Source organism: Haloarcula onubensis (assembly GCF_031624605.1).
Classification (GTDB): Archaea; Halobacteriota; Halobacteria; order Halobacteriales; family Haloarculaceae; genus Haloarcula; species Haloarcula onubensis.
This window is the reverse complement of record NZ_JAMQOS010000001.1, coordinates 1,149,986-1,205,557: the sequence shown is the minus strand read 5'-3', so window position 1 is coordinate 1,205,557 and position 55,572 is coordinate 1,149,986. Positions and strand designations below refer to the sequence as shown.

The following is a 55,572-nucleotide window of genomic DNA, read 5'->3' as shown; positions in this document are numbered from 1 at the left end:
CATCGGCGGTATCGACGGCGTGACGCGGCTGCTCTGGGCCGGTATCGAACAGGGGACTCAGATTATCGTCGGGGCAGTCTGATGAACCTCCAGTTCAGCCAGCGCGAACTGCGTGACCTCGCCGTCGCGTGGCTCGCACTCGGCGTCGCCTTCACCCTCCTGCTGGAGCGCCAGCTCGTCGCCGCGCTCGACCTCGGCGGGAATCTGGGGGCCCTGAGTCCCGCCGCCGTCGCCGAGACGCTGACGGTCAGCCTGCTGACCGTCGGCGTCGGTTTCCTGCTCCACGAACTCGCACACAAGGTGGTCGCCGTCCGCTTCGGACAGGTCGCGGCCTTCCGGGCCGACTACCGGATGCTGGGCTTTGCCGTCGTCGGCGCGCTGGCCGGCTTCCTCTTTGCCGCCCCCGGCGCCGTCGTCCACCGCGGCCGCATCACCGCGAAAGAGAACGGGCTCATCGCGCTCGCCGGGCCGATGACGAACCTCCTGCTCGCCGTCGTCTTCCTGGTGCCGTATCTGGCCGTCGAAGCCGCCGGGACGAGTGGCTTCCTCGCCGAAGTCGCCAGCCGCGGCCTCCAGATTAACCTCCTGCTGGCGGGGTTCAACATGCTCCCCTTCGGCCCGCTGGACGGGCGCAAGATTCGCGCCTGGAGCACGCTCGTCTGGGCCATCGTGGCGATTCCGTCGCTCGTGCTCGCGGTGGGTGCGCTGTTCGTGCTCTAGCGGAACGATGCTCTTTTGCCCGCCCCACGCACCGGTTTCGGTATGACCGAGGACGGCGCGACTCAGGACGACGCGGACGAGGAGGAGGGGCTGACCTACGCCGAGACGGGCGTCGACATCGACGCGAGCGAGGCCGCGACGAAGGCGCTCATCGGCGCCGCCGGCGATTTCGAGGGCGACTACGCCGGCCTCGTGGACATCGGCGACCAGTACCTGGCGCTGGCGACAGACGGCGTGGGGACGAAACTGCTGGTGGCGGAGGCCATCGACGACTACTCGACCATCGGCATCGACTGCATGGCGATGAACGCCAACGACCTGCTGGCGGCGGGGGTCGAACCGGTCGCGTTCGTCGATTACCTCGCCGTCGAGGCCCCCGACGAGGCGACCAGCGAGGACATCGGCGCGGGTCTTCGCGAGGGCGCAAAGCGGGCCGGCGTCGCACTCGTCGGCGGCGAGACGGCGGTGATGCCCGACGTCATCAAGGGCCTGGACATCGCCGGGACCTGTGCCGGACTCGCGCCGAAAGACGCCGTCTTCCCGGGCGAGGCCGAGGCCGGCGACGCAATCGTCGGCTGGCCCTCGTCGGGCATCCACTCGAACGGGCTGACGCTGGCCCGCGAGGCGGCGACCAGGGACCACGAGTACACCGACCCGTTCCCGCCGAACCCGGACCGGTCCATCGCCGAGGAGCTACTGGAGCCGACGCGCATCTACAGCGAGGTACTGGCGCCGCTGCGGGAGGCCGAGACCCACGCGGCCGCCCACGTCACCGGCGGCGGCTGGACCAATCTCACGCGGATGGGTGCGTTCCGCTACGAGATTACGGACCCGTTCGACCCCCAGCCCGTCTTCGAGTTCGTCCAGTCGGAGGGGAACGTCGACGACGAGGAGATGCACCGGACGTTCAACATGGGCACCGGCTTCGTCGCGGCGCTGCCCGAGGCCGACGCCGAGGCGGTCGTGGCGGCCAGTGAAGACGCACGGATTATCGGCCGCGTCGAGGACGGCGAGGAAGCGGTGGCGATTCGTGGGCTGGAGTTGCGGGAGTGACACCGGACGACCCCGAGGGCGAACGGCGAAGCCGTGAGTGCCGAGGGGTCGCTTTTTCGCCCACGTTTTTCGACGAGTGGTACCCGAGGCCGCGGTTGGCCGAGGGCACCCGAGGAAGAAAAAGGTGGATGCGGGACCGCCTTCGTCGCGGCGCTGCCCGAGGCCGACGCCGAGGCGGTCGTGGCGGCCAGTGAAGACGCACGGATTATCGGCCGCGTCGAGGACGGCGAGGAAGCGGTGGCGATACGCGGTCTAGAGTTGCAGGACTGACCACTGCCCGGGGTTCGGCGTCCCGACCCGCTCTATCAGGCCGAAGAGGCTTCGCCGGGTCCCTCTTCGCCGCCGAAGCCGCCGTCCCGCCCGTGCTCGCGGAGCGAGCGTTCCGCGATACGGAGCTGAAGAGCCTCTCTGAGGTGGTAGCGAGCCGTGTCGGTCTCGGCCGCGTCGAGGGCGGCGCGTAACTGCTCGTCGAGTGGTCGGTCAGTGGTTGCCATGTCCTCACTCGGAACGACCCGGATATATAACGCAGAGACCGTTTTCGGGCGGTAGAAACTCCATACTCTCTTTATACGGTTGATAAGACCGGAGTTAGCTGACGGTCCGAGCGATGTCGGCCTCGGTGATGACGCCGACGGTCCGGCCGTCCTCGACGACCATGACCGCCGCGTTGTGGTTGAGATACGCGTCCACCTCGTCGATGGTGGCGTCGGGTTCGACGGTAGCGATGGACTCGTGCATCACCTCGGCGACGGGCAGTTCGCCGACGTTCTCCTCCGGGCGCTGGCGGATGTCGGAGTTCCCGATGAGTCCCTGCGGTGAGCCGTCGCGGATGACGGGCACCTGGGAGTAGCCTTTCTCGTCCATGAGCTCCTTGCTCTGGTGGACGGAGTCGTCGGGTTCGACGCTCACGACCGGCGAGTTCATCACGTCGCGGGCCCGGATGATGCCGCCCTCGGCCTCGTCGAGGGCGTTGACGATGCGCCGCAGCGTCGAGAGCCGCGGGTCCACGTCACCGCCCTCGATGCGCGCGATGAGCGGCTGGGAGACGTCGGCGTGTTCGGCCAGTTCGCTCTGGGTGAGCTCCAGTTCGTTTCGGCGTTCCCGCAGGTCCTCGGGCGTCGGCAATTCCATAGTACGTCATAACTCGGGGTAATTAAAAAACCCACGGGTCGATTCGAGCCACCGAAGCGCCAGGAGCGGGGATTTCGACCGGGCGTCGAGTTGTCGCGTCGGCTCAGGCCTCGGCTTCCGCGTCGTCGTCTTCCTCCGTCTCGAACACTTCGATGACCTTCAGCGGAACGTCACGCAGCGCGCCGCCGATTTCGCTCTTCGCGATGCGCTGGGCGTGTTCGACGGACTCGGCGTTGAACACGTCCATCTCCAGGACCAGTCCCACCAGTGCGGTGTCGGCGGCGATAAAGGCCGAGTCGAAGGGCTCGCCACAGGCCGGACAGCCCGTCGCGCCGACCTCCACCTCGACGTAGTCCATGTCGGCCTCGTTGAGGCGCTTGCCGGCCTCGCTGACCGCGACGCCGATTGCGTCGTCGATGTCTTCCACGTCACGGACCAACCAGGCGGCTTCCATCGCCACGAGATAGTTCATACTCGCTCTCTTGGGGGCCCGCTACTCCAGAGTTGCGGTTCGCGGACGCCGCGCACGTCACGGTTACTATCGCCATAAGTTACGAGAATCAGGGGCTAACCTGACCGCCCAGTTACGGTTCCGCCGGCCGAAAGACCACGTTCAGTTGTTCTAGCGACAAGTGAAACTGAATCGCCACACGGCGGCGCCGTAAACCCTCACGAACTATCGGACACACGCGGGGACAGGCCCGAACGTTTATATACTGGTTTCGCCCACGACTCGACTGAAGCCCCAATGGCTGCCCGACTGTACACCGCAACGATATTCGCACTGTACCAACTCACCCTGCTCGCCGGCATCGTCCTGTTGCCGGTGGCGATGGTCACCGAACGGTTCGGCGTCCGACTGCCCGTCGACCGCGCCGTCGAAGGGCTCAACGAGGCCTACGAGCAGTCCCGGGAGTAGACAGCCAGGTCCACAGTTTTATCAGCGCCCGCCTGCTATCGGGCGATAATGAACGACCCGAACACGCCGTTCTCCCAGCCCCCGACCGCCGAGGAGTTCCAGACCGACCCCTACGAACCCGAGGTCGGGTCGCTCCCCCACCGCTCCGAGCAGGACGCCGAGAAGGTCAACAAGACCGGGACGACCACCATCGGTATCACCACGAGCGAGGGCGTCGTCATCGCCACCGACATGCGGGCGTCGCTGGGCGGCCGGTTCGTCTCGAACAAGAACGTCCAGAAGGTCGAGCAGATTCACCCGACCGCGGCGCTCACGCTCGTGGGTAGCGTCGGCGGCGCACAGTCGTTTATCCGCTCGCTGCGCGCCGAGGTCAACCTCTACGAGGCCCGCCGTAGCGAGGACATGAGCATGCAGGCGCTCTCGACGCTCGCGGGGAACTTCGCCCGCGGTGGCCCCTTCTTCGCTATCAACCCCATCCTCGGCGGCGTCGACGAGGACGGCCACCACGTCTACTCCATCGACCCCGCCGGCGGCGTCATGCAGGACGACTACACGGTGACCGGGTCCGGTCTCACCGTCGCCTACGGGACCCTAGAGGACCGCTACGAGGACGACATGAGCAACGAGGAGGCCAGAGAGGTCGCCGCGGCCGCCATCAACGCCGCCGCGGAGCGTGACACCGGGTCGGGCAACGGTATCTACCTGGCCGAAGTGACCAGCGAGGGCGTGGAGATAGACGGCTACGACTTCGACGAGTTACTGTAGGTCGGCGGCGCACACCGACCGGGTCTCTCCGGTCTGAAAACAGAGCCGCCGTCGAACTGCGATAGTCCTTTTTACGTCACCGGGTGTCATCGGGCCGCTTCGCCGCCGGGGTCGCGAAGGTGCGCGCCCGATTACCGGGGCCGGGGGAACTAAACAGCGAGGTGCCGGAATACCGGTATGGAACTGTTCGGGACAGCCGGAATCCGCGGAGCGGTAGACGAACGCGTCACGCCCGAGTTAGCCCTGTCGGTCGGACGGGCGGCGGGGCAGGACGGCGGCGAGTTCGTCGTGGGCCACGACGGGCGGGTCACGTCGCCGGCGCTCGCCGACGCCGTCGTTTCCGGGCTGGAGAGCGTCGGCGCCCAGGTGGTGTGGGTAGGACAGGTTCCGACGCCCGCGCTCGCGTACGCCACCAGCGGCCGTCGGGGCGTGATGGTGACCGCGAGCCACAATCCGCCGGCGGACAACGGACTGAAGCTGTTCGTCGACGGGCAGGAGTACGGCGACGAGGCCGAGACGGCGGTCGAGGACCGGGTCCAGGCGGGTGTCGAGCCCGCCCCGTGGGACGCCTGGAGCGACACGATAACCGAGGACGTGCTGGCGACCTATCGGTCCGCAGTGGTCGATTACGCCCGCGGGTTCGGGGCCGACCCCGAGCGCCTGACCGTCGCGGTGGACTGTGGCAACGGGATGGGCGGCGTGGCGACGCCGCAGGTCCTGCGTGGCATCGGCGCGGACGTGGTCTCGACAGAGGCCAACGTCGACGGCCACTTCCCCGCCCGCGAGAGCAAACCCACGCCCGAGACGCTCGGGGCGTTCAGCCGGTTCGTGGCCGCGACCGGCGCCGACCTGGGCGTTGCTCACGACGGCGACGCGGACCGCATCGTCGTCGTCGACGGCGACGGCGAGGTCGTCCACGAGGACACCGTGGTGGCGATGCTGGCCGAGCAGTACACCGCCGCGGCAGCCGTCGACGACCCGGTCGTCGTGACGACGCCCAACGCCTCCGGGCGCATCGACGAGCGAGTCGAGGCCGCGGGCGGACGCGTCGAGCGGGTCCGCCTGGGTGCGCTCCACGAGGGTATCGCCCGCGAGCGCCGCGGAGCGATGAGCGACACCGAGGTCGTCTTCGCCGCCGAGCCCTGGAAGCACATCCATCCGGCCTTCGGCGGGTGGATAGACGGCGTCGTCAGCGCGGCCGTCCTCACGCGACTGGTCGCGGCCGACGGCCTCGCGAAGCGTCGGGCCGCCATCACGGAGCGGCCCTATCGGAAGGTGGCCGTCGACTGTCCCGACAGCCACAAGCCGGCGGCGATGGCGACAGTTGAGAGCGAACTCCCCGACGCCTTCCCCGAGAGCGAGGTCGCCACCGACCACGGCGTCCGCCTGACCTTCCCCGACGACTCGTGGGCGCTCGTCCGGCCGAGCGGGACCGAGCCCTACGTCCGCATCTACGCCGAGAGCGACGAGGTCGACGCGCTGGTCGAGGACGTGCGGGCGGTCGTCGAATCGGCGGTCGAGACGGTCGAGGACTGACGCGGGCGGCCGGCGGGCGGAGGCGGCGGTGGGTTATTTCTCCCCGCCGCGCGACGCCGGGGTATGGACGACCTGCTGGACGCGGCCCGGTCGGCGCTGGAGTCGGCCTACACGCCGTACTCGGAGTACCGCGTGGGCGCCGCCATCGAGACCACGGACGGGACCGTCTACACGGGCTGTAACGTCGAGAACGCGAACTACTCCAACAGCTTACACGCCGAGGAGGTGGCCATCGGGACCGCGGTGAGTGACGGCCATCAGTCGTTCGCTCGGCTTGCGGTGACCTCGGCGAAGCGGGACGGCGTGACGCCCTGCGGGATGTGTCGCCAGACGCTCGCGGAGTTTTGCGACGACGACTTCCGCATCTACACCGAGGGCAGCGACGGGCCGGTCGAGTACACGCTGGGCGAACTCCTCCCGACGACCATCACCCCGGAGCATTTAGAATGACCGGCGACAGCGAGGACCCGAACGACGGGGTCCAGTACCACCTCGAAGTCGGTCCCGGCGACGTGGCCTCGAGCGTCCTCCTCCCCGGGGACCCCGAGCGCGTCGAGACCATCGTCGACGACTGGGGCGACCACGACGTTCGGGCCAGCCACCGGGAGTACCGCACCGCGACCGGGAGCCACGAGGGGACGCCCATCTCGGTCACGTCGACGGGTATCGGCTCGCCCTCGGCGGCCATCGCCGTCGAGGAACTGGCCCGCGTCGGCGCCGACACGCTCCTCCGGGTGGGCTCCTGTGGCAGCATCGTACCCGAGGCGAGCGTCGGCGACCTCGTCATCACCACGGGCGCGGTCCGCCAGGAGGGTACCAGCAAGGAGTACGTCCGCGAGGACTACCCCGCGAGCGCCGACCCGCTGGTCGTCTCGGCGCTCGTCGCCGCCGCAGAGGAACTCGACTACGACTACCACCTCGGCATCACCTGTTCGACGGACAGCTTCTACGCCGGGCAGTCCCGCCCCGGCTTCGACGGCTTCGAGGCCCGCGACAGCGAGGCAAACATCGACGAACTCCGAGACGCCGGCGTCGTCAACTTCGAGATGGAGGCCGCCAGCATCCTCACCCTCGCCTCCATCTACGGCCTGCGAGCGGGCGCGGTCTGTACCGTCTACGCCAACCGCGAGACCGGCGAGTTCCGGACCGAAGGCGAAGCGAAGGCCGCGAAGTGCGCCAGCCTCGCGGTCACCTACTTAGAGCGGATGGACGAAGCCGTCGAAGAAGCCGACGCGGACCACTGGCACGCCGGCCTCTCTATCGAGCGGTAGCGAGGGTGCGGGCCGGGAGTGCGCTCCGTCGCACGACCCGGGGAAGGGCAGGCTCACCGGAGATAGCATACCGCGCCGAGTACCGCGAGGCGCGGTTTCACTCCGAGCGCGCTCGTAGAGCGCGACTCGGAGGTGGTTTTTAGCGTAGATTTTTGCGAACCCACTCGCCGCAGCGAGCGAAGCGAGCGAGGAGATGGGGTGAAGTAAAAAGGTACTGCTACATGTCCGGCCACGCCTTCGCGGCGCGACCGAGTCCGGTGACGTCGTTTATCCAGCGTGTGGCGATACCCTTCTTCAGCACCTTCGCCGGAAGGCCGCCGAACGTATCGATGGGCATCCCCATCACGTCGTGGGCGACGGCCTTCTCGCCCACGGAGATGACGGTCCCCTTGTCCTTGTGCGTCCAGGTCTTCAGCGGCTGGTTCCGCACGGCGCGGGCGAGGTTCTCGCCGGCGACCTCGGCGGCCTGCCAGGCGGCCTGGGCGGTCGGCGGCGCGGGGTTGTCGCCGGGCTGGTCGATGAGCGCGCAGTCGCCGATGGCGAAGACGCGCTCGTTCGTGGTCTGGAAGTCACCCTCGGAGTGGATGCGGTGGTTGCGCTCGTCTTTCTCGAGGTCGACGTCGCGGACGCAGTCGCGGCCGGTGATGCCGCCGGTCCAGATGAGCACGTCGTAGTCGAGTTCGTCCTCGTCGCCGATGTAGACGGTCTCCTCGTCGACCTCGCCGATGAACTCGCCGGTCTCGATGTTGACGTCCCGTTCCTCCAGGCGCTTGCGCAGCGCACCCTGGAGTTCGGGGTCGTTGCCGGGGAAAATCTCGTCGAGCCCTTCGACGAGGTGGATGTCGATGGGGGCGCGGTGGTCGTCGCGGAACTCGGCTATCTCGCCGCAGGTCTGGATGCCCGAGAGGCCGGCGCCGCCGACGACCACCTGCGCGGGGTCGCTCTGGGAGGCCTCGCGAGCGGCCTCCTGGACGGCGTCGTGGATGCCCAGGGCGTCGTCTAGGCTCTTGAGCGTGTGGGCGTGCTCTTTCAGGCCTTCGATGCCGAAGAAGGCGGTCTGGGAGCCCAGGCCCACGAGGAGGTAGTCGTACTCCACGCCGTCACGGTCGGCGAGTTCGACGACGCGGTCGTCGGTGTCGATGCCGGTGACGGTGTCCTGGATGAACTCCGTCGTCGGCTGCTTTATCTCGTGGACGGGAATCGCGACCTTGTCCTGGATGGATGGGTCGCGGATGCAGCGGTGGGACTCGTGGAGCACCAGATGGTAGTCCACGTCGGCAATCCACGTGACATCGGCGTCACCGTTCAGTTCGTCTTCGAGGCTCTTGATGGCGCCTGCACCGGCATACCCAGCGCCGAGTACGACGACCTTGTCGGTCATACGTTCGACTCCGGACTGGGGTGATACAAAGGCTACGGAATCGCCGCTGTGGAGGTGATAATTCGTGGGAGATAGGTGGCGACGGGGCGTCAGAGAGAGACTAGTGTTCGGGCTCCCCGGCCGGCGCTCGCATATCGTCTATCTTGAGAATGAGCTTGTTGCTCGTGTCGTCTTTCCCCTGCAGGGTACCGATTATCTGGAGCTTCGAGAGCGGTGTGGGACCGACGGTGACGTCGTCGCCCTCGTGGAAGCCGGTGATAGAGCCCTGCAGTTGAATCTCGGCCCGACACTGCTCGGGATGGTGAACGCTCGTGAGGTCAATCTCCTCTACGTTGGCGTGTTCGACCAGTTCGCCGTTGTGGCGCAGCGGGACCTCCGCGGCCTGGTCCATCTCCTGAATCTGGAGCGTGTCGTAGGCCGTCGCCGTGGGTTTGTAGCCGCCCTTCGGTCCGGGGACGCCCTCGACCAGCTGCAGTGCTTTCAGGCTCTGCATCTGGTTCCGGATAGTGCCGGGGTTGCGGTCGACCTTCTCGGCGATATCCTCACCTTTGACGGCGCTCTCGCTCTCGCGGTACAGGTTTACCAACTCCTGTAGTATGTTTTTTTGGCTGGGTGTCAGCTCGATTGAAGACATAATATTTCGTTCGTCACAACCGCCCTTAAAAGCGACGGTGGTCCTGACTGCCAAACGCTGTCCGCGGAAGCCGGCTAGAAATAGCGACATAACTTTCACCACCCTCCCAGGATATCACCAGTATGAACGGACAGCGTGTGCTGGTGACCGGTGGCGGCGGGTTCATCGGGTCCAACCTGGTGAACCATCTCGCCGACGAGAACGACGTGGTGGCGCTCGACGACGGCTACCTCGGCACGGTGGAGAACGTGAACCCGGACGTCGAGTACGTCGAGCGAAGCGTGCTGGAAGACGACCTGCCGACAGACGTAGACGTCGTCTTCCACCTGGCCGCCCTGTCCTCTTACGCGATGCACGAGGAGAACCCGACGAAGGGCGCCCGCGTCAACGTCGAGGGCTTCGTCAACGTGGTCGAACAGGCCCGCGACGACGGCTGTGACACCGTCGTCTACGCCTCCACCTCCTCCATCTATGGCGACCGGACCGAACCGTCGCCCGAGGACATGCCGGTGACGGTAAACACTGGCTACGAGGCCTCCAAACTCGCCCGCGAGCGATACGCGGAGTACTTCCACAACCACTACGGCCTCTCGATGGCGGGGATGCGATTCTTCTCCGTCTATCAGGGGATGGAGGAGGGCGCCGAATCACACAAAGGCGACTACGCCAACCTCATCGCGCAGTTCACCGACGACGTCGCCAACGGCCGGCGACCGGAGATATGGGGCGACGGCACCCAGACGCGCGATTTTACCCACGTCTCCGACATCGTCCGCGGCCTCGAACTGGCCGCCGACCACGAGTTGACCGGTATCTACAACCTGGGCACCGGCGAGCAGTACAGCTTCAACACGCTCGTAGAGCGCATCAACGAGGCCCTGGGAACGGACGTAGCCCCCGTCTACGAGGACAACCCCATCCCCGAAGACGTCTACGTCCACGACACGATGGCCGACGCCTCGAAGATGCGCGAGGCGACCGGCTGGGAGCCCGAAATCTCCTTCGACGAGGGCGTCAGGCTGGTCTGCTCGCAGTACGAGTAGGACGGCGACGGCCGGCGGACTTTATTCTCCGGGCGCGCTAGCGTCCGTATGGACATCCGGATTCTCGGCGTGCCGATGGACCTCGGGGCGGACCGACGGGGCGTCGACATGGGCCCGTCGGCCATCAGATACGCCGGCCTCGCGGACCAGTTGGAGCGACTCGGCACCGGCTGTACCGACGGCGGCGACCTCGCGGTGCCCCGACCGGAAGAGCGCGACCCCGACGGGACCGGGTTCGACGGCGGGCGGGTGAAGTTCCACCGGGAGACCAGGGAGGTGTGCGAGGACGTCACGACGGCTGTCAGGGCGACGGTCGGCGGCGGTGAGACGCCGCTGGTCCTGGGCGGCGACCACTCCATCGCTATCGGCACGGCCGCCGGGGTAGCGGCCCCCGACGAGTCGCTGGGCGTCGTCTGGTTCGACGCCCACGGCGACTTCAACACGCCGGCGACGACGCCCAGCGGCAACATCCACGGGATGGCGCTCGCCGCCATCCTCGGCCACGCCACGTTCGGCGGCGAGGCCTGGGGCCACGCACCCGCCGTCGCCGAGGAGAACGTCGCGCTCGTGGGCGTTCGTGAACTCGACAGCGGGGAGCGAGAGCCGCTCCGCGACAGCGACGTCAGCGTCTACACGATGTCGGATATCGACGCCAGAGGCGCACCGGCCGTCGTCGAGGAGGCCCTCGGCGTCGCCACGGACGGCACCGACGGAATACACGTCTCGCTGGACATGGACTGGCTCGACCCCACGGAGGCGCCCGGCGTCGGCACGCCGGTCCGGGGCGGGGTCTCATACCGCGAGGCCCACAGCGCGATGGAGTCCGTCGCCGACTTCCGCGACCGGCTCCGGTCGTTCGAACTCGTCGAGGTGAACCCCATCCTCGACGACCACAACCGGACCGCCGAACTGGCCTGCGAACTGGTCGCCAGCGCGTTCGGGAAGCGGGTCCTCTAGCGGTATCACACCGAGCCCGGGTAATCGGGATTCGGTGTCAGCGCCGTTGTGGGCTTACTGCTCGTCGACGGCGGTATCGGCCGCCTCGGCACTGCTCTCCGCCGGTACCACCGTCACGCTCGCCACCGCGTCCCCGTCGTCCAGTTCCATGATGGTGACGCCCCACATTTTTCCGCGTCGGGTCGCCTTGCTCACTACGCTCGCTACGGCGACCGCTCCTCGAAAAACGTGGGCGAAAAATGCCGCTCGCGCCCTGTGGGCGCTCGCGGTACTATTCAGTCACCCCCTCCGGCACCACCGTCACGCTCGCCACCGCGTCCCCGTCGTCCAGTTCCATGATGGTGACGCCCATCGTGTTCCGGCCGACCTGCGAGATGTCGCTCGACCGGATGCGCATAATCTGGCCCCGCTCGGACATGATGACGAGGTCGTCGTCCTCCGTGACGGCCTTGGCGGTGGCGACGCGGCCGTTGCGCGCCTCGGTCTTGATGTCGATGAGCCCCTGGCCGTAGCGGGACTGCGGGCGGTACTCCGAGAGGCGGGTGCGCTTGCCGTAGCCGTTCCGCGTGACCGTCAGCAGCGACCGGGGGTCCTCGTCCGTGGTCGCGACCATCGCGGCGACGCGGTCCTCGTCCTGCAGTTTGATGCCGTGGACGCCCCGCGCGGAGCGACCCATCTCGCTGACCTCGCTCTCGTCGAACCGGATGGTCATCCCCTGTTCCGTCGCGATGACGAGGTCACCGGTGCCGTCCGTGACATCCACGTCGACGAGTTCGTCGCCGTCCTCCAGTTTGGCGGCGCGGATGCCCGTCGAGAGGATGTTCTCGAACTGGTCACAGCAGGTCCGCTTGACGTAGCCCTGTCGCGTGACCATCGTGATACACTCGTCGTCGTCGAAGTCGTCCGTCGAGACGACCGCCGTGAGTTCCTCCCCGTCGTCCAGGTCGAGCAGGTTGATGGCGGACTTCCCGCGGGCGGTGCGGGACATCTCGGGCACCTCGTAGGTCTTCAGCCGGTAGACCTGCCCCTGGTTGGTGAAACAGAGCAGGTAGTCGTGGCTGTTCGCCCGGAAGACCTTCGATACCTTGTCGCCCTCCTTGGGGTCGGCGCCGATGATGCCCTTCCCGCCGCGGTTCTGCGGGTCGAAGTTCGTCACGGGCATGCGCTTGATGTAGTCGTCCTCGGTGATGACGACGACACAGTCCTCCTCGGGGATGAGGTCCTCGTGGGTGACCTGGCCCTCGTCCTCGATGATGGCGGTCCGGCGGTCGTCGTCGTACTCGGACTTCATCGCCTGCAGTTCGTCGACGATGACCGAGTCGAGTTTCGCTGCGCTGTCCAACACGGATTCGAGGTACTCGATGGTCTCCTGGACGTCCTCGTACTCCTCTTCGATTTCGGCCGCCTCCATCGAGGTGAGCGAGCCCAGTTGCATCCGGACGATGTGGGCCGCCTGTGCCTCGGAGAAGTCGAACTGTTCGTGGAGACCGGCCTTCGCGGCGTCGCGGTCCTCGCTGTTGCGGATGAGTTCGACCACGTCCTCGACGTTCTCTAAGGCCTTCAGCCGGCCTTCGAGGATGTGTGCCCGGTCCTCGGCCTCTTCGAGGTCGTGCTCGGAGCGCCGGCGGACGACCTCGCGGCGGTGGTCGACGTAGTGTTGCAGGGTCTCTTTCAGCGAGAGCACTCGCGGCTGGCCGTCGACCAGCGAGAGGTTGATGACGCCGAAGGTAGATTCGAGGTGGTGGTCGAGTAGCTGGTTCTCGACCACGTCGACGTTCGCGCCGCGTTTGAGTTCGACGACGACGCGGACGCCGTTGCGGTCGGACTCGTCGCGCAGGTCCGAGATGCCCTCAATCTTGCCCTCGTTGACGTCCTCGGCGATGCGCTCGACGACGCGGGCCTTGTTCTCCTGGTAGGGCAGTTCGCTGATGACTATCGTTCCGGTCTCGCGGTCGACCTCGTACTCGGCGCGGACTCTGAGCCGCCCCCGTCCCGTGGCGTAGGCCGAGTAGATGGCGTCGCGACCCACAATCGTCCCACCGGTCGGGAAGTCCGGCCCCTTGACGTGGTCCATCAGGTCCTCGACGGTGGCGTCGGGGTGCTGGATGAGATGCGTCGTCGCGTCGACCAGTTCCCCGAGGTTGTGGGGCGGGATGTTCGTCGACATCCCGACGGCGATGCCCGAGGAGCCGTTCAGCAGCAGGCTCGGCACCTTCGCGGGGAGGACGTCCGGTTCCTGCAGGCGGTCGTCGTAGTTACTGGAGAAGTCGACGGTGTCTTTCTCGATGTCCGCGAGCAGTTCCTCGGCGATGGGGGCCATCCGGGCCTCCGTGTACCGCATCGCCGCGGCCGGGTCGCCGTCCATCGAGCCGAAGTTCCCCTGGCCGTCCACCAGCGGATAGCGCATCGAGAAGTCCTGGGCCATCCGGACGAGCGTGTCGTAGATGGCGCTGTCCCCGTGGGGATGGTAGTCACCCATCGTCTCGCCGACGATGGAGGAGGACTTCCGGTGGGCGGTGTTCGAGGAGACGCCCATCTCGTGCATCGCATACAGGATGCGCCGGTGGACGGGTTTCAACCCGTCCCGTACGTCCGGAAGGGCCCGACCCGCGATGACCGACATCGCGTAGTCGATGTAGGACTGCTCCATCTCGTCCTCGATGCGGACGTGTTTGACTCTGTCGGCGGGCGCAGCGGGGTCGTCCGGTACGTCCGAACTCATATGTCCACCCACTCCGCTTCCGGCGAGTGCTCCTTGATGAACTCCTTGCGTGGTTCGACCGCGTCACCCATCAGGACGTTGAACATCTTGTCGGCGGCGGCGGCGTCCTCGATGGTTATCTGCTTGAGAATCCGGTTGTCGGGGTCCATCGTCGTCTCCCAGAGCTGTTCGGGGTTCATCTCGCCCAGCCCCTTGAACCGCTGGACCTGGGTCGGGTTGCCGTCGCACTTCTCTGCGACGATGCGGTCCCGTTCCTCCTCGGTCATCGCGTCGTAGGTGTTGCCCCGGTAGCGCACCCGATAGAGGGGCGGCTGAGAGGCGTAGACACAGCCCGCCTCGATGAGCGGTTTCATGTGGCGGTAGAGCAGGGTGAGCAGCAGGGTCCGGATGTGGGCGCCGTCGACGTCGGCGTCCGTCATCATGATTATCTTCCGGTAGCGCAGGTCCTCGATGTCGAACTCGTCGCCGATACCGGTTCCGAGTGCGGTGATGAGGTTCCGAATCTCGTTGTTCTCCAGGATTCTATCGAGGCGGTGTTTCTCGACGTTCAGAATCTTCCCCTTGATGGGGAGGATAGCCTGGAACTCGGGGTTGCGCCCCTGTTTGGCGCTGCCGCCAGCGGAGTCGCCCTCGACGACGAACAGTTCGGCCTCCTCGGGGTCGCGGGTCTGACAGTCGGCCAGTTTGCCGGGCAGGGCCGTCGAGTCGAGCGCGGACTTCCGGCGGGTGAGCTCCTCGGCCTTCTTGGCTGCTTTGCGGGCTTTGGCGGCCTCGACGGCCTTGCCGACGATGGCTTCGGCGGTGTCAGGGTGCTCCTCGAAGTACGTCGAGAGCCCGTCGTGCATCGCGGACTCGACGATACCCCGGACCTCGCTGTTGCCCAGTTTGGTCTTCGTCTGGCCCTCGAACTGCGGGTCGGGGTGTTTCACGGAGATGACGGCTGTCAGTCCCTCGCGGATGTCGTCGCCCTTGAGGGTGTCGTCTAAGTCTTTCAGCAGGCCGTTGTCGGTCGCGTAGTCGTTGACCACCCGCGTCAGCGACGTCTTGAAGCCGGTGAGGTGGTCGCCGCCCTCGCGCGTGTTGATGTTGTTCGCGAAGGCGTGAATCGAGCCCTGGAGGTCGTCGGTCCCCTGCAGAGCGATTTCGACCTGGACGACGCCCTCGGGAATCTCTTCCTCGTCCTCGAAGTAGATGACGTCGCGGTGGAGCGGCTCTTTCGTCTCGTTTAAGTACTCGACGAACTCCCTGATGCCGCCCTCGTACGCGAAGTTCTCGGTCGCCCCGTCGCGCTCGTCCTCGATGCCGATGGCGACCCCGGAGTTGAGGAAGGCGAGTTCGCGCAGCCGCGAGGCGAGCGTCGAGAAGGTGAACTCGTCGGTCTCGAAGATGTCGTCGTCGGGCCAGAACCGTACCGTGGTGCCCGTCTCCTCGTCCGGTTCGAGGTCGCGAATCTTCTTCAGGTCGTACTCGGGTTCGCCGTGGTCGAAGCGCTGGCGCCACAGGGCGCCGTCGCGTTTGATGTCGACCTCCAGCCACTTCGAGAGGGCGTTGACGACGCTGACCCCGACGCCGTGGAGCCCGCCCGAGACCTGGTAGGACTTGTTGTCGAACTTCCCCCCGGCGTGGAGGATGGTCATCACGACCTCGACGGCCGGGCGGCCGTGCTCTTCGTGTTCGTCCACGGGGATGCCACGGCCGTCGTCGCTGACCGAGACGCTCCCGTCGTCGTGGATGGTCACGTCGATGGTGTCACAGTATCCGGCGAGGGCCTCGTCGATAGCGTTGTCGACGACTTCGTAGACGAGATGGTGGAGACCCCTGGCATCCGTCGACCCGATGTACATCGCAGGCCGTTTGCGAACGGCCTCCAGCCCTTCGAGGGTCTGGATCGACTTTGCGCCGTACTCTTCAGACTCTCCTGACATAGGAACTGATTTCTCATAGTAGATGCGGGTTGATAAAGCTCCCGCACGCGCGTGCGCAGGGCAAAAATAAGCCATCGATATAGAGCCCGACGGCAGCGAGATTGGGCCGTTTGGGACGGTCCGACACCATCATTTTTCCGCTGTGTGGCCGGAAGGAACGAATAGCGACGCAACTCGCGGTTGCCACCGAGGAACCGGTCGCGTTCAGTTTCACCCTGGTGGCGATTACCTTTTAACCCCGACGGCGGTACCTACGCTACGACATGACCTCGTATCAGTCGCGACTCGGCGACGGGGAGGGTATCGCCGAGGAGTTGGCCCAGTCCCAGCGGGCCATCTCCATCGCCGAGTTCTTCGAGAAGAACAAGCACATGCTCGGCTTCGACTCCGGGGCACGGGCGCTCGTCACCGCCGTCAAGGAGGCGGTCGACAACGCCCTAGACGCCTGCGAGGAGGCGGGTATCCTGCCGGACATCTACGTCGAGATACAGGAGGCCGGGGACTACTACCGGCTTATCGTCGAGGACAACGGCCCCGGTATCACGAAAGAACAGCTTCCGAAGATATTCGGAAAGCTGCTCTATGGCTCCCGATTCCACGCCAGAGAGCAGTCTCGCGGCCAGCAAGGTATCGGTATCTCCGCGGCCGTCCTCTACTCGCAGCTAACCTCCGGTAAACCCGCGAAAATCACCTCCCGGCCCAAGGGCCAGGCAGAAGCCCAGTACTTCGAACTCATCGTCGACACGGACACGAACGAACCCGAGATCAGCGTCGACGAGACGACCTCCTGGGAACGCCCCCACGGCACCCGCATCGAACTGGAGATGGAGGCCAACATGCGAGCGCGGTCGAGTCTGCAAGACTACATCCAGGACACCGCGGTCGTCAATCCCCACGCCCGCATCGAGTTCGTGGAGCCGGGACTCGAAGAGTCGCTGAAGTTCGAACGCGTCGAGGGCGCGGCCCTCCCGGCCGAGACCGAGGAGATTCGGCCCCACCCCCACGGCGTCGAACTCGGCACCTTGTTGAAGATGCTGGACGCCACCGATTCGTACTCTATCTCGGGGTTCATGCAGGGCGAGTTCACCCGCGTCGGCGCCAAGACGGCCGACAGCGTCATCGCGAACTTCAACGACCGCCACTTCGGTCGCGGGATGGCGTGGTCGCCGCCGGCCAGTCACGAGGACGCCGATATCGAGGCGGCCGTCGAGGCCGCGGTCGCGAACAAGGGCGCGGCCGCGACCGCCGCGTTCGCCGCGGCCGTCACCGACGCTATCGAGGACCGAGGTCGGGTCGCCCACCACGACGTGGTCGATATCGTCGACGCGGCGGCCGAGGACGCCGAGGCCGACCACGACAAGACGTTCGGTACCGCCGTTCGGGAGAACGCCGTCGCGGCCGCCTGGGGGGCCGTCACCGCCGAGCGGACCGGCGACCTCTACGAACTCGTCGACGCCGCGACGACGGTTCGGAAGGACGACGCGGCCGTCGAGGGACTGGCCTCGCGGCTGGCCGAGAAGTTCGCCGACCCGACAGACGCCGAAGACGACGACGAGCGCCGCCACCGGCTCTCGCGTGACGGGTTCCGCGAGTACGTCGACCGCGCCGCGGACATGACCGAGGAACACGACGAGGTCACCTTCGGCGAGACGGCGAGGGAGAACATCGTCGACGAACTGTGGGGCGTCGCCGGCCGCGTGCCCGACGACCCGCCCAACGTCACCGAGGTCGCGGGGGACCGCGACACGGCCAGCCAGCTCCTGACCGCGATGCGCGAGACCGACATCATCGCGCCGCCGACGGACTGTCTGGCGCCCATCACCGACGAACTGGTCGAGTCCGGCCTCCGCAAGGAGTACGACGCCGACTTCTACGCCGCCTCCACGCGGGACGCGGCTGTCCACGGCGGCGACCCGTTCATCGTCGAGGCCGGCATCGCCTACGGCGGCGACCTTCCCGCGGAGGGCAACGTGGAGGTGCGGCGCTTTGCCAACCGCGTCCCGCTGGTCTACCAGCGGGGCGCCTGTGCCACGACGGACGTGGTCAAATCCATCAACTGGCGCAACTACAACCTAGACCAGCCCGGCGGCTCGGGTATCCCGAACGGCCCGGCGGTCATCATGGTCCACGTGGCCTCGACGAACGTCCCCTTCACCAGCGAGTCCAAGGACGCCATCGCGAACGTCCCCGAGATGGAAGACGAGATAGAACTCGCCATCCGGGAGGCGGCCCGCGAACTGAAGAGCTACCTCAACAAGCGCCGGTCGATGCAACAGCGCCGGGAGAAACAGGACAAACTGGCGACCATCCTCCCGGAGATGGCCGAGAAGCTGACCGAAGTGACCGAGAAGCCGGAGCTGAACATCGACGACTCGCTGGCCCGCATCATGAACAACGTCCTCGTCGAACGGGTTGTCGAGGACGGCACCGTCCGCCTCGTGGTCGAGAACAACGACGACGTCAACGCCGAACTCGACGTGACCGACATCGTCAGCGCCGAGCCACGGGACACCAACGGCGCACAGGTCGTCGAGATGGAGGGCGAGTGGTTCGTGAAGTGGTCGCCGACGGTGGCGGCCGGCGAGCAAGCGGTACTGGAGTACAGCGTGGACGACGAGGCCGAGTTCACCGTCTCGGTCGACGGCGTCGAAGAGGAGAAACTGACGGTGGACGCCTGACAATGAGCTCAGAGACCAAGACACAGGACCAAGAAGCCCGCGAGAAGCTCATCGACCTCGCGGCGGAGTTCTACGACCAGTTCGCCGACGGCGAGGTGCCGACGATGTCGATTCCGACGCGGACGAAGTCGAACATCGAGTACGACGAGGAGAAGGACGTCTGGGTGTACGGGGACAGACAGTCGACCCGGTCGGCCAAGACCGTCTCCGGCGCCGAGAAGCTACTCAAGGCGACCTACGCCATCGACTTCCTCGCCCAGCAACTCGAGGAGGACCGCTCCTCTACCCTGCGTGAGCTGTACTACCTCTCGGAGTCGTGGGACCTGGAGGAAGCGCAGTTCTCCAGCCAGGACGAGTCCAACGACCTCATCGAGGACCTAGAAATCGTCTCGAACGTCACCCGCGAGGACTTCCACATGCGCCCCGAGGAGTCCGGCGCGACGCTGATGGGACCCTTACTGCTGCGCGAGCAGACCCGCCGCGGGGAGCGGGAGATTCACTGCCAGGAGGACGTCGGCGAGGGTGGCTACCAGATTCCCAACAACCCCGACACCATCGAGTTCCTCGACAACGACGCCGACTTCGTGCTGTGCGTGGAGACCGGCGGGATGCGCGACCGACTGGTCGAGAACGGCTTCGACGAGGAGCACAACGTCATCGTCGTCCACCTCAAGGGCCAACCGGCGCGGGCGACCCGCCGTATCACCAAGCGCCTCCACGACGAACTCGACCTGCCCGTCGTGGTGTTCACTGACGGTGACCCGTGGTCGTACCGCATCTACGGCTCCGTCGCCTACGGCTCCATCAAGTCGGCCCACCTCTCGGAGTACCTGGCGACGCCCGAAGCGGAGTTCGTCGGCATCCGCCCGGCCGACATCGTCGAGTACGACCTCCCGACGGACCCGCTCTCGGACTCGGACATCAACGCCTTAGAGTCCGAACTGGAGGACCCGCGCTTCCAGACCGACTTCTGGCGCGAGCAGATAGAACTGCAACTCGACATCGAGAAGAAAGCGGAACAGCAGGCGCTGGCCTCGCGGGGACTCGACTTCGTGACGGACACCTATCTCCCCGAGCGACTGACGGAGATGGGTATCATCGACTAAGGGCGGCGAATTTCGGCGGCTCCGAATGCGTTTTAGTGGACGTTCCCGTACGTGCGACAATGCCAGTCATGTCGAGCGACGACTTCTCGCTGCACCGCGAGGACTGCGGCGAGTTCGACGACGGGATGCCAATCTCCTCCTTTCCCGACGAAGTGACCTCCATCGACGACCTGGACTGTGAGTGCTGGAACGAGTTCGACTCGCTGGCGGACGCCGGCTAGCGCTCGTCCAGCACGACGGGGACGCCGCGTTTCGCCACGTCCTCGGCGAACGCGCCCGAATCGGCTGCCAGGGCCTCGAAGGTGTTGTAGTGGATGGGGAGCACGAGGTCGGGGTCCATCGCCGCGGCGAGGTCAGCGGCGTCGTGGCGGTCCATCGTGTAGCTGCTGGCGATAGAGGGACAGAACAGCGAGACGTCGAGTGCTTCGTGGCCCGACAGCACGTCGCTGTCGCCGGGCCAGAACACCCGCACGCCGTCGAGCGCGAGGAGGAACCCACAGCCGATGCCCTTCGGGTGGATGGGGCTGCCGTCCGCGCGGACGTTCGGACCGTCCTCGTGGTTGTACGCCGGCATCGTCCAGATGGGCACGTCGTCGACCAGCAGTTCGTCCTCCATCGACACCGTTCGGAGGTCGTAGTCGAGGTCGGCGAGGCGGGCGAGGTCGCGGTCGGTCGCGTGGACGTCGATACCCTCGAACGCCACGACGGTAGCGTCCTCGCTCGCCACGCGGCGGATGCCGTCGGGGTCGTAGTGGTGGACGTGGGTCACACAGACGATATCGCCGTCTCGGGGCGCGTAGTCGCGGGCCGGCGGGTGCCCGACGCCGGGCGTGTCGGGCTCCCACTCGCCCGTGAGGACGCCGTACCGGCCGGGGTCGAGGTAGACGACGGTGTCGTCGCCCTCCAGGCGGAGCGTCGCGTAGCCGAGCCACTCGGCGGTGATGCCGTCGTGTCGGATGGTCATGACAGGACGTTGTACCAGCGGCGGGTTACGGCTGTCGGTCCCGTCGCCAGTCACTATCTGTCGTCGGAGAGCGCGACCTCGACGGAGACCACGTCGCTCTGCCCCGAGGCCGCGTAGGGCCTGTCCCGCTCGCCCGGACTGTCGAAGTCGTAGTCCAGTTGCTGGTTCTCGTTGGTGTCCCGATGGGCGACCAGGACCAGCGGCTGCCCGTCGGGCGGTCGCCCGTCGAGTGCGATGCGCACGTCCCTGTGTGAGCCCGGTTCGAGGTAGCCAGACGTACCCAGGACGGTGCCGTCTGTGTCCTGGGCGTGGACGACGACGAACCCGCCGGTCGACACCGAAGCGGAGTCGACGGTGAGCTGGCCGCCCTCGATGCTGGGGTTGTCGACGGTCATCGAGGCCACCGGCGAGGAAAGCACCACGAACGCGACGTAGGCGATACCCAGCAGGACGGCGGCGTGTTTCGCCCCGTCTTTCAGGCTTCCCTCGCCCAGCTGGCCGCCGATGAAGCCCGTCAGGACGGCCTGGACCAGCGCGATGTGGAAGAAGATCAGCGTGTAGGCCGCCTTGTCGACCTGTCCGAGGCGGGCGAACTGGTCCGTGTTGACGCCCAGGCGGTTGGCGTTCGACGGCGTCGGGACGGAGGAGGGCAGGGCGGGGACCAGCACCTCCTGGACGGCGACGATGATGACCAGAAAGACGAAAAAGGAGATGTAGATGACGACGAGATACGTCAGCATCTCCTGGCGCCGGCGGTTGCGAAGCCGGTGGTCGGCGCGGGCCTGCGTGGCCGCGATACGCAACACCGACCCGAGCTGCCCCGAGGCGTGCATCGCGTTCGTCAGCAGCGTCACGACGCGCGAGATAGCGGTGGTCCGGATGCGGCGGCCAAAGCGTATCAGCGCGTCGTTGACGTTCGCGCCCATGGTGATATCGGCCCAGATGCGGTCGACCTCCGGGCTGAGTACGCCCACGTCGCTGCCGCGGACCCGGCGGAGGCTCTCGACGACGGTCATCCCGGCCTCGTTGAGGCTGGCGAGCCGTTCGAGGAGTTCGGGGGTCGCCGCCTCGATGCGGCTGACCCGCCGGCTGTATATCGTCCGGACGACGGCGAAGGAGCCAAGCACCAGCAGGAGCGACTGGACCACGAGGTCGTCGAGTATCCGAACGTTGACCGAGGCGGCCTGGAACGCGGCCGGCAGCCGGACGGCAAACAGCACGAGCGCGACGGGCACCGCGAGATACAGCACCTTCGTCGGGTTCCAGACGAGCGTGCGGACGGGCGAGCGCAGCGTCGCTTTCAGCGACCCCAGTCGGTCGTGAAAGCGCAGGCGCGCCCAGTTGGGGTCGCCATCACTGACGAGACCGCCGTCGGTCAACTCGGTCGCGCCGCCGGTGTCCGACGGGCGCCCGAGTGTGGCCGTCGCCACGCGTTCGAGTGCCCTCGTCGTCCCGGTGTCACCGATGCCCAGCGCGGAGAGCTTCTGGTTGAGATACACCATGAAGCCGACGTTGGCCAGCGGAATCGCGAGGTAACCGAGCAACTGGAGGAAGGGGAGTGTGTCGGTCGTCGTCAGCCCGAACACCATCAGAATCGTGATGAGGAAGAGGACCCCGGCGACGAAGATGGTGACGTAGGCCTCCGCGACGGTCGCCAGCGATTCGAGCAGGTCCTTCTGGCGCTCGGCGGCCTCCTCCTGGTGGCGCTCGTACTGGCTGTGCAGGAACGACGAGAGCGACTGGCCGCTCTGGAGGACCGACGAGAGGTTCTCCGAGAACGTCTTGAACCGCTCGCTGGGGGTCCGCCGGGTCATCCGCTCGATACCGGATATCATGTCGCGACCGAACAGTTCCATCTCGCGGACGGCGACGCCGAACTCGCGGGCGTTCTCCCCGTATATCTCCTCGTTTTTCGCCAGGACGGTCATCACCTCGGGGAACGACATCCCGCCTCGCGAGAGGGCGTACATGAACGCGATGGTGCGGGCCATCCCCGCGTCGATGTTGCGCTGGCGCACCTCGGCCCTGTTTTTCGGCATCTCCCAGCGCATCACGTACGTCAGCAGGGCGGTGATACCGCCGAAGACGGCGCCGCTGGCGACGAGAATCGCCAGCGTCTGGCGCTCCGAGAGGACGAGTTCGAACCCGCGGATGCCGAAGGCGTTGACCATCGTCCGCGGGAGCCCCATCATGAGGTCGATTATCGTCGGCACCAGCAGGAGGAACCCGCCGATGGCGTAGGCCCCGGCGACGGCTCCACCGATAGCCGCCAGTCCGGTGTAGAGGTAGGTCCGCGTGGCGTAGGCCCGGTAGGACTGGCCGATGTAGGCGGCTTCGAGCTGGCGCTCGCGCTCGGGCGAGTCCGTGACGTAGCGGCCAAACAGCCGACGGGCGATGCGCGTCACCCGGCGGTCGACGGTATCGCTCGCCGACGCCAAGAAAGCGAGCGCGAGGACTGCGGCGACGACCGAGAGCGGCGCCAGTCCCAGCGGGTTCAGCGCCATCTCACTCCGTGGAGCCGATGCGCTCCATCACCTGCTCCTTGTCCGCGTAGTACTTGTTGACCATCGCGGTGAAGCGCCGGTAGTCGGTGACGCCCCGCTCCCGGAGGTAGGTGAGAAAGCGCTTGCGGTCGTTTATCTCGGTGAGCAGTTCTGACTGGCTCCAGCCGCGTTCCTCGCGTATCTCGTCGACGAGTTCGCTGTTTCGCTCCTGGAACCGGTCGCCCGTGGCCTGCCAGGCGTAGGTGGTCGAGTAGTCCAGTTCCCCGGTCCGCTGGTCGATGCCCTCTATCTCGGCGAGCGTCTTCGCGCGCCGGACCCGCTCGTCGCCCGAGCGAGCCAGCACCTGGACACAGAGGATGTCGAGACTCTGGACCATCGGCCGCGGGACGTTGATGGGCTCGTTCTCCAGCCGGTTGATGACCGTCTGGACCGAGTCCGCGTGCATCGTCGAGAACGTCGTGTGGCCGGTGTTCATCGCCTGGAACAGCGTGATGGCCTCCTCGCCGCGGACCTCGCCGACGACGATGTACTCGGGCCGGTGTCGCAGCGCCGAGCGCAGCAGGTCGTACATCGTGATGTCGGAGTCGTCGAGCCGTTCCCGGGTGACCGAGGAGAGCCAGTTGTCGTGGTACAGCGACAGCTCCCGGGTGTCCTCGATGGTGAGTACCTTCGACCGGGGCGGGATGAACATCGCCAGCGCGTTCATCGATGTGGTCTTCCCGGCCGCGGTCCCGCCGGCGAAGATGAGCGACTTGTTGGACTCGATGGCGAGCCAGAGGTACGCGAGCATCTCGAGCGAGAAGGTGCCGAAGTTCAGCAGGTCGATGGGCGTGAAGGGCTCGTCGGCGTACTTCCGGATGGTGAAGGCCGACCCCCGCGGCGTCACCTCCTCGCCGAGCGCCAGTTCGATACGGGAGCCGTCGGGCAGCGTCGTCGAGACGACGGGGTCCGAAATCGAGACGTGCCGGCCCGACCGCTGGGCGAGTTGGATGACGAAGTTGTCCAGTTCCGCCTCGTCGTAGACGATGTTGGTCTCGATGTCGGTGTACTCGTCGTGGTAGACGAAGATGGGGAGGTCCGAGCCGTCACAGGAGATGTCCTCGATGGCCGGGTCGTGCATGAGCGGGTCGATGAGGCCGTAGCCCTGGAAGGAGCGGTACAGATAGTAAAAGAGGCGGTAGAACGTCTCGGCCTCGATGACGACGCCGTACTCCTCCAACCGGTCGCGCAGTTCCTCCCGGAGGGCCGCTTCGGGGTCGGTATCGACCGTATCGCGGTAGATGAGCGGGCCGCGGATGTCCTCGTAGAGCCGGTCTAACAGTTCGGATTCGAAGTCGGAGAGCGACGGCTCGACGACCTGATAGCGTTTCTCGTCGGTCTCCGGGTCGCGGTTGATGGAGACGAACGCGAAGGGGGCGTTGAGCCAGTAGCGTTCGAGTTCCTCCCACCCCTCCAGCCCGGGAAACCGGGTCAGCGTCCCGTGGCGGGCCGGGTCGTAGTTCGATTCGGGCACCGCCGTTCCCGACAGTATCGTGGCCGTCCGCGACAGCCACGCCTGTATCTGGCCCAGTGGGTTCCGGACGCTGTCGCCGGGGTCAGGTGTCTCGGGGTTAGACATCGGTCAGGAGATGGGTGCCGTGGATGTAGACTCCGTTTGGTGGCCAGCTACTTAAATTCGCTCGCCGACTCAGGCGCTGTGTCCACGTCTGCGAACGGACCCGCCGGGGCTACGTCAGGTCGGCGGTGAGCAACACGCCGGCGAGGACGGGCGCGACCAGTGCGCCGACGGGAACCGTCGTCCCGGCGAAGCCGCCCTCTAAGTTCAAGAGGCCCGTCCCCACGAGCGTGAGCAGGCCGACGACGCCGAGGAGCGCGCCGAAAAAGTGGACTGGGTGGAGGGGCAACCCGTCGGAAAACTCGTCCTCGCGAGCGTAGTACGCGACGCTGGCGACGAGTGTCCCGGCGAAGACGGCCAGGGCGACGGTCCAGAGGGTGCCGGCGAGGCCCGTGTACGCCGGGAACCGCATCGCCTCCCATGCCCAGACGAACTTCAGTTCGTTCGAGACGGAGATGCCGTAGAGATACTGGAGGCGGAAGGGGAGAAACCGGAACACGACGCCCGTAATCCGGCCGTTCCCGAAGACAGAGACCGACCAGGGGGCGATGGCCACCAGCCACGTCGACAGCACCGCCAGTTCACCGGCGTACTCGGATTTGACCCACGCCATCCTGTTAGCAGGGCCACCGGCGGCCCGGTAAAAGCTACCGGTCAGCCCGCCGGTGGTGACAGCGCCGATACGTTCTTTGGCACGGCCATCCAAGTGAGGGTATCCGAATGAGGCGCGACTACTTCACCATCGACATCCGGCCGGAACCGGGCGACGACGGTATCCCGACGATAGCTATCGAGTACACGGGCCCGTCTGGCGGCCTTCGCGACCGCCTCACAGAGACGGCGGAAGGGACGCTCGACTCCAGCGAGCTAGACGTGGCCTTCCGACATCAGGCCGACTCCGAGGGCGGCGTCCTCTCGCTGACCGACCGGATGACCGGTGAGTTCATCTTCGAGGCGGCCGCCGCGGTGGAGGCGGTGGACGCGCTCGTCTCGGCGGCCCAGCGCCACGACGGCGACGGCGAGTACGAGGTGCGACTGACCGACAGCGACGGCAAGTCGCTGGTCTACGAGAAGGCGGTGTTGCTGGTGTACGACGAGGACGGCAACCTGCTGCGCCAGCGCAGCCTCATCCCGGGCAGCGTCGAGCTCTAGAGCCGGTCCGCAAGCGCCGGGAGTACCGTCGTCACGTCCGACCGAAACAGGTAGTCCGCCGCGTCGTCCTGCGGTGTTTCCTCGAAGTTCACCACGGCGAGCGTCGCGCCCGAGTCCAGCGCGATTCTCGGGAGCAGGGCGGCCGGCCTGACCGACAGCGACGACCCGACGGCCAGGAACACGTCGCTCTCGCGGGCCAGGCGCTGGGCCGTCTCCAGCACGGTATCGGCGAGTGACTCGCCGAAAAGCACCACGTCGGGCCGGTAGACCCCGCCGCAGTCACAGCGGGGCGGGAGCGAGGCGTCGTCGCCGGTCGCGACGGCCGAACGGGCCCGCTCGAAGGCCGGTTCGGCCGGTTCCGTCGCACCGCAGTCGTCACAGCGAACCCGCCGGTTCGCGCCGTGTAGCTCGACGACGCGGTCGCTCCCGGCGGCGGTGTGGAGGCCGTCGACGTTCTGTGTCAGCACCGCGTCGAGGTGGCCGCCGGCCTCCATCGTCACCAGCGCGGCGTGTGCGTCGTTCGGTTCCGGGTCGCCGCCGGTCAGTGCCGCCCGCAGGTCGACCCGGTCCCGCCAGAACCCCGCCGGGTCGGCGTCGAGGCGTCGGCGGTGGAAAGCCGCCGGGTCCCACTCGTTCCAGATACCGTCCGCACCACGGAACGACGGGATGCCGGAGGCGGTCGAGACGCCGGCGCCCGACAGCGCGACGGCGGTGTCGGCGATCCGAATCGCGTCCGCCAGCGCGTCGACCGCGTCCTCGTCCATACGGATACCGGCGAGCGGACGGGAGAAAACGCCGTCGACCCGCTCACGTCACTCGAACGGTAATATTCTGAATCATATATATTGGAAAATTGGTGTTTTAAGACTGGAGGGCGTAGTGGTGACACTCCCATGAACCCCTCCAGGCGGGCCACGTCCGCGCTGACCAACGACTCGACGAGCGACGGACCAAAGTACGGCGAGATAGCCGAGTGCGAACTGTGCGAGAACGAACGCCACTGTACGGACCGGTGTGGTATGCTCACGTGCCCACGCTGTCAGGCCGACTTTCTGCCCTGACATAGCACGGATTTATCCGAGAGAGTAGGCGTTCCAGGTTCGGAAGTCTGCAGTTGTGTTTCGACCGCCTCGCGGACGAGGAGACGATGACGGCAAGCAACACGGAACTGCCGGCGTCGGAGTGGCGCTGTGCGCTCCGCGAGGGCGTGCCGGCCGCTGCCATGGTGGTCGCCGTGTCGGCCGTCGGGGGGACACCGGCGTGGCTCGTCCTGGCGAGTGCCGGCGGCGCCCTCCTCCTCGGGACGCTGCTGCGCCAGGCGCGCCTGCTCGCCGGAGGCGTCCTGCGTGCGAGAGCGCCTCCAGAGCACGTGGTCTCACTCCGGGGCGTGACTCCACGGCAACACCCCTGTACCGCCAGGGAGCTGTCGGAACGTTCGCTTCTCGGCCCGATTTCTGCAAGAACCGGTCACGGTCACAGTCGGTGGAGCCGTCCGCGAAAGACGGATTTAAACCGCCCCGCCACGCCCTTTCGCATGACATGCGATTGCATGAATACCAGGCGAAACAGGTCTTCGCCGACGCGGGCGTCCCGACACCCGCGTCCACGTTGGCCGAGACAGTCGACGAGGCCGTCGACGCGGCCGAAGACATCGGCTATCCGGTCGCTATCAAGGCACAGGTACACGTCGGCGGGCGCGGCAAGGCCGGCGGCATCAAACTCGTCGAGGACAGAGAGGAGGCCCGGGAAGCGGCCGACGCCATCCTCGGGATGGACCTCAAGGGGTACCACGTCTCGAAGGTGCTCGTAGAGGAGGCCGTCGACTTCGTCGACGAACTGTACGTCGGCGTGACGATGGACCGCGGCGAGGGCCGGCCCGTCGCTATGGTCTCGACCAAGGGCGGCGTCGACATCGAGGCCGTCGCCGAGGAGACGCCCGAGGCCATCGCCCGCGAGCACATCGACCCCGCCTTCGGGATGCACCCGTTCCAGGCCCGCAAAGCGGTGTACGACGCCGGCGTCGACCGCGAGGTCGCCAACGACGTGGCGAGCGTCCTGGGCACGCTGTATCAGCTCTGGGACGACCGCGACGGCAGCGACGTCGAGGTCAACCCGCTGATGATTACGAGCGACGGCGAGGTCGTCGCCGCCGACGCCGTGATGAACATCGACGGCGACGCCCTGTTCCGCCAGCCGGAACTACAGGAGATGGGCGAGGAGGCGGCCGACGGCGACGCGCTCGAACAGAAAGCCGACGAGTACGGCTTCGACTACGTCCGTCTGGACGGTAACGTCGGCATCATCGGCAACGGCGCCGGTCTCGTGATGACGACGCTGGACCTCGTGGACTACTACGGCGGCGAGCCAGCGAACTTCCTCGACGTGGGCGGCGGCGCGAAGGCCGACCGCATCGCAAACGCCCTGGACATGGTGTTCTCCGACGACAACGTCGAGTCGGTCGTCTTCAACATCTTCGGGGGCATCACCCGCGGTGACGAGGTGGCAAACGGCATCAACCAGGCCCTAGAGCAGTTCGACGAGATTCCCAAGCCCGTCACCGTCCGACTGGCCGGGACCAACGCCACGGAGGGCATGGAGATTCTGAACGAGGAACTCGTGACGGTCGAGCACACGCTGGAGGACGCCGTCCAGCGAGCGGTCAGCTACGCGGAGGAGGAAGAAGAATGAGCGTTCTAGTCGACGAAGACACGCGCGTCGTTGTACAGGGAATCACCGGCGGGGAAGGGAAGTTCCACACCGAACAGATGCTCGAATACGGCACCAACGTCGTCGCCGGCGCGGTGCCCGGACGAGGCGGCCAGGAGGTCGCCGGCGTCCCCGTCTATGACACGGTCCACCAGGCGGTGCGCGAGGAGGACGCCAACGCCTCCGTCGTGTTCGTCCCGCCCGCGTTCGCGGGCGACGCCTGCTTCGAGGCGCTCGACGCCCCGGACCTAGACCTCGTCGTCACCATCACCGAAGGCATCCCGACCCAGGACGTGGCGCGGGTCTACCGCAAGCTTCAGGAGACGGACACCCACCTCGTCGGGCCGAACTGTCCGGGCCTCATCACGCCCGGTGTCGCGAAGCTCGGCATCCTGCCCGGCAACATCTTCTCGTCGGGTAACGTGGGCCTTGTGTCACGCTCTGGCACGCTTACGTACCAGGTCGTCGACAACCTCACCGAGCGCGGCCTGGGCCAGTCGACCGCCATCGGCATCGGCGGTGACCCCATCATCGGGACGGACTTCATCGACGCCCTCGAACTGTTCGAGGCCGACCCCGACACCCACGTCGTCGCCATGTGTGGCGAAATCGGCGGCGAGGACGAGGAGGAGGCGGCCCGTTACATCGGCGAGTACATGGACACGCCCGTCGTCGGCTTCATCGCCGGCCGCACCGCCCCGCCGGGCAAGCGGATGGGCCACGCCGGCGCCATCGTCTCGGGGTCGGGGACCGGGACCGCCGAGTCGAAGATTTCGGCGCTGGAGAACAACGGCGTCGCCGTCGGCGACACGCCGAACGAGGTTGCCGAACACGTGGAAGACCTGTTATAGGTCCGCGGCGCACGCTGGCCGGTCTCGTCCGGCCAGCAACCAGAGCCGCGGACGTATTTTATAACGAAGCGGCGCCCGTCGACCGGTCTCGTCCGGCCAGCAACCAGAGCCGCGGACGTATTTTATAACGAAGCGGCGCCCGTCGTCCGGCCAGCAACCAGAGCCGCGGACGTATTTTATAACGAAGCGGCGCCCGTCGTCCGGCCAGCAACCAGAGCCGCGGGCGGATTCCTATATGTCTGCGGCGCCCGTCGACCGGCCAGCGACCAGAGCCGCCCAGAACCGGTCGAAAGCAGCCGACGCCTTCTTTACCTAGGTTTTCGAACTGTAACTGAATGAGTGAGCCCCCAGCCGAACGGACAGTCGTACTCACAGGTGCCACGTCGGGGGGGCTCGGTGGGCTCCCGTCGGCGTTGGCCGAGGGTGGGCACCTCACCGTCGTGACCGTCGAGGACGACGTGGCGACCGAACTGGCCGAGGCGGACGCGCTCGTCGTCGTCGACGACCCGCCGGCGACCGACGGCGTGGCGACGTTCCGTCGCGTGCGGGACGACGACTGGACGCTCCCGGTCGTGCTCGTCGGCGGGGACGTCTCCCCCGAGCGCGTCGAGGCGGCGCTCTCGGCCGGGGTCACGGAGTACGTCGCGGCGTGGTCGGCCGACCGGGCCGGGGAACTGGCCGCCCGTATCGAGGCCCACGTCAGCACGCCGGCGCTGGACGGCCTCGTACAGGCACAGCGCTGGGGGGCCATCGTCGGCTCGCTCGCCCACGACGCGAGGAACCCGCTGAACGTCGTCACGGGGCGTCTGGAGTTGCTCGACGTCGACGACACGCACGGCGACGCCATCGAGCGCTCGGTCGGGCGCGTGGAGTCGCTGCTCTCGGAGCTATCGACCGTCGCGAACGTCGCCGGTCCCATCGAGGAGACCGAACCCGTCGACCTGGCCGAGACGGCGAGGCGGGTGTGGGGTGACGTGGGCGACTCGCCCGGGACGCTCCGCGTCGAGACGACGGCGACTGTACAGGCGGACCCCGACTGCCTCCAGGTCGTCCTCGAGCGGCTCTTCGAGAACGCCCTGACCCACGCCGGCGCGGACGTCACCGTCACCGTCGGTGACACGGAGCGAGGGTTCTACGTCGCCGACGACGGGCCGGGCGTCCCCGCCGACGAGCGCGCGCGCGTCTTCGAGCAGGGGTACGGCACGTCCCGGGAGGGCGAGGGGTACGGGCTGTTCGTCGCCGAACGTATCGCGACGGCACACGGGTGGGAGGTCACTGCGGCCGAGAGCGAGGCCAGCGGCGCCAGGTTCGAGGTCCGAAGCCGATAGTAGGGTCACCGAACCGTGAGACGCGGGACCAATAGCCACCGAACAAACTTGTCAGAAGTGGCGGAAAAGGGCCGAGAACGGCAGATTCTGGGGCTCCAAACTCGTGTTGTGAACGTTCCGGTGTAGCTATAAGGACGGAATATGAACATTCGGCTATGCCCCACACCTGCCGGAACTGCAAACGGACGTTCAGCACGGAGCTCGAGCTCGAACTCCACCTCGACACATGCTCTGCCGGCCAGCTGTACTGCGACGAGTGTGGCGGGCGGTTCACCGAGCGAGCGGCGACAGAGGACGGGTGGCACTATCGGTGTCCGAACGATGACTGTGACGGCGACGGTATCGGCGACGACATTCACCAGGTATCCGACGCGCGGGTCGCGAAACAGTAGTTCTCGACGAGCGGCCGCTCGTCATCGCTTCTCGCCCAGCGATGCGGCAATCGCCGCGATGCGAGCACAGGCCCGCTGACACACCGGGACGTAGCCGACGGCCAGCGGGGGCACCTCGAACCCGACGACGCTTCCGGTAGGGTGGGTCTCGACGAAGTGGCCGGTGGCCGGGACGCGGGCGACCGTCCACGTCCACCGGTAGTTCTCACACGACGTTATCTCGAAGGGGAGCCAGACGGCCCCGAGCGCCCGCACACGACCGCGGGTCTCCGCGGTGATGTACCGGTCGGGTGACTCGACGGCGGTTCGCCGAACAGAGTGAGACGACCCACGTCGGACCGGGAGTTCGACGGCGGTGATAGAGAGTCCCCAGTCGGGCCACTGCTCCGTGTCTGTCAGCACCTCCCAGACGACGTCGATGGGCGCATCGACGACCCGGCGGACGACGAGTCGCCGACCATCAGGGGTCCGTTCGAGAGCGTAGTCGGTCTCACCGAGCGAGAGAGTCATTATCAGAACGGATAGGGCGGTACCAAACTATAGGTTAGTCCGACCATAACCCCTGGCCAGATGATAGACGCCCGCGACCTTCGCAAGGAGTACGGCGATTTCGTCGCCGTCGAGGGGAGCAGCTTCTCGGTGGACAAGGGGGAAGTGTTCGGGGTCATCGGTCCCAACGGAGCCGGCAAGACGACTACCCTGAAGATGCTCGCCGGCCTGCTGGAACCGACGGGCGGGACCGCCGAAATCGCCGGTCTGGACACCGAGACGACGGAGATGCGACAGCGGCTTGGCTTCCTGCCTGAGGAGTCGCCGCTGTACGAGGAGATGACCCCCATCTCCTATCTCAAGTTCTTCGCGGACCTCTACGACGTGCCCGGCGAGGTGGCCGAGGAACGGATGCACGGGACGCTGGACGAACTCGAACTCGAACACAGGGAACGGAAGCTCGGCGACATGTCCAAGGGCATGAAGCGCAAGGTGGCCATCGCCCGGTCGCTCATCAACGACCCGGACGTGCTCATCTACGACGAGCCCGCGTCGGGGCTGGACCCGCTGACGACGAACTACGTCATCGAGTTCACCGAGCAACTCGCTAAGGAGGGCAAGACCATCGTCTTCTCGGCGCACAACCTCTTTCACGTCGAATCTATCTGTGACCGCGTCGCTATCATGAACGAGGGGCAAATCGTGGCCAGGGGCGAGTTAGACGAGTTGCAGGCCGAGTACGGCGAGACGCGCTATCACGTCTACACCACCGTCGACGTGCCCGACGCCGTCCGCGAGAACGGTAACTTCCGGGCGGAGGTCGAGAGCATGGACGCCGTCGAGGCGACACGAACTGCCGCCGAGGACGCCGGCGGCCAGGTCGTCGACATCCGCACCGAGGAGTCCAGTCTCGAAGAGGTGTTCCTCAACGTCGCCGAGGCCGGGACACGCGGGACCCGGTACGTCGGGGAGGACGGCGAGTAGATGCGGCCCGCGAAGCTGCTGCGGGTCGCGAAGTGGGAGGTGACGAAGAACGCCGGCGGCGTCGACAAGCGTACGCTCGTCGTGATGGCGCTTGCCATCCTCGCGATGGGCGCGGTCGCGGCCGTCGCGGTCAGCGGTGGCGGGCCTGGACTCGACGCGGACATCTACCGCGTCGGCGTCGAGGAGTCGAACCCCTACTACGAGGTCGTCACCGACGACCCTAGCTTCAGGGTTCAGGACCCGGACGCCGATGCGTTCGAGCGGGGGGAGCAGGACCTGACCTTCTACGGGCCGAACCCACTCAGTCGGCCCGAGACCGAGAAGCAAGCGGCGGCGCTCGAAGCCCTCCGGAGCAGTACGGAGTCGTACAACGACCGGACGATGGCCCGGGCCGACAACCAGACGGCGGCCTTTCCGGTGTCGGTAACGCTGGTCTACCAGGAACAGAACGGGACGAGCGCGCTCGACACCCGGACCGACGGCGGGGACGACGCGACCGGCGGCGACGCGACCGGGAACGGGAGTTCGTCGGAGGGCAACACCGGGACCGACGGGGGAACCCCGGACGGCTCCGAGGGTGCAGCGACGGCGACCGCCGGTGGAGGTGGCGGCGGGACCGGTGGCGACGGGACAGGTGGGAGCGAGCAGACCGCGGCCGGTGGCGGCGGGGCGGACCTCGGCGGTATCGGCGCCCAGCTCACCGGGGACGTAGAGCGCGGGACGCCCGGCGACATCTCCCCGCCGTTCCCCTTCGAGTCGCTCGTGCTCGCCTTCCTCTACATCGTCCCGATGAACTTCGTCATCCAGGCCTACGGCTCCTCGATGCTCTCCGAGCGGCTCAACCGGCGGGGCGAACTGCTGCTCGTGACGCCGGCCTCGCGCGGGGACATCATCGGCGGAAAGACGCTGCCGTACCTCCTGGGCGCGATGGGGGTCGCGACGGCGATAACGGCGCTGCTTCGCTTCTCCGGCATCGTGCCCGGCGGGAGCCTCGTCGCCGTCCTCGCCGTCCTGCCCATCGCCCTGCTCTTTCTCGCCGCGACGTTCTGTGGCGCGATGTTCGCCCGCTCGTTCAAGGAACTCACCTTCGTCACCGTCACTATCACGGTGACGCTGACCTCCTACGCGTTCGTCCCGGCCATCTTCACGGACGTGACGCCTATCGCGCTCATCTCGCCGCTGACGCTGGTCGTGATGGACCTCACCGGCCGGTCGATATCGGCCGGCGCCTTCGTCTTCTCGACGCTTCCGCCGCTCGTGACCGCGCTCGTCCTGTTCGGACTGGGCGCCGGGCTCTACCGCGAGGAGGACATGTTCACCCAGCGCTCGATTCCGCTGAAAGTACTGGACGCGCTGGCGGGCCGTATCAAGTCCCGCAGGAGCGCCCTGAAGATGTCCGCCATCCTCATCCCCTTCGTCATCGTCGCCGAACTGGGCGCCATCGCGTTCCTGTTCGTGCTGGACTCGGTGTCGCTGAACGTCTTCGGGACGAACCAGTCGCTGGGCATCGTCCTCGTCCTGGGCGTCGTCGCCGTCGTCGAGGAACTCGGCAAGAGCCTCCACATCTACGCCGGCTACGCCCACGCCCGCTACGAGCGGACGCTGCGGTCGGCCATCGGACTGGGCGCGCTCTCCGGACTCGGCTTCTTCCTGGCCGAGAAAGGGCTGCTCATCGTCCGGCTCTCGGACCTGGAGAGCCTGCCAATCGGCGACGCCGCCGTGATGGGGGCGACGCCACCGGGCGGCGTCCCGCTGTGGGCCGTAGCCGTGTTCTTCCTGTTTGCTCCCCTCGCGTTGCACGCGGTGACCGCCGCCATCTCCTCTGTCGGCGCTCGGCGGGGCCGCTGGGCGTACGTCGTCGGGGTCGGCGCGGCCGTCGTCGTTCACTTCGCCTACAACCTCACGGTGGTGAGCGCCCTTGCGTGACGACCGCCCCTGGTATCGGGACCCCCGAGTCGTGGTGGCTCGGCGGGAGGTGCGCTCGCTCTCCCGCGAGAAGACTATCGTGCTCGCCTTGCTCATCCAGCTGTTCGTGGCCGGCTTCTCCTCTTTCCTCGTCGTGGGGTTGACCTCCCTGTACGACCCCGGCTCGGTCTCCGCGGGCGAGGTCGAGATGGCCGTCACCGGCGACGCCCGCGACGAACTGCTGGCGGCCGGTGCCGAACACGAGAGCGCCCGGATGACCGAATACGAGGACGCCGACGAGGCCCGACTGGCCTTCGAACAGCGCCGCGTCGACGCCCTGCTGAACGCCAGTTACGTCGCGTCGAGCGACGGGCCCGGAAAGAAGATATCCGTGACCGCCCGCATCCCCGAGGGGTCGATTCGCTCGACGCTCATCGTCGTCAACGTCCGCCGCGTGCTGGAGACGCTGGAGCGCCAGGAGCGGTTCGAACGGGCCGGCTCGCTGGAGTCCGACCCGGTCCCGCTGCCGCCAGAAGTCAGCGCCAGCCCCTACTTCGGTTTCACGTACACGGTCCTCATTCCGCTCTTGCTCTTCCTCCCTGCGTTCATCAGCGGCTCGGTCGCCGTCGACGCGATTACCGAGGAGATGGAACGCGGGACCCTGGAGTTACTCCGGGTCGCGCCCGTCTCGCTGCTCGACATCGTCGACGGGAAGGCTCTGGGGATGGCGCTGCTGGCGCCCGCACAGTCCCTGCTGTGGATTCTCCTGCTGTCGGTCAACGGCATCCGCGTGGCCAACGTCGCCGTCATCCTGCTGTTCGTCGCGGCCGTGGCGGCGCTGGTCGTCACCATCGGCGTGGTCCTGGGCGTCGCGACGGGCAAACGCCGCCCCGCACAGCTCATGTACTCCGTGCTGACGCTCGTGGTGTTCGGCGCCGCGGTGGTGCTGCCCGAACACCCGGCGACCACCGTCGCGAAGCTCGCCGTCGACAGCCCGACGCTGTCGACTTACGCGACGGTCGTCGGGACGCTGGCGGTCGCACTTCTGGGGTACGCCGCGGCCCGGAAGTACGTCGGCAGCGTCGACGCCAGCGCGTTCTGAGCGGGCGCCGTCGCCGCTCGCGGCGGTTGCTTTTTCTCCCCGGCGGCCGCCGTCTCGGTATGGAGTACACCACACTCGGCTCGACCGGGATGGAAGTGAGCCGCATCTGTCTGGGCTGTATGAGCTTTGGCACCTCGGAGTGGCGCGACTGGGTGCTGGACGAGGACGAGAGCCGCGAGATTATCGAGCGGGCCATCGACCTCGGCATCAACTTCTTCGATACGGCGAACATGTACTCGCTGGGCGAGTCCGAGCGCGTCCTCGGGAACGTCCTCTCGGAGTACGACCGCGACAGTCAGGTCGTCGCGACGAAGGGCTACTTCGAGATGGACGAAGACAACCCTAACTCGGGCGGGCTCTCGCGGAAAGCCCTGGAGCAGGAACTGTCGAACTCCCTCTCGCGCCTGGGGATGGACACCGTCGACCTCTACCAGATTCACCGCTGGGACTACGAGACGCCCATCGAGCAGACCCTGAAAACCCTCGACGACATCGTCCGGCGGGGCCAGAGCCGCTACGTCGGAGCGTCGTCGATGTGGGCCCACCAGTTCGCCGAGTCGCTGCGGGTGAGCGACCGCGACGGACTGGAGCGGTTCCAGACGATGCAGAACCACTACAATCTGCTCTACCGGGAGGAAGAGCGCGAGATGCTGCCGCTGTGCGAGCGGGAGGGCGTCGGCGTCGTCCCGTGGAGCCCGCTGGCACGTGGCTACCTCACCCGGCCCCACGAGGAGTTCGAGGCGACGACCCGCGGCCAGACGGACGACTACGCCCGCGAACACCCGTACTTCGACGGCGGCGGCCGCGAGGTCAACGAGCGCGTCGAGGAACTGGCCGGGGAGTACGACGCGACGATGGCCCAGATTGCGCTGGCGTGGCTGCTCGACAAGGAATGGGTCGACGCCCCCATCGTCGGGACGACGAGCGTCCAGCACCTCGAAGACGCCGTCGAGGCGCTCGACATCGACCTGGCCGGCAGCGACGTGGCGTATCTGGAGGCACCGTACGAGCCGGTTCCGGTTTCAGGGCACGAGTAGCGAGGGCGACCAACGGGAGCCGCGAAGCAGTAGCGAGGAATCGAGCGAAGCGAGATTCCTCGGCTAGCGTGCGGGAGCGATAGCGACACGCGAGCAGTAGCGAGGTGCCGAGCGCAAAGGGACCCCACGAAAGAGCCCGTGTCCTGCCACGTTCGTGTCAGATATCGTTAATACCACTCACGACCTACCGGTGGCATGTACGAGACGCCGTTCGAGACAGAGATAGACACGCAGGTGGCCGACAGCGTCGTCAGCGCGGCCCGGACGAGCGTGGGAGACACCCTCCGGAGCGTCATCTACTTCACGCCCTCGGCGATGGACCTCCTCTACGTGCGCCGTGACCTCTATGACTCGCGTCGGCGGGCCATCGAGGCCAAGTCACGGCTCGTCGAGTTCGAGCGCGTCGGCTTCGCCGAAGCCCCGGTCCGGACGGCGCTGTCGGCCCCGCGGGACCCGGAGAGCATCGGCCCCTACGACTTCACCGTCCGCGTCCACGAGGACGGCTTCGTCGTCCGGGTACTCGCGGAAGAAGACGGCGTGATTCTGACGACCGACGACATGGACGTCGAGGCCTTCGACGAGGCCGCCGTGGCCATCACGAAGTTGCTGCGTGCGCAGTAGCTACGGAATCCGTCCCCCGGCGCTCCCGGCCTGGTCGCTCCCGGCCTGCTCGTGGGTGTGGTGGAAAAAGCGGATGCAGGCCACGCCGTCGTCGCTGACCGGTTCCAGACAGACGCGCTGGTAGCGGTCGTTGTCGCGCATGTTGACCATCAGTCCCTCGTCGTGGACCGACACCGAGTCGAAGGCCGCGCCACAGACCGGACAGATGACCGGTTCGTCGGCGTCCGCCTCACCCTGGCCCGTCAGCTCCCGGTCGCTCACGGCTCGACCTCCGCAGCTACCGCCCGCATCCGCTCGTACTCGTCCTCGTCGTAGGCGATGAGGCGGACGTCCGAGAGCGACGCGGGCTCGAAGGCCGCGAGTTCCTCGCAGATGATGCCGACGCCGTCCTCGAAGTCGAAGCCGGCGATGCCACAGCCCAGCGCCGGCAGGACCAGCGAGTTACAGTCCAGCGCGTCGGCCTCCGCCAACGCCGACCGGGTCGCGTCGCGGATGCTCTCGGCCGTCGACTGTCCGCCGGCCGGCATCGCCGCGGCGTGGATGACGTACTCTGCGTCTAGTTCGTATGCGTCCGTCGTCGCCACGCCGCCCAGTTCGACCGGCCCCTTGGCGACGGCCTCGTCGTCGATACCGCCGCCCGCCGCTCGCTTGAGCGCCCCGGCGACGCCCGACCCCATCCGGAGGCTGGTGTTCGCCGCGTTGACCAGCGCGTCGGCGGACTGTGCCGCGATGTCGCCCTGAACGACGTCGAACTCCATACGAGAGCGTGCGTGCGACGACGACAAAGGTCTACTGGCATATGGTCACTCCCCTCACGCCAGTTCGATACCTATCGAGTCCTGACAGCGGACATGGACCTGTTGCGGATGACGTGGCGGGACGTGGGCTTTCTGCACTGGCCGGTCGACCCGAGCGTCGTCGCGCCGACGCTGCCCGACGGACTGACCCCCGATATCAAGAACGGACAGGCGTGGCTCGGCGTCGTCCCCTTCGAGATGGCCGACATCCGCCCGCGAGGTAGTCCCGTCGGGCGCTCCTTCGGGGAGTTGAACCTCCGGACCTACGTCACAGACGGCGAGACGCCGGGCGTCTACTTCTACAACTTAGACGCCGACGACCGCCTCAGCGTCGCTCTCGCCCGGCGGCTGTTCGAACTGCCGTACTACCGCGCGTCGATGACCGTTCGGCGCACTGACGACGGCGTCCGCTTTCGGAGCCGTCGGACCGACGACCGCGCGCCGCCCGCGGACTTCGACGCCACGTACGGGCCCGCAGACGGTGCGGAGCCACACGTCCCCGCAACGCGGTCCCTGGAGGCGTTTCTGGTCTCTCGGTATCGGTTCTACGTCGCCGACGACTCCGGGACCATCTACTACGCGGATATCGACCACGACCCCTGGCCGCTGCAAGCGGGGACGGCGACGGTCCGTGAGAACGACCTCTTCGCAGCCAACGGCTTCGACCGCCCCGCGGGCGACCCGATAGTGCACTACAGCCCCGGCATCGACGTGACGGCGGGACGGCTGTGGCGACTGTGACCGACGCTACACTCAAGACGGCGGCGTCCCGACAGCGGGTATGGCGTCGCGAAAGCCGCTCACGGTCCGCGTCGAGGACGTCTGTTTCTGTCACTGGCCGGTCGACCCCGACGAACTGGCGCGGGCGATACCCTGCTGGCTCACCGTCGAGCGGGCGGCCGACGACGCCTGGATTACCGCTATCCACCACACCGTCGCGGGCGTCTCGGCGTTCGGCGTCGACCTGGGAAATCCGGCCCAGTCGGTGACGGTCCGGACGTACGTCCGGGGCCCCGACGGCCAGCGCGGGCTCTACTTCTTCGCGGCCTTTACCACGGACCCCATCGCCAGTGCCGCCGGGCCGCTGCTCCGACTCGACTACCGCGACGGCCGCGTGGCCCGCCGAGACGCGGACGGGGACTACCGGACCGAGCGGGCGCTGGACGTCGACGGTCGGCGCGCGCTCACAGTTCGGTACACGCCGGGCGACGAGCCGGCGACGACCGCGCCGCCGGACTCGCTGCCGGCCTTCTTCGTCGAGCGGTTCCGCGTCTTCGGCGAGGGGCCACTTGGCGCCAGAGTCGTCGGACACGTCGGCCACGACCCCTGGGAACTCGGCCCGGTCGAATCGGCGGTCGACGGCGACCTGCTGTCGGTACTCGGCCTCCCAGAACCGGTCGGCGACCCGCTGGTCCACTACAGCCCCGGAAACGAACTCGGGGTCGCGCCGTTCCGCCCGCTCTGGCTCGACTGATACTGGTGGCTGTACGTGCGTACAGAGATTCGCCGCCCCGGGGCGGCGAATGCATTCAGTTCGTTACAGCCACCAGTATGAGCCGGCCCACAGCTACAACAGGCTGGCAGCGGACGGTAGCGTATGGACGATATGCCGGACGGGGGGCGTGTCGAAGCCGTCGCTGGGTTCGTGGCCGTCGCCGTCGCGGCGGTCGGCATCGGCGGTGGGGCCCTCGCCTCGCCCGCCTTCAGCGTCGCGGGGAACGCCCTGTCGGACCTCGGCCAGCCCGGCAACCCCGCCGCGACGCCGCTGACCACGCTGTTTTTCGACGGCGGGCTGGTGGTGTCCGGGGTGATCGGGCTGGCGTTTACCGCCGGCTACTGGCAGGCGGGCCGCAACTGGCCGGAGCGGGTCGCGACACTGCCGCTCGCGATAGCACTCGCGGGGATGGCCGGCGTGGGGCTCTTTCCGGCCGGTCAGGCGCTGCACGCGCCCGCCGCGCTCACGCTGTATCTCGGGTCGATGGTCGCGATGGCGCTGGACGCGGTCGGCGTTGCCGTCGCTGGCCTTCGGACCCGAGCGGCGGCGACGCTCGGACTCGTCTTCGTCCACGTCGCGGGCTGGTGGTGGTGGGCCGGCGGCGGTCCGGTGTTACGGCCCGGGCTGGCGATTCCGGAACTGCTCGGCGCGGCCGTCTTCGCCGCGTGGGTGGTGTGGACCGCCGCGGGGTGACTCGACGCCGGCGCGGCGTGACCCGGTCGTACCCAGGCCCGGGAAGGGAGATGGTGCATCGAGTTCAGGCCAAGTTTCGCCCGAGCGAGTAGTGCCGGCCCCCGGCTCCGAGACTGGGACGCTGTAACGCCGATTTGACCGAACGCAGCTGTTTTCAGCCCACTCGTTTGAGTGCCCACACATGTCCCACTCTCGCCGAACTGCACTCCGGGCCGCAGGTGTTGCCCTCCTCAGTTCCTGGGCCGGGTGTTCGGCGCTCTCTCATGACTCCGCTGAGTCCGAGGACGTGACCTTCGAGCGGCTCGACGTGACCCCGGTCTACGTCGAGGACGGCGCCGAACTCTCGACGCCTGCAGAGGTCGAGACGGTAGACCAGGCGTACAACGCCGAGCTGCTGGTCCTCTCCGGGAACACGGACGCCACCTCGAATCAGGCGGTCGAGTGGCTCGCAGACGACCGCATCGTCGCCCTCCTGGGCGACAGCCCGGAGGCGACGTGGCTCGAATGGGCACGGAGCGACGCCTTTCGTGACACGTTCTCGAACGAGGGGTACAGCGACGCCGAACCGGACCCCTCGCTGGTGGTCGGGGCGAGAATCGGCCTGTACCTGAAGACCTATCGCCGCTCCTGGAGTGATGGCCCGAGAAACCGCGATGTTCTCAGAGCTCTAGACGAGTCACTCGTCGCCATCGAGAAGGAGACGCCACCAGGGGAGTAGACGTTCACTGGGTGCCCTGTCTGGACCACATCTGCAGCAAACTCTCGGCGAGCGAGACCACAGCGGAGCCCCCAGTATCAAACGCGGCAACTGGGCCGAACAGATAAAGGGGGGACTGCCCGGAACGGAGACCATATGGCAGCTATCGAGACGACGGAGCTGAGCCGGCGCTTCGGCGAGGTGACGGCACTGTCCGGGCTCTCGCTCTCGGTCGACGAGGGTGCCCTCTTCGGACTGCTGGGCCCCAACGGCTCGGGGAAGACCACGACCATCGAACTGCTGACCGGGCAACGCCGGCCGACGGGCGGGTCGGCCACCGTAGTCGGTCACGACCCTGTCGCGGAGCCGATGGCGGTCAAGCGGGCCATCGGCATCCTCCCCGAGCGGGAGGACCCGCCGAGCTTCCTGACGCCCCGCGAGTATCTCACCTTCGTGGGGGAGGTGCGCAGTCTCGACGACGTGGCGGGGCGCATCGGGACGTGGGCCGACCGCCTGGAGTTCTCGGGCGTACTCGACGCCCTCGCGACGGGGCTCTCCGAGGGGGAGCGCCAGCGGGTGATGCTCGCCGGCGCCTTCCTCCACGACCCGGCCCTCGTGTTCATCGACGAGCCGCTGGTGAACTTAGACCCCATCATGCAGGAGCAGGTCAAGTCCGTCCTCGCGGACTACTGCGGGCGGGGTAACACGCTCTTTCTCTCGACCCACTACGTCGACGTGGCGGCCGAACTCTGCACGCACGTCGGCATCGTCGAGGACGGCGAACTGGTCGCCGAGTGTGACCCCCGCGAGATGAGCGAGGACGAACTGCTCTCGTATTTCATCGCCGAGGTCGGCGGCGACGCCGCGGAGGTCCGGGCGTGACGCGGACGGACACGGCCGTGACCGGGACGCTGTTCCGGTGGATGGTCCGCGAGGAGTGGCGGCTGCACAGCCACCTCTTTGGCGGGGCCCGTTTCGCGGCGTTCCCGCTGGTCGTGGCCGTCCTCACCGGGGTCGGCGCGTGGCTGCTCCCGCTGACCGGGACGCCGATGGCGACGGTCGCCGGCGGGCTCGTCGCGCTGGTGGGTTTCTTCGGACTCCAGGTCGGGACCATCGGGCTGGTCGGTCGGGACGCGCTGCGGGACGTGCTGGGTGACGTGACGCTGCTCGTCTTCTCGGCCCGCACCCTCCCGCTGTCCTGGCGGCGACTGCTCGCGACCTTCCTGTTGAAGGACGTCTGTTACTACACCGGGTTCGTGCTCACCCCGGCCGTCGTGGGGTACGGCGCCGTCGCCGTCGCGTCGGGGACGACGCCAGCGAGCGTCGCGCTCCTGTGGCTCGCCGTCGTCGCCGCCTTCGCCTTCGGCGCCTCGCTGTCGCTCGCGCTCGTCGCGGTGGCGACCCGGAGCCGCCTGGCGTTCGCGGGCGCGCTCGTCGGCGGGACGCTGGCCGTCGTCGGCCTCGGCCTCGACCCGGTCGCGTACACGCCGTACGCGCTGTACGCCGACCCGTCGGCAGCCACAGTGGGCCGCGGGGTCACACCGACGCTCGCGCTCGCGGCGCTGGGAGTGGCCCTCTTTCGGCCCGTCGACGACGCGGGCTCGTCCCGCCACCGCGCGACCGAGCGGCTCTTTACCGGCGTCAGGGACCCCTTGACCAGACAGTCGCTGCTCTCGGTCACCCGCTCCTCGGGCTCGGTGGGGAAGGTCGTCTTCTCGATGGGCGTGCTCTTTGCCGTCACAGCGCTGTTGCTCGACCGGGTCACCGCCGCGACCGGCGTCCGACCGCAGCCCGGCGTCGCGTTCGGGACGCTGCTCGGGCTCGGTGCCTTCACGACCTATAGCTGGGTCACGCAGTTCGACTCGCCGCGGTCCTATCTCCGCTATCCAGTGGCCTACGCCGACGTGTTCGCGGGGACCCTGCGGGCGTATCTGGTCCTCTCGCTGTCGGCTGCGGCGGCCTACCTGGCCGCGGCGACGCTGTGGTATCCCGTCAGGGCACTTGCCGTCGGTCTCCTCGTGGTGCCTGGGGTCGCCGTCTACGTCTTCGGCGTCGCGGCGTACCTGACGGGGCTCGCGCCCAACGAACTGCTGTTCGACACGGCGCTGTTCGCCGCCTTCGGGGCCGCGCTCGCCGCGCTGGCGGTGCCGTTGCTCGTGGCCGCGCTCGTCGTCTCCGTCGCGCCGCTCGCCGCCGTCGCCGCCGCGGTTGGACTCGCGACGCTGGCCGGTGGTGTGGGCTGGTGGCTGACCGGACGTGCCGGTCCGCGATGGGCGGAGAAACTACAGAGCTAGTGACACAACCCCAACAGCTTTCCGTAGGTACAAGTGTCGAAACGTGTTCGGATACGATATACGGGTAAATCACATGGCAGAGGGAGATATCAGGACTCTGGTGGTCGACGACAGCGAGTTCTTCGCCGACATGACGGCGGAGACGTTGACACAGGAACACGACATGGAGGCAATCTCGGTCCACAGCGGTACCGCCGCCGCACAGCGCCTGGTCGAGGAGGAGTTCGACTGCGTCGTCAGCGACTACGAGATGCCCGAGATGGACGGTCTGGAGCTGCTGTCGACCGTCAGAGAGGAGGACCCGTCGCTCCCGTTTATCCTGCTGACTGGGCGGGGGGACGAGGAGACCGCGAGTCAGGCGATTCGGGCGGGCGTGGCCGACTACCTGCTGAAGCTCGAAGTCGTCGAAGACAAGCAGTACGGCCGGCTGGCAAACCGCATCGAGAGCGTCGTCAAACAGGACCGAACACGGAAGAAGTTCGAGTCGCTCGTCGCGAACTCGCCGGACGGCATCGCCCACATCACCGCCAAGGGCGTCGTGCTGTCGGCCAACCCCTCACTGGCCGACCGGCTCGGGACGACCCCCGACGCGCTGGCCGGCGAGCGCCTGACCGACGTGATGGACACAGAGACCGCCCGTCGACGGGTCGCCGCCGTCCGCCGAGCCATTGAGGACGGCGAGACCGTCGAGACGGAGGATTCGCTAGACGGCCGCCACTACCAGAACCAGTTCGTCCCCGTCGAGAGCCACCGCGAGCGGGCGACCGCCCAGCTCGTCTCACGCGACGTCACGGAACGCGTCGAGCGCCAGCGGGAACTGGAACGGCAGAACGAGCGGTTAGAGGAGTTCGCCAGCGTCGTCAGTCACGACCTGCGCAACCCGCTGAACGTCGCCGCAAGCGCGCTGGACCTGCTCGACGTCGAGGACGACGAGATGGTGGCGAAGATAGACCGGTCGCTCGACCGCATGGGCGACATCATCGAGGACGTGTTGACGCTGGCCCGGGAGGGGCGGGCGGTCCAGGAGCCCGAGTGGGTCACCGTCGACTCGCTGGCCGAGAAGGCCTGGGCGGACGTCGCGACCGACGAGGCGACGCTGTCGGTGACCGCGACGGGCGAGATAGAGGTCGACCCGACCCGGGGCCGGGACCTCTTCGCGAACCTCTTTCGAAACGCCGTCGAGCACAACGACGGTCCCGTACGCGTCGAGGTCGGCTCGCTGTCGGACGGGTTCTACGTCGCCGACGACGGCACCGGCATCGACGACGACAGCGAAGTGTTCGAGATGGGGCACTCGACGGCCGACGACGGCACCGGCATCGGGCTGGCAATCGTCGCCCAGATAGCCGACGCCCACGGTTGGGGACTCGACCTGACCGAGAGCGAGTCCGGCGGCGCCCGCTTCGAGTTGACCGGCGTGACACAGCGCGAGTGAGACACTTTTCACTGCTGACTTCATACCCGGGTCCATGACAGTCCGGGGCGTGCTGCTGGACCTCGACGGAACGGTGTATCACGACGACGACCCGCTGCCCGGGGCGCCCGAAGCGGTCGACCGGCTCCGCGAGCGAGGCCTCTCGATAGCGTTCTTCTCTAACAACCCGCTCCACGGCGCCGGGGAGTACGTCGACCGGCTGCAGTCGCTGGGTATCGACGCCCGCCCGGGGGAGGCCTGTTCCTCGGCGGTGGTCACGCGGGAGTACGTCGATGAACACCACGCGGGGGACGACGTGTTCGTCATCGGCTCCCGGTCGTTGCGCGAGCGCATCGACCGGGGCCGGGCCGAGGTGGTCACCGAGCCGGGCGGCGCCGACGTGTTGCTCGCCTCCTGGACCGACGAGTTCCACTACGACGACATGGTCGCCGCCCTCCGCGCACTCGACACCGGCACCGTCTACCTCGGGACGGACCCGGACCCGACGTTCCCCGGGCCGGAGGGCCACCCGGTGCCCGGCACGGGCGCGATACTCAGGGCCATCACGGGCGTCACGGAACGGGAGCCCGACCGCGTGCTGGGCAAGCCCTCCGAGGTGGCCACCGAGGCGGCGCTCGACCGTCTGGGACAGGCCCCCGAGGACGTCCTCGTCGTCGGCGACCGCCTCGGGACGGACATCCTGCTGGGGGAGCGAGCGGGGATGCAGACCGCGCTCGTGATGACCGGCGTCACCGACGACGCGACGCTCGCGGCCAGCGACGTGAAACCCGACCACGTACTCGACTCGCTGGCCGACGTGGACGCTATTCTGCCGTAGCCTCGGCGGCCCGAATCCGGTGGACCGCTCCGCCCGAGTCGCCCGTCGAACAGACGAGCAGTTCGCCCGCCGGGGTCCGGCCGAAGGAGAGCACCCGCGACTGGATACCCGAGACGGGGACCGCGTCCAGCGACCAGCCGTCGTCGCCTTCGGTGCCGACGAACAGCTCGCCCTCCGCGACGTAGTCGGCGAAGACGTACCGCCCCTGCAGTGACGGAATAGCGGGGCCGTCGTAGACGTAGCCGCCGATGACGGAGATGCCGGTGATGCCGTCGCCCTCGTGGGGGTACTGGATGACGGGGTCGACGAGGGGGTCCCCCTCCGGCCCCGTCGTCGGACACTCTTCGGCCTGCACGCAAGACCGGCCCTCGCGGACGTTCCAGCCGTAGTTGCCGCCCCGCTCGACGACGTTTATCTCCTCGTAGCTGGACTGGCCAACGTCGGCGACGAACAGGCGGCCGTCGGGGCCAAAGGAGAACCGCCACGGATTCCGGAAGCCCCAGGCGTACTGTTCGTCCAGCCCTGGCTGGCCGACCAGCGGGTTGTCCTCGGGGACGCCGTAGGGTCGGTCTGCATCCCGGCTATCGACGTCGATGCGCAGGAGACTCCCAAGCAGGTTCTCGGTGACGTCCTGGCCGTTGCCGCCCTCGACCGCGTCGTACCAGTCGTCGACGTGGCCCCGGCCCTGGTCGTTGGCCGCGCCGCCGTCGCCGACGCCGACGTAGAGGTAGCCGTCCGGCCCGAACCCGACGGCGCCCGCGTTGTGGTTTATCTGTGGCTCCGGGATTTCCAGCAGCATCCGCTCGCTGTCGCGGTCCAGGCGGCCCCCGGAGACCCGAAACTCCGAGAGGACAAACCTGTGTGAGTAGTTCGAGGGCATCCCCGCGCGCAGCGGCGCGCTGTACCGGACGTACATCCGACCCGAGCCGTCGTACTCCGGGTGGAGCGCGATGCCGAGCAGCCCCATCTCGCCGCCGGGGTCGGCCAGCCGGTCGGTCAGGTCGGTAATAGCCGCCGGAGCGGTCTTCGCCCCGTCGAAGTATCGTATCTCACCGAACTGGTCGGCGACGAAGAACTCCCCGGAGCGCGGGACGACCACGTCGACGGGCGCGTCGAAGCCCGACGCGACCCGTTCGCCGGAGAGTTCCAGTCCACGGAGGGCGCCCTCCGTCGGCGTCACGGTGGAGTCCGACGCCGAACAGCCCGAAAGCGCGGCGACCGAGGCGCTCGTAGCGGCGAGAAACGCCCTGCGAGTCGGCGTGTGCATACCGCCACGTAGGACGCACCCGTCAAGAAACGCCCGGCTCGGAATAAACGCTAAACAACGGGAAAGTGTACCGCTGTCGAACCCTTTATTGGCTGGGTTGTGCAACCCATAATACAACCAATGGCCGACAAAGCCGAACTCCGCGAGCAGTTCACAGAGGCGTTCCAGGACGCAGACTACCCCATCGCCAGCCCGATGGACCTCGTGCCGGCCCTGCCCAACGGCCCGTCGACGAAGTTCGAGTCGGGCGAGTTCTCGATGACGGCGATGGAGTTGAACACCAAACTGAACGGGGAGTTCCCCTACGAGAGCGTCGACGACTTCGTCGACGACGTGATGGCCTCGCTGGAGTCGCAGGACCTCATCTAGGGGCGACGGCGAGCACCGCGACGGTGACGGCGATACCCAGACCCAGTAGCGCGTAGTTCGCCGCCGCGTTGTCGGCCCGGCAGATATCGAGGGTGTAGTGCCGGTCCGAGACGGGCCAGAAGGGCGTGATGCCCATCGGCGTGATGACGTCCGCGAGCAGATGCGAGACGACGACGGTGGTGCCGACGGCGAATCCGACGGCCGCGAACTCCGCGGCGGTATCGACGCCGGCGCCGCGCCCGAGCAGCCACCCGGCCGCGCCCAGGCCCACGCCGACGGCGAGGGCGAAGCCGAGCGTGTGGGTGACCCCGCGGTGAGCCACGCCGGGCAGGCGCTGGTCTACGTCTGGGACCGACGCCAGCGCCAGCGAGACTCCGCCGCCGACGACGGCGAGGGTCGGCCGCGCCGCGACCAACAGCGCGAGTCCCAGCGGCGCGTAGGCGACGAGCGCGGCACCCTGGTGGCCCAACCGGTACATACCGAGCAGTTGTCTCTCGATAGCCCCTAAACTGTCGGTTCGGTGGCGAGGCTTATGTGGCCGGCGCGGCTAGTAGGGCCATGTTACTGCCGGCGGTCGTCGAGTTGCTCATCGAGACCTTCGGACCCTTCCTCATCCCGGCGACCCTGTTCGTCCTCGGGGCTATCGGCTACCTCTTCCTCTACCTGATGACCCGGTCCCGCCGCGAGACCTACACCGACGACCGGATGTGACCTGACCAATCTTTTGTTTGAAGCAGTACGTTTTTGAGTTAGACTCGTCTAAACGCTGGTATGTTGAGCGCGAAGATGGAGGACTACCTGAAGGCTATCTACCGGCTCGAACGGGACGGCGAGCCGCCGGTCGCGACGTCCGCCATCGCCGAGACCCTGGAGGTGACACCGCCCACCGCGACGAGCATGATAGAGAAGCTCGCGGACCGCGGGCTCGTCGAACGCGAGAAGTACAAGGGCGTCACGCTCACGCCCGACGGCGAGACGGTCGCGCTGGAGGTCATCCGCCACCACCGGCTGCTGGAGACGTTTCTCACCGAAGAGCTGGGCTACGACTGGTCGGAGGTCCACGAGGAGGCCGAGATTCTCGAACACCACATCAGCGAGGAGTTCGAGCGGCGGGTCGCCGCCGCGCTCGACGACCCCGAGGTCGACCCCCACGGCGACCCGATACCAAGCGACACGCTCGACCCCATCGAGGACATCCCGGCGTCGGCGCTGGCCGACCACGGCGAGGGGACCCGACTGCTGGTCGCCCGCGTCCGTGACCGCGACCCGGAGGAGCTGACGTATCTCGACGGGGTCGGCGTCCGGCCGGGCGTCGAACTCGTCGTCCAGGAGGTCGCTCCCATCGGGATGGTGACAGTGCGACTCGACAGCGGCGAGACGGTCTCGCTGCCGGACCACATCGCCGGCGCGATTCAGGTCCGCAGCCCCGAGGACGCCGCTGACGAGGTGAGCGAGGTGTGAGCGAGGCCACGTGGCTCGGCGTCGTCGCCATCGCCGCGGGCGCACAGCTCGCCGTCCTGCCGGGCGAGAAGGTCCAGTTCATCATCGCTGGCCTCTCGACGCGGTTCAATCCCGCGCTGGTCGTGGCCGCGGCCGGGAGCGCCTTCGCCGGGTGGACGGCCCTTGAGGTCTGGCTCGGCAGCGCCGTCACCGACCTCCTGCCCGGCATCTACCTGGATACGATGACCGCCGCGCTGTTCGTCCTCTTTGCCTACCTGCTCCTGCGTACTGCGCCGGCCAGGGACGCCACCGACCGGGAGGCCGCGACGGGCGCCCTGACCGACGGCGGCGAACTGGACGTGCGCGTGCCGGTCGTCGACCGAAAGGTCCCGAACAAGCTCGGCGGCTTCCTGCCCATCTTCGCGATGATGGCCTTCGGCGAGTTCGGCGACAAGACCCAGCTCATCACCATCTCGCTGGCCGCCCAGTACCCCGCTTTCGGGACGGCCATCTGGACCGGGGAGATGCTCGCTATCATCCCCGTCAGCATCGCGAACGCGCTGTTCTTCCACCGGTTCTCGCATCACTTCGACATCCGGAAGGCGCACTTCGTCGGCGCCGGCCTCTTTGGCTTTTTCGCCGCGGACTTCGCGCTGAAAGTGCTGGTGGGCGTCTCGCTGTGGGAGACCGCAGTCACAGCGATGGCAAGTGCACTGCCGTTCTGAGTTAGCGAGCGAGTGTAGCCGAGCGCAGATACTTTCGATTCGAAATTCGAAGAGGGTTCCTGACTAACAGATACAAGGACAAAGCGCATCAAAGGGTAGCCCCTACTAGGAATCACGATGACCGACCGAACCGTCCGCCTGGAGTTGACCGGGATGAGCTGTGCGAACTGCTCGGGCACCATCGAGGACCGCGTCGGGGAACTCGACGGCGTCGCGTCGGTCGACGCCAACTACGCCACCGACGAGGGGAGCGTCACCTACGACCCCGACCGGGTCTCGCTGTCCGATATCGTCGACGCCGTCCACGACGCCGGCTACGGCGTCGACACCGAGACGACCACCATCGGTATCACGGACATGTCGTGTGCGAACTGCGCCGAGACGAACACCGAGGCGCTGGTCGGCGTCGAGGGCGTCGTCTCGGCCGACGTGAACTACGCCACCGACGAGGCGCAGGTCACCTACCTCCCGTCGGTCGCCTCGCTCTCCGACCTCTACGACGCTATCGAGGACGCCGGCTACTCGCCGGTCCGCGAGGACGAGGAGAGCGACGGCGAGGCGGTCTCACCCGAGGACCGCCGCGACGCCGCGCGGAACGAGGAAGTGAAGCGACAGCGCCGCCTGACTCTCTTCGGCGCGGCGCTCTCGCTGCCGCTGCTCGTGTTCATGGCCGACCACCTGCTCTCGCTGGGGCTGTTCGAGGAGACGCTCTTTGGGGTCCCGCTGGGCTGGGTCCAGTTCGCGCTCGCGACGCCGGTCCAGATTGCGCTTGGCAAGCCGTTCTACGAGAACGCCTACAAGGCCCTCGTGAAGAACCGCCGGGCCAACATGGACGTGCTCATCGCGCTGGGCTCGACGACGGCCTACGGCTACTCCGTCGTCGCCTTGCTCGACCTCATCGCGAGCACGGGGCTGTACTTCGACACCGCCGCGTTCATCCTCGTGTTCATCACGCTGGGCAACTACCTCGAAGCCCGCTCGAAGAGCCAGGCCGGCGCGGCTATCCGCGAACTGCTGGAGATGGAGGCCGACACCGCGACGGTCGTCCGCGATGACGGCTCCGAGGCGGAGATTCCCCTCTCCGAGGTAGAGGTGGGCGACCGGCTGAAGGTCCGCCCCGGCGAGAAGATTCCCACGGACGGCGTCGTGCGCGACGGCGGCAGCGCGGTCGACGAGTCGATGGTGACCGGCGAGTCCGTCCCCGTCGAGAAGGGCGAGGGCGACGAGGTCATCGGCGCGACGGTGAACCAGAACGGCGTGCTGGAAGTCGAGGCGACGAAGGTCGGTTCGGAGACGGCGCTCCAGCAGATAGTCGAGCGCGTCAAGGCCGCCCAGTCCCGACAGCCCGAGATTCAGAACGTCGCCGACCGCATCTCGGCCTACTTCGTCCCCGCGGTCATCGCCAACGCCCTGCTGTGGGCGGCCGTCTGGGCGCTGTTCCCCGACGCACTCGCGAGCTTCGTCGCGGCGCTGCCCATCTGGGGGCTCGCCGCTGGCGGCCCCGCCGCCGTCGGCGTCAGCGAGTTCGCCGTCGTCGTCTTCGCGTCGGCGGTGCTCATCGCCTGTCCCTGCGCGCTGGGGCTTGCGACGCCCGCCGCGACGATGGTCGGCACGACCATCGGGGCGCGCAACGGCGTCCTGTTCAAGGGCGGCGACGTGCTCGAAACCGTGCGGGACGTCGACACCGTGGTCTTCGACAAGACCGGGACGCTGACCGAGGGCGCGATGGAACTGACCGACGTGGAAGCGGTCGGCCCGGCCGCCGATGGAGGCGACGCGGACGCTGCCGCCGACGGGGGCCTCCTCACCGAGCGTCCCGAACTCACCGACGAGTTCGTCCTCGAACTCGCCGCCAGCGCCGAGAGCGGGAGCGAACACCCGCTCGCCGAGGCCATCGTCGAGGGCGCCCGCGAGCGCGGCGTCGAGTTCGAGGCCGCCGACGAGTTCGAGAACGTCCCCGGCCAGGGGGTGCGGGCGACGACCGAACACGGCGAGGTGCTGGTCGGCAACCGAAGGCTGCTGCGCGAGCACGGCGTCGACACCGACCCCGCCGAGGAGCGCATGGACACCCTGGAGCGGGAGGGGAAGACCGCGATGCTAGTTGCTCTCGCGGACGGTCGACCGGGCGAGGCCGACCGGTCGCAGGCGGATGACGGCGCCGACGACTTCCGCCTCGTCGGCGTCGTCGCCGACGCGGACACGGTCAAGGAGAGCGCGAAGCGTGCGGTCGCCGACCTCCGCGAGCGCGGCCTCGACGTGTGGATGATAACCGGCGACAACGAGCGGACGGCTCGCGCGGTCGCCGAGCGGGTCGGTATCGACCCCGACAACGTCCAGGCCGAGGTGCTGCCCGAGGAGAAGGCCGCCGCCGTCGAGGCGATTCAGGAGGACGGACGCCGCGCGATGATGGTCGGCGACGGCGTCAACGACGCCCCCGCGCTGGCGACGACGACGGTCGGCTGTGCCATCGGCTCGGGGACCGACGTGGCCATCGAGGCCGCCGACGTGACGCTGCTGCGTGACGACCCCGCCGACGTGCTGAAGGCCATCCGCATCTCCGAGGCCAGCCTCCGGAAGATAAAGCAGAACCTCTTCTGGGCGCTGGGCTACAACACGGTGATGATTCCGCTGGCGTCGCTGGGGCTGCTCCAGCCCGCGCTGGCCGCGGGCGCGATGGCCGCCTCGTCGGTGTCGGTGCTGGCAAACAGCCTCGTCTTCCGGCGCTACACGCCCGACGAGGACTACGAACTGCTGGGCTCGCTGCGACCGTAATCGGGCTTCCAGTACGTTCATTTGCGCTGAGCCCTGATAGCCGGCCAGTGAGTCAGTCCCAGCGCGACGGAGGGTCGCCAGACGCGGGTCGCCAACCCTCGGGCCTCGGCGTCCGCCTGCGGGCGCTGTGGCGCGCCGTCGTCGTCGCCTGGCAGTTCGTCCCGTTCGTCTGGGCGTGGGCCAGAGACCGCAAGCGGTTCGTCGTCGTCGGTCGCTCCCGGTCGATAGCGAGCGAGCAGCGCACCGAGCGAGCGCGGCGGCTCAAAGGGACGTTTCTCGACCTGGGCCCGGCCTTCATCAAACTCGGACAGATGCTGTCGACGCGACCCGACGCGCTTCCGGGGGAGTACATCGAGGTACTCTCGGAGCTACAGGACAAGGTGCCGCCCGAGCCGTGGTCGGAAATCGAGCCGCTACTGGAGGCGGAACTGGGCGGACCGGTCGAGGAGCGCTTCGATAGCTTCGACACCGACCCCATCAGCGGCGCGTCGCTGGGACAGGTGTACGAGGCGACCGTCGACGGCGAGCGCGTCGCCGTGAAGGTGCTCCGGCCCGGCATCCGCGAGCGCGTCGAGTCCGACCTGCGAGTGCTGGAGACGCTGACGCCGCTGCTGGCCCGCGGTGCCGACCCGGCCCAGGCCTACACGCTGGAGAATCTGAGCGAGGAGTTCGCGGCCACGATACGGGAGGAGATGGACTACGCCCACGAGGCCCGGATGCTCCGTGAAATCGGCGCGAGTTTCGCCGACAGCGACGACGTCGCGGTTCCCGAGGTCGTCGGGAGCCACTCGACGGACCGCGTGGTGACGATGACGTATCTCGACGGGGTGAAAATCGACGACGTGACCCGTCTCGACGAGATAGGTGTCGACCGCGGCGAACTGGTCCAGCGCCTCGAAGAGACCTACATCCAGATGATAGTCGAGGACGGGCGCTTCCACGCCGACCCCCATCCCGGTAACCTCGCGGTCCAGGACGACGGTACCCTCGTCTTCTACGACTTCGGGATGACGGGACGGCTTGGCCCTCGCACCCGCGAGCAGTTGATGGAGTTCTACGTCGGACTGGCGAGCGACGACGTCGACCGCGTCATGGACGCCTTCGTCGCGATGGGGGCGCTTGACCCGGCGGCGAACCGCGAGGTGATGGCCGAGGCGTTCGAAATCGTCATCGAGCAGTTCCGCGGCGAGGACATCAGCGAGTACCGCATCGAGCAACTGGTCGGGCAGTTCGAGAGCCAGCTCTACGTGTTCCCGATGCGGCTGCCACAGGACCTGGCGCTCGTGGTGCGCGTGACCACGGTACTGGAGGGGGTCTGTCGCACTCTCGACCCCGACTTCGACTTCATCGAGATAATCACCGACTACGTGATGGAGCAGGGCCAGGCCGACGCGGGCGACGCCATCCGCGAGGAGATTCAGGAGACCGTCACCAGGGGCGCCCGGTCGCTCGTGACGACGGCGCCCCGGGCCGAGCGAGCGCTCGACATCGCCGCGCGCAGCGAGTTGACGCTCGCGACCGTGCTCAGAGACGGCGACGGGCTCGCTCGACGGATGGCCCAGCGGCTGTTGCTGGGATTCGTCGCGGCCGCCGGGATTCCGGTCGCGGCCTTCTTCTACGTCGACGCGGCGCTCCCCCCGGTGGCGCTTGCGATGGGCGTGAGCGGTCTCTCGCTTGTGGCCCTTGTCTGGTCGTTCCGTCGGTCGCGCGGTCGCACGCTCGCGACGCCGCAGTTCACGCGCCACGAGATGCGCCGACGCGAGGGCGACTAGACCAGCAGTTGCACGTCCGCGTCGGCCATGTGCTCTAGCGCCGTCGCGGCGCCCACGTCCGTGGTCACGCCGTCGTAGAACTCGTCGTGGTCGTAGTCGAACAGCTCCGTGGTCATCTCACAGGCCTGAAGGTCCACGCCCATGTCGAGGCTCGTCTCGATTAGCTCCTCTATGGTCGCGGTGCCGTTGTCGGCTATCTCGCGGTTCATGTACCACGTCGCCAACGCGTCGCCGCCGGGAAGCGCCCCGAGGACGTTCGGCATCGGCATGTTCGGGTTGCCGACGGCGCTGACTTTCAGGTCACGGGAGCGCTCCTCGTGGAGGATGTCGAGCCCCCAGAAGGTGTGGAAGACGGTCACGTCCCAGCCGAAGGCCGCGGCCGTGCTGGCGAGGATGAGCGGCGGATAGGCCATGTCCAGCGAGCCCTGCGTCGCGACGATGGTCATCGATTTGGGCCCGTCGTCCCGGAGCGTCTCGACCGCCGTTTCGAGTTCCTCGATGCGCTCCTCGAGGGCAGCGACCTCTGGCTCCCCACCGACTGTCGTCGACTCGGCGGCCGACTCCGGTTCGCCGGCGGCGGGCTCGCTGCTCATTCGCCCACCCGCTCCACGAAGTGGTGGTAGACGGTCTGCCCGTCCGCGGTCGACTCCGTCTGGGCCAGCAGCTCGACCGTCTCGAGCGAATCCGCCCAGCCGTCGATGTCGCTGACCGAGCCCGAGTCCGTCGCGAGCACCTCGAGGACGTCACCCACGGCGATGTCGTCGACGGCCTGCTTCGTCCGCACGACCGGCATGGGACACGATTCGCCTGTCACGTCGATGGTCTCCGTCACGTCGTCCGGTGTCGTATCAGTTGCCATTGTATTGTACCTAACACGCAATACTTGTTCGGCCGTCATAAGTCTGTTGGGAGGTGCCGATGCCCGGTACTGGACACGCGCAGTTTATATTTCAACCCGGGAAATCCCGCCGGCCGACGCCAGAGTTAATTTCGAAAGTTGTGCAATACTCCCGCAACACTTTTCAGTCCCACCGGGCTAGGTGGGGTACAGAATGAGCGACAAACCGTTCCCGATTCCCGACGACGTGACGAGCATCGACCCGTCCGACCTCTACGAGCGACTGGACGACGGCGAGCAGTTCGGGGTGCTGGACACGCGCGCGCCGGCCGACGTCGACGACTGGCGCATCGACGGCGACTCCGTCGCCTTCGCGAACGTCCCGTACTATCAGTTCCTCGACGGGGTCCCCGAGAGCGCGCTCGACCAACTTCCCGAGGCCCGGCCGCTCTACACCGTCTGTGCGAAGGGGCTGTCGAGCAAGTTCGTCGCGGACGTGCTGGACGACGCGGGCGTCGACGACGTGGTCGCCGTCGAAGACGGGATGGAGGGCTGGGAGACGGTCCTCGCGAGCACCGAACTGGCGGCCGACACCGACGCGACGGTCGTCCAGTTCTACCGGCCGTCCTCTGGCTGTCTCTCCTATCTCGTCGTCAGCGACGGCGAGGCC

General features: G+C 67.5%; 58 protein-coding genes (2 of these 58 only partly in view). 38 read left to right on the top strand and 20 right to left on the bottom strand.

Annotated features, from left to right (window positions below):
* The 3 genes in view from NDI86_RS06335 to purM are tightly spaced (at most 42 nt apart) and all read left to right on the top strand, a layout consistent with a single transcriptional unit that may run on beyond the window.
* Positions 1-82, top strand: partial view of a TraB/GumN family protein gene (locus NDI86_RS06335; RefSeq protein ID WP_310899558.1) — the 3' portion only. It extends 1,442 nt beyond the left edge of the window; only the last 82 of its 1,524 coding nucleotides appear in the window; the start codon falls outside the window, past its left edge; its stop codon occupies positions 80-82.
* A complete protein-coding gene (locus NDI86_RS06330; RefSeq protein WP_310899557.1) occupies positions 82-720 on the top strand; it encodes a zinc metalloprotease in 639 nt (212 codons plus the stop codon). The genes NDI86_RS06335 and NDI86_RS06330 overlap by 1 nt, the downstream gene beginning before the upstream one ends.
* Before the next feature lie 42 nt (positions 721-762).
* The gene (purM, locus tag NDI86_RS06325) at positions 763-1,773 is read left to right on the top strand and encodes a phosphoribosylformylglycinamidine cyclo-ligase (RefSeq protein WP_310899556.1); all 1,011 of its coding nucleotides are present in this window, start codon (positions 763-765) and stop codon (positions 1,771-1,773) included.
* 305 nt (positions 1,774-2,078) lie between these two features.
* Here purM and NDI86_RS06315 read toward each other — a convergent pair whose 3' ends face one another.
* The 3 genes from NDI86_RS06315 to NDI86_RS06305 all read right to left on the bottom strand — a co-directional run bounded on the left by NDI86_RS06315 (position 2,079) and on the right by NDI86_RS06305 (position 3,376).
* Positions 2,079-2,267, bottom strand: a complete 189-nt coding sequence (locus NDI86_RS06315; RefSeq protein WP_310899555.1) for a hypothetical protein — start codon at positions 2,265-2,267, stop codon at positions 2,079-2,081.
* Between the two features lie 94 nt (positions 2,268-2,361).
* Complete coding sequence (locus NDI86_RS06310) at positions 2,362-2,904, bottom strand: CBS domain-containing protein (protein WP_310899554.1); 543 nt, start codon at positions 2,902-2,904, stop codon at positions 2,362-2,364.
* A gap of 103 nt (positions 2,905-3,007) precedes the next feature.
* Positions 3,008-3,376 carry a DUF555 domain-containing protein gene (locus NDI86_RS06305; RefSeq protein ID WP_310899553.1) on the bottom strand — a complete coding sequence of 123 codons (369 nt, stop codon included), beginning with the start codon at positions 3,374-3,376 and terminating at the stop codon, positions 3,008-3,010.
* A gap of 276 nt (positions 3,377-3,652) precedes the next feature.
* On the opposite strand from NDI86_RS06305, the gene NDI86_RS06300 reads away from it, so the two are divergent.
* The 5 genes from NDI86_RS06300 (at position 3,653) to NDI86_RS06280 (ending at position 7,395) form a co-directional block, all read left to right on the top strand.
* Entirely contained in the window at positions 3,653-3,823 is a 171-nt protein-coding gene (locus tag NDI86_RS06300) for a hypothetical protein (protein WP_310899552.1), read from the top strand.
* 48 nt (positions 3,824-3,871) lie between these two features.
* Positions 3,872-4,588: an archaeal proteasome endopeptidase complex subunit beta gene (gene psmB, locus NDI86_RS06295; protein ID WP_310899551.1), complete on the top strand. Its 717-nt coding sequence runs from the start codon at positions 3,872-3,874 to the stop codon at positions 4,586-4,588.
* Between the two features lie 177 nt (positions 4,589-4,765).
* The gene (locus tag NDI86_RS06290) at positions 4,766-6,124 is read left to right on the top strand and encodes a phosphohexomutase domain-containing protein (protein WP_310899550.1); all 1,359 of its coding nucleotides are present in this window, start codon (positions 4,766-4,768) and stop codon (positions 6,122-6,124) included.
* Between the two features lie 63 nt (positions 6,125-6,187).
* A complete protein-coding gene (gene cdd, locus NDI86_RS06285) occupies positions 6,188-6,574 on the top strand; it encodes a cytidine deaminase (RefSeq protein WP_310899549.1) in 387 nt (128 codons plus the stop codon).
* Entirely contained in the window at positions 6,571-7,395 is an 825-nt protein-coding gene (locus NDI86_RS06280; RefSeq protein ID WP_310899548.1) for a nucleoside phosphorylase, read from the top strand. The genes cdd and NDI86_RS06280 overlap by 4 nt, the downstream gene beginning before the upstream one ends.
* Before the next feature lie 217 nt (positions 7,396-7,612).
* Here NDI86_RS06280 and NDI86_RS06275 read toward each other — a convergent pair whose 3' ends face one another.
* Together NDI86_RS06275 and NDI86_RS06270 are read right to left on the bottom strand one after the other, a co-directional pair.
* Positions 7,613-8,776: an NAD(P)/FAD-dependent oxidoreductase gene (locus tag NDI86_RS06275; RefSeq protein ID WP_310899547.1), complete on the bottom strand. Its 1,164-nt coding sequence runs from the start codon at positions 8,774-8,776 to the stop codon at positions 7,613-7,615.
* A 100-nt stretch (positions 8,777-8,876) separates the two neighbouring features.
* The gene (locus NDI86_RS06270) at positions 8,877-9,410 is read right to left on the bottom strand and encodes an HTH domain-containing protein (protein ID WP_220587231.1); all 534 of its coding nucleotides are present in this window, start codon (positions 9,408-9,410) and stop codon (positions 8,877-8,879) included.
* 122 nt (positions 9,411-9,532) lie between these two features.
* On the opposite strand from NDI86_RS06270, the gene NDI86_RS06265 reads away from it, so the two are divergent.
* Positions 9,533-10,453 carry an NAD-dependent epimerase/dehydratase family protein gene (locus NDI86_RS06265; RefSeq protein ID WP_310899546.1) on the top strand — a complete coding sequence of 307 codons (921 nt, stop codon included), beginning with the start codon at positions 9,533-9,535 and terminating at the stop codon, positions 10,451-10,453.
* A gap of 48 nt (positions 10,454-10,501) precedes the next feature.
* Positions 10,502-11,410 (top strand): arginase, encoded by a 909-nt coding sequence (gene rocF / locus NDI86_RS06260; RefSeq protein WP_310899545.1) that lies wholly within the window; start codon positions 10,502-10,504, stop codon positions 11,408-11,410.
* A gap of 54 nt (positions 11,411-11,464) precedes the next feature.
* Here the strand turns inward: rocF and NDI86_RS06255 are convergent, their stop codons facing one another.
* From NDI86_RS06255 to gyrB, 3 genes are all read right to left on the bottom strand, one after another.
* Positions 11,465-11,605, bottom strand: coding sequence for a hypothetical protein (locus tag NDI86_RS06255; protein WP_310899544.1), 141 nt, complete (start codon positions 11,603-11,605; stop codon positions 11,465-11,467).
* 76 nt (positions 11,606-11,681) lie between these two features.
* Complete coding sequence (gene gyrA / locus NDI86_RS06250) at positions 11,682-14,132, bottom strand: DNA gyrase subunit A (protein WP_310899543.1); 2,451 nt, start codon at positions 14,130-14,132, stop codon at positions 11,682-11,684.
* Positions 14,129-16,057, bottom strand: coding sequence for a DNA topoisomerase (ATP-hydrolyzing) subunit B (gene gyrB, locus NDI86_RS06245; RefSeq protein WP_310899542.1), 1,929 nt, complete (start codon positions 16,055-16,057; stop codon positions 14,129-14,131). Before gyrB ends, gyrA begins: the two co-directional genes overlap by 4 nt.
* Before the next feature lie 263 nt (positions 16,058-16,320).
* Here gyrB and NDI86_RS06240 point away from each other — a divergent pair, with 263 nt between their 5' ends.
* The 3 genes from NDI86_RS06240 to NDI86_RS06230 are packed head-to-tail and all read left to right on the top strand — an operon-like array spanning position 16,321 to position 20,062.
* Complete coding sequence (locus NDI86_RS06240; RefSeq protein ID WP_310899541.1) at positions 16,321-18,735, top strand: DNA topoisomerase VI subunit B; 2,415 nt, start codon at positions 16,321-16,323, stop codon at positions 18,733-18,735.
* Between the two features lie 2 nt (positions 18,736-18,737).
* A complete protein-coding gene (locus NDI86_RS06235; RefSeq protein WP_310899540.1) occupies positions 18,738-19,841 on the top strand; it encodes a DNA topoisomerase IV subunit A in 1,104 nt (367 codons plus the stop codon).
* 59 nt (positions 19,842-19,900) lie between these two features.
* Positions 19,901-20,062, top strand: a complete 162-nt coding sequence (locus tag NDI86_RS06230; protein ID WP_310899539.1) for a hypothetical protein — start codon at positions 19,901-19,903, stop codon at positions 20,060-20,062.
* On the opposite strand, the gene NDI86_RS06225 is transcribed toward NDI86_RS06230, so the two are convergent.
* The 4 genes from NDI86_RS06225 to NDI86_RS06210 all read right to left on the bottom strand — a co-directional run bounded on the left by NDI86_RS06225 (position 20,059) and on the right by NDI86_RS06210 (position 25,537).
* Positions 20,059-20,805 (bottom strand): MBL fold metallo-hydrolase, encoded by a 747-nt coding sequence (locus NDI86_RS06225; RefSeq protein ID WP_310899538.1) that lies wholly within the window; start codon positions 20,803-20,805, stop codon positions 20,059-20,061. The two genes, NDI86_RS06230 and NDI86_RS06225, sit on opposite strands and share 4 nt — an antisense overlap.
* Positions 20,806-20,858: 53 nt before the next feature.
* Positions 20,859-23,309, bottom strand: a complete 2,451-nt coding sequence (locus tag NDI86_RS06220; RefSeq protein ID WP_310899537.1) for a type II secretion system F family protein — start codon at positions 23,307-23,309, stop codon at positions 20,859-20,861.
* Position 23,310: 1 nt separating this feature from the next.
* Positions 23,311-24,927, bottom strand: a complete 1,617-nt coding sequence (locus tag NDI86_RS06215) for a type II/IV secretion system ATPase subunit (protein WP_310899536.1) — start codon at positions 24,925-24,927, stop codon at positions 23,311-23,313.
* 109 nt (positions 24,928-25,036) lie between these two features.
* Entirely contained in the window at positions 25,037-25,537 is a 501-nt protein-coding gene (locus NDI86_RS06210) for a DUF7549 family protein (RefSeq protein ID WP_310899535.1), read from the bottom strand.
* Between the two features lie 107 nt (positions 25,538-25,644).
* Here NDI86_RS06210 and NDI86_RS06205 point away from each other — a divergent pair, with 107 nt between their 5' ends.
* Positions 25,645-26,076, top strand: a complete 432-nt coding sequence (locus NDI86_RS06205; protein ID WP_310899534.1) for a DUF5793 family protein — start codon at positions 25,645-25,647, stop codon at positions 26,074-26,076.
* On the opposite strand, the gene NDI86_RS06200 is transcribed toward NDI86_RS06205, so the two are convergent.
* Positions 26,073-26,840, bottom strand: a complete 768-nt coding sequence (locus NDI86_RS06200; protein ID WP_310899533.1) for a Sir2 family NAD-dependent protein deacetylase — start codon at positions 26,838-26,840, stop codon at positions 26,073-26,075. The genes NDI86_RS06205 and NDI86_RS06200 overlap by 4 nt on opposite strands.
* A 775-nt stretch (positions 26,841-27,615) precedes the next feature.
* On the opposite strand from NDI86_RS06200, the gene sucC reads away from it, so the two are divergent.
* From sucC to NDI86_RS06180, 4 genes are all read left to right on the top strand, one after another.
* Positions 27,616-28,764 (top strand): ADP-forming succinate--CoA ligase subunit beta, encoded by a 1,149-nt coding sequence (sucC, locus tag NDI86_RS06195; protein WP_310899532.1) that lies wholly within the window; start codon positions 27,616-27,618, stop codon positions 28,762-28,764.
* Positions 28,761-29,633: a succinate--CoA ligase subunit alpha gene (gene sucD / locus NDI86_RS06190; protein WP_310899531.1), complete on the top strand. Its 873-nt coding sequence runs from the start codon at positions 28,761-28,763 to the stop codon at positions 29,631-29,633. Before sucC ends, sucD begins: the two co-directional genes overlap by 4 nt.
* 335 nt (positions 29,634-29,968) lie before the next feature.
* Entirely contained in the window at positions 29,969-30,961 is a 993-nt protein-coding gene (locus tag NDI86_RS06185) for a sensor histidine kinase (protein WP_310899530.1), read from the top strand.
* A gap of 155 nt (positions 30,962-31,116) precedes the next feature.
* Positions 31,117-31,353, top strand: a complete 237-nt coding sequence (locus NDI86_RS06180; protein ID WP_310899529.1) for an HVO_2901 family zinc finger protein — start codon at positions 31,117-31,119, stop codon at positions 31,351-31,353.
* Between the two features lie 21 nt (positions 31,354-31,374).
* Here the strand turns inward: NDI86_RS06180 and NDI86_RS06175 are convergent, their stop codons facing one another.
* Positions 31,375-31,863 (bottom strand): SRPBCC family protein, encoded by a 489-nt coding sequence (locus NDI86_RS06175; RefSeq protein ID WP_310899528.1) that lies wholly within the window; start codon positions 31,861-31,863, stop codon positions 31,375-31,377.
* A gap of 60 nt (positions 31,864-31,923) precedes the next feature.
* On the opposite strand from NDI86_RS06175, the gene NDI86_RS06170 reads away from it, so the two are divergent.
* The 5 genes from NDI86_RS06170 to NDI86_RS06150 all read left to right on the top strand — a co-directional run bounded on the left by NDI86_RS06170 (position 31,924) and on the right by NDI86_RS06150 (position 37,491).
* Positions 31,924-32,826 (top strand): ABC transporter ATP-binding protein, encoded by a 903-nt coding sequence (locus NDI86_RS06170; RefSeq protein ID WP_310899527.1) that lies wholly within the window; start codon positions 31,924-31,926, stop codon positions 32,824-32,826.
* Positions 32,827-34,752, top strand: a complete 1,926-nt coding sequence (locus tag NDI86_RS06165) for a PrsW family intramembrane metalloprotease (RefSeq protein WP_310899526.1) — start codon at positions 32,827-32,829, stop codon at positions 34,750-34,752.
* Positions 34,745-35,833: an ABC transporter permease gene (locus NDI86_RS06160; protein ID WP_310899525.1), complete on the top strand. Its 1,089-nt coding sequence runs from the start codon at positions 34,745-34,747 to the stop codon at positions 35,831-35,833. Before NDI86_RS06165 ends, NDI86_RS06160 begins: the two co-directional genes overlap by 8 nt.
* 59 nt (positions 35,834-35,892) lie before the next feature.
* Complete coding sequence (locus tag NDI86_RS06155; RefSeq protein ID WP_310899524.1) at positions 35,893-36,870, top strand: aldo/keto reductase; 978 nt, start codon at positions 35,893-35,895, stop codon at positions 36,868-36,870.
* 195 nt (positions 36,871-37,065) lie between these two features.
* Positions 37,066-37,491: a DUF7522 family protein gene (locus tag NDI86_RS06150; protein WP_310899523.1), complete on the top strand. Its 426-nt coding sequence runs from the start codon at positions 37,066-37,068 to the stop codon at positions 37,489-37,491.
* On the opposite strand, the gene NDI86_RS06145 is transcribed toward NDI86_RS06150, so the two are convergent.
* Positions 37,492-37,752, bottom strand: coding sequence for a DUF8145 family protein (locus tag NDI86_RS06145; RefSeq protein WP_310899522.1), 261 nt, complete (start codon positions 37,750-37,752; stop codon positions 37,492-37,494).
* A complete protein-coding gene (locus NDI86_RS06140; protein ID WP_310899521.1) occupies positions 37,749-38,249 on the bottom strand; it encodes a macro domain-containing protein in 501 nt (166 codons plus the stop codon). Before NDI86_RS06140 ends, NDI86_RS06145 begins: the two co-directional genes overlap by 4 nt.
* Positions 38,250-38,342: 93 nt before the next feature.
* On the opposite strand from NDI86_RS06140, the gene NDI86_RS06135 reads away from it, so the two are divergent.
* From NDI86_RS06135 to NDI86_RS06100, 8 genes are all read left to right on the top strand, one after another.
* A complete protein-coding gene (locus tag NDI86_RS06135; protein WP_310899520.1) occupies positions 38,343-39,029 on the top strand; it encodes a YqjF family protein in 687 nt (228 codons plus the stop codon).
* 40 nt (positions 39,030-39,069) lie between these two features.
* Positions 39,070-39,762, top strand: coding sequence for a DUF2071 domain-containing protein (locus NDI86_RS06130; protein ID WP_310899519.1), 693 nt, complete (start codon positions 39,070-39,072; stop codon positions 39,760-39,762).
* Between the two features lie 123 nt (positions 39,763-39,885).
* Positions 39,886-40,476 carry a DUF998 domain-containing protein gene (locus tag NDI86_RS06125; RefSeq protein WP_310899518.1) on the top strand — a complete coding sequence of 197 codons (591 nt, stop codon included), beginning with the start codon at positions 39,886-39,888 and terminating at the stop codon, positions 40,474-40,476.
* A gap of 181 nt (positions 40,477-40,657) precedes the next feature.
* On the top strand, positions 40,658-41,194 hold the full coding sequence (locus NDI86_RS06120) for a hypothetical protein (protein WP_310899517.1): 537 nt from the start codon (positions 40,658-40,660) through the stop codon (positions 41,192-41,194).
* A 135-nt stretch (positions 41,195-41,329) separates the two neighbouring features.
* Positions 41,330-42,055: an ABC transporter ATP-binding protein gene (locus NDI86_RS06115; RefSeq protein ID WP_310899516.1), complete on the top strand. Its 726-nt coding sequence runs from the start codon at positions 41,330-41,332 to the stop codon at positions 42,053-42,055.
* A complete protein-coding gene (locus NDI86_RS06110; protein WP_310899515.1) occupies positions 42,052-43,467 on the top strand; it encodes a hypothetical protein in 1,416 nt (471 codons plus the stop codon). The genes NDI86_RS06115 and NDI86_RS06110 overlap by 4 nt, the downstream gene beginning before the upstream one ends.
* Before the next feature lie 73 nt (positions 43,468-43,540).
* Positions 43,541-44,902 (top strand): ATP-binding response regulator, encoded by a 1,362-nt coding sequence (locus NDI86_RS06105; protein ID WP_310899514.1) that lies wholly within the window; start codon positions 43,541-43,543, stop codon positions 44,900-44,902.
* A gap of 34 nt (positions 44,903-44,936) precedes the next feature.
* Complete coding sequence (locus tag NDI86_RS06100) at positions 44,937-45,719, top strand: HAD-IIA family hydrolase (protein ID WP_310899513.1); 783 nt, start codon at positions 44,937-44,939, stop codon at positions 45,717-45,719.
* Here the strand turns inward: NDI86_RS06100 and NDI86_RS06095 are convergent.
* Positions 45,706-46,986, bottom strand: a complete 1,281-nt coding sequence (locus NDI86_RS06095; RefSeq protein WP_310899512.1) for a PQQ-dependent sugar dehydrogenase — start codon at positions 46,984-46,986, stop codon at positions 45,706-45,708. The two genes, NDI86_RS06100 and NDI86_RS06095, sit on opposite strands and share 14 nt — an antisense overlap.
* A gap of 120 nt (positions 46,987-47,106) precedes the next feature.
* Here NDI86_RS06095 and NDI86_RS06090 point away from each other — a divergent pair, with 120 nt between their 5' ends.
* The gene (locus NDI86_RS06090) at positions 47,107-47,355 is read left to right on the top strand and encodes an MTH865 family protein (RefSeq protein WP_310899511.1); all 249 of its coding nucleotides are present in this window, start codon (positions 47,107-47,109) and stop codon (positions 47,353-47,355) included.
* Here NDI86_RS06090 and NDI86_RS06085 read toward each other — a convergent pair.
* The gene (locus NDI86_RS06085) at positions 47,348-47,833 is read right to left on the bottom strand and encodes a metal-dependent hydrolase (RefSeq protein WP_310899510.1); all 486 of its coding nucleotides are present in this window, start codon (positions 47,831-47,833) and stop codon (positions 47,348-47,350) included. The two genes, NDI86_RS06090 and NDI86_RS06085, sit on opposite strands and share 8 nt — an antisense overlap.
* An 80-nt stretch (positions 47,834-47,913) precedes the next feature.
* Between NDI86_RS06085 and NDI86_RS06080 the strand changes: the two genes are divergently transcribed.
* From NDI86_RS06080 to NDI86_RS06060, 5 genes are all read left to right on the top strand, one after another.
* Positions 47,914-48,066, top strand: a complete 153-nt coding sequence (locus NDI86_RS06080; protein WP_310899509.1) for a hypothetical protein — start codon at positions 47,914-47,916, stop codon at positions 48,064-48,066.
* A 60-nt stretch (positions 48,067-48,126) separates the two neighbouring features.
* On the top strand, positions 48,127-48,816 hold the full coding sequence (locus NDI86_RS06075) for a metal-dependent transcriptional regulator (protein ID WP_310899508.1): 690 nt from the start codon (positions 48,127-48,129) through the stop codon (positions 48,814-48,816).
* Positions 48,813-49,520: a TMEM165/GDT1 family protein gene (locus NDI86_RS06070; protein ID WP_310899507.1), complete on the top strand. Its 708-nt coding sequence runs from the start codon at positions 48,813-48,815 to the stop codon at positions 49,518-49,520. The genes NDI86_RS06075 and NDI86_RS06070 overlap by 4 nt, the downstream gene beginning before the upstream one ends.
* A gap of 117 nt (positions 49,521-49,637) precedes the next feature.
* Entirely contained in the window at positions 49,638-52,292 is a 2,655-nt protein-coding gene (locus NDI86_RS06065) for a heavy metal translocating P-type ATPase (protein WP_310899506.1), read from the top strand.
* A 47-nt stretch (positions 52,293-52,339) separates the two neighbouring features.
* The gene (locus tag NDI86_RS06060) at positions 52,340-54,064 is read left to right on the top strand and encodes an ABC1 kinase family protein (RefSeq protein WP_310899505.1); all 1,725 of its coding nucleotides are present in this window, start codon (positions 52,340-52,342) and stop codon (positions 54,062-54,064) included.
* Here NDI86_RS06060 and NDI86_RS06055 read toward each other — a convergent pair.
* Positions 54,061-54,657 carry a DsrE/DsrF/DrsH-like family protein gene (locus NDI86_RS06055; protein WP_310899504.1) on the bottom strand — a complete coding sequence of 199 codons (597 nt, stop codon included), beginning with the start codon at positions 54,655-54,657 and terminating at the stop codon, positions 54,061-54,063. The genes NDI86_RS06060 and NDI86_RS06055 overlap by 4 nt on opposite strands.
* Positions 54,654-54,923 carry a sulfurtransferase TusA family protein gene (locus tag NDI86_RS06050; protein WP_310899503.1) on the bottom strand — a complete coding sequence of 90 codons (270 nt, stop codon included), beginning with the start codon at positions 54,921-54,923 and terminating at the stop codon, positions 54,654-54,656. Before NDI86_RS06050 ends, NDI86_RS06055 begins: the two co-directional genes overlap by 4 nt.
* A gap of 193 nt (positions 54,924-55,116) precedes the next feature.
* Between NDI86_RS06050 and NDI86_RS06045 the strand changes: the two genes are divergently transcribed.
* On the top strand, positions 55,117-55,572 hold the beginning of the coding sequence (locus tag NDI86_RS06045; RefSeq protein ID WP_310899502.1) for an MBL fold metallo-hydrolase. Its footprint extends 735 nt past the window's final position; only the first 456 of its 1,191 coding nucleotides appear in the window; its start codon is at positions 55,117-55,119; the stop codon falls past the right edge of the window.

Coding starts and splice junctions, on each gene's coding strand:
- NDI86_RS06330 (WP_310899557.1), top strand. CDS start 82: ATGAACCTCCAGTTCAGCCAGCGCGAACTGCGTGACCTCGCCGTCGCG.
- purM (WP_310899556.1), top strand. CDS start 763: ATGACCGAGGACGGCGCGACTCAGGACGACGCGGACGAGGAGGAGGGG.
- NDI86_RS06315 (WP_310899555.1), bottom strand. CDS start 2,267: ATGGCAACCACTGACCGACCACTCGACGAGCAGTTACGCGCCGCCCTC.
- NDI86_RS06310 (WP_310899554.1), bottom strand. CDS start 2,904: ATGGAATTGCCGACGCCCGAGGACCTGCGGGAACGCCGAAACGAACTG.
- NDI86_RS06305 (WP_310899553.1), bottom strand. CDS start 3,376: ATGAACTATCTCGTGGCGATGGAAGCCGCCTGGTTGGTCCGTGACGTG.
- NDI86_RS06300 (WP_310899552.1), top strand. CDS start 3,653: ATGGCTGCCCGACTGTACACCGCAACGATATTCGCACTGTACCAACTC.
- psmB (WP_310899551.1), top strand. CDS start 3,872: ATGAACGACCCGAACACGCCGTTCTCCCAGCCCCCGACCGCCGAGGAG.
- NDI86_RS06290 (WP_310899550.1), top strand. CDS start 4,766: ATGGAACTGTTCGGGACAGCCGGAATCCGCGGAGCGGTAGACGAACGC.
- cdd (WP_310899549.1), top strand. CDS start 6,188: ATGGACGACCTGCTGGACGCGGCCCGGTCGGCGCTGGAGTCGGCCTAC.
- NDI86_RS06280 (WP_310899548.1), top strand. CDS start 6,571: ATGACCGGCGACAGCGAGGACCCGAACGACGGGGTCCAGTACCACCTC.
- NDI86_RS06275 (WP_310899547.1), bottom strand. CDS start 8,776: ATGACCGACAAGGTCGTCGTACTCGGCGCTGGGTATGCCGGTGCAGGC.
- NDI86_RS06270 (WP_220587231.1), bottom strand. CDS start 9,410: ATGTCTTCAATCGAGCTGACACCCAGCCAAAAAAACATACTACAGGAG.
- NDI86_RS06265 (WP_310899546.1), top strand. CDS start 9,533: ATGAACGGACAGCGTGTGCTGGTGACCGGTGGCGGCGGGTTCATCGGG.
- rocF (WP_310899545.1), top strand. CDS start 10,502: ATGGACATCCGGATTCTCGGCGTGCCGATGGACCTCGGGGCGGACCGA.
- gyrA (WP_310899543.1), bottom strand. CDS start 14,132: ATGAGTTCGGACGTACCGGACGACCCCGCTGCGCCCGCCGACAGAGTC.
- gyrB (WP_310899542.1), bottom strand. CDS start 16,057: ATGTCAGGAGAGTCTGAAGAGTACGGCGCAAAGTCGATCCAGACCCTC.
- NDI86_RS06240 (WP_310899541.1), top strand. CDS start 16,321: ATGACCTCGTATCAGTCGCGACTCGGCGACGGGGAGGGTATCGCCGAG.
- NDI86_RS06235 (WP_310899540.1), top strand. CDS start 18,738: ATGAGCTCAGAGACCAAGACACAGGACCAAGAAGCCCGCGAGAAGCTC.
- NDI86_RS06230 (WP_310899539.1), top strand. CDS start 19,901: ATGCCAGTCATGTCGAGCGACGACTTCTCGCTGCACCGCGAGGACTGC.
- NDI86_RS06225 (WP_310899538.1), bottom strand. CDS start 20,805: ATGACCATCCGACACGACGGCATCACCGCCGAGTGGCTCGGCTACGCG.
- NDI86_RS06220 (WP_310899537.1), bottom strand. CDS start 23,309: ATGGCGCTGAACCCGCTGGGACTGGCGCCGCTCTCGGTCGTCGCCGCA.
- NDI86_RS06215 (WP_310899536.1), bottom strand. CDS start 24,927: ATGTCTAACCCCGAGACACCTGACCCCGGCGACAGCGTCCGGAACCCA.
- NDI86_RS06210 (WP_310899535.1), bottom strand. CDS start 25,537: ATGGCGTGGGTCAAATCCGAGTACGCCGGTGAACTGGCGGTGCTGTCG.
- NDI86_RS06205 (WP_310899534.1), top strand. CDS start 25,645: ATGAGGCGCGACTACTTCACCATCGACATCCGGCCGGAACCGGGCGAC.
- NDI86_RS06200 (WP_310899533.1), bottom strand. CDS start 26,840: ATGGACGAGGACGCGGTCGACGCGCTGGCGGACGCGATTCGGATCGCC.
- sucC (WP_310899532.1), top strand. CDS start 27,616: ATGCGATTGCATGAATACCAGGCGAAACAGGTCTTCGCCGACGCGGGC.
- sucD (WP_310899531.1), top strand. CDS start 28,761: ATGAGCGTTCTAGTCGACGAAGACACGCGCGTCGTTGTACAGGGAATC.
- NDI86_RS06185 (WP_310899530.1), top strand. CDS start 29,969: ATGAGTGAGCCCCCAGCCGAACGGACAGTCGTACTCACAGGTGCCACG.
- NDI86_RS06180 (WP_310899529.1), top strand. CDS start 31,117: ATGCCCCACACCTGCCGGAACTGCAAACGGACGTTCAGCACGGAGCTC.
- NDI86_RS06175 (WP_310899528.1), bottom strand. CDS start 31,863: ATGACTCTCTCGCTCGGTGAGACCGACTACGCTCTCGAACGGACCCCT.
- NDI86_RS06170 (WP_310899527.1), top strand. CDS start 31,924: ATGATAGACGCCCGCGACCTTCGCAAGGAGTACGGCGATTTCGTCGCC.
- NDI86_RS06165 (WP_310899526.1), top strand. CDS start 32,827: ATGCGGCCCGCGAAGCTGCTGCGGGTCGCGAAGTGGGAGGTGACGAAG.
- NDI86_RS06155 (WP_310899524.1), top strand. CDS start 35,893: ATGGAGTACACCACACTCGGCTCGACCGGGATGGAAGTGAGCCGCATC.
- NDI86_RS06150 (WP_310899523.1), top strand. CDS start 37,066: ATGTACGAGACGCCGTTCGAGACAGAGATAGACACGCAGGTGGCCGAC.
- NDI86_RS06140 (WP_310899521.1), bottom strand. CDS start 38,249: ATGGAGTTCGACGTCGTTCAGGGCGACATCGCGGCACAGTCCGCCGAC.
- NDI86_RS06135 (WP_310899520.1), top strand. CDS start 38,343: ATGGACCTGTTGCGGATGACGTGGCGGGACGTGGGCTTTCTGCACTGG.
- NDI86_RS06130 (WP_310899519.1), top strand. CDS start 39,070: ATGGCGTCGCGAAAGCCGCTCACGGTCCGCGTCGAGGACGTCTGTTTC.
- NDI86_RS06125 (WP_310899518.1), top strand. CDS start 39,886: ATGGACGATATGCCGGACGGGGGGCGTGTCGAAGCCGTCGCTGGGTTC.
- NDI86_RS06120 (WP_310899517.1), top strand. CDS start 40,658: ATGTCCCACTCTCGCCGAACTGCACTCCGGGCCGCAGGTGTTGCCCTC.
- NDI86_RS06115 (WP_310899516.1), top strand. CDS start 41,330: ATGGCAGCTATCGAGACGACGGAGCTGAGCCGGCGCTTCGGCGAGGTG.
- NDI86_RS06105 (WP_310899514.1), top strand. CDS start 43,541: ATGGCAGAGGGAGATATCAGGACTCTGGTGGTCGACGACAGCGAGTTC.
- NDI86_RS06100 (WP_310899513.1), top strand. CDS start 44,937: ATGACAGTCCGGGGCGTGCTGCTGGACCTCGACGGAACGGTGTATCAC.
- NDI86_RS06095 (WP_310899512.1), bottom strand. CDS start 46,986: ATGCACACGCCGACTCGCAGGGCGTTTCTCGCCGCTACGAGCGCCTCG.
- NDI86_RS06090 (WP_310899511.1), top strand. CDS start 47,107: ATGGCCGACAAAGCCGAACTCCGCGAGCAGTTCACAGAGGCGTTCCAG.
- NDI86_RS06085 (WP_310899510.1), bottom strand. CDS start 47,833: ATGTACCGGTTGGGCCACCAGGGTGCCGCGCTCGTCGCCTACGCGCCG.
- NDI86_RS06080 (WP_310899509.1), top strand. CDS start 47,914: ATGTTACTGCCGGCGGTCGTCGAGTTGCTCATCGAGACCTTCGGACCC.
- NDI86_RS06075 (WP_310899508.1), top strand. CDS start 48,127: ATGTTGAGCGCGAAGATGGAGGACTACCTGAAGGCTATCTACCGGCTC.
- NDI86_RS06065 (WP_310899506.1), top strand. CDS start 49,638: ATGACCGACCGAACCGTCCGCCTGGAGTTGACCGGGATGAGCTGTGCG.
- NDI86_RS06055 (WP_310899504.1), bottom strand. CDS start 54,657: ATGAGCAGCGAGCCCGCCGCCGGCGAACCGGAGTCGGCCGCCGAGTCG.
- NDI86_RS06050 (WP_310899503.1), bottom strand. CDS start 54,923: ATGGCAACTGATACGACACCGGACGACGTGACGGAGACCATCGACGTG.